At 69.1% G+C, this 55,348-nt stretch carries 60 protein-coding genes and 1 pseudogene (2 of these 61 cut by a window edge); 29 read left to right on the forward strand and 32 right to left on the reverse strand.

Features of this window, described 5'->3' with window-relative positions; all coding sequences use genetic code 11:
- From DEU38_RS18895 to DEU38_RS29315, 5 genes and pseudogenes are all read left to right on the forward strand, one after another.
- Positions 1-395: the end of an MFS transporter gene (locus DEU38_RS18895; RefSeq protein WP_114722930.1), read on the forward strand. The gene continues 886 nt to the left of window position 1, outside the view; only the last 395 of its 1,281 coding nucleotides appear in the window; its start codon lies beyond the left edge, outside the window; its stop codon occupies positions 393-395.
- Positions 388-1,308, forward strand: a complete 921-nt coding sequence (locus DEU38_RS18900; RefSeq protein WP_114722931.1) for a carbohydrate kinase — start codon at positions 388-390, stop codon at positions 1,306-1,308. The genes DEU38_RS18895 and DEU38_RS18900 overlap by 8 nt, the downstream gene beginning before the upstream one ends.
- A 57-nt stretch (positions 1,309-1,365) precedes the next feature.
- A complete protein-coding gene (locus DEU38_RS18905; protein WP_114722932.1) occupies positions 1,366-2,664 on the forward strand; it encodes a citrate synthase in 1,299 nt (432 codons plus the stop codon).
- A 38-nt stretch (positions 2,665-2,702) separates the two neighbouring features.
- Positions 2,703-3,059: pseudogene (locus DEU38_RS29310) on the forward strand (FKBP-type peptidyl-prolyl cis-trans isomerase); the annotation flags it as partial.
- A complete protein-coding gene (locus DEU38_RS29315; RefSeq protein ID WP_254622950.1) occupies positions 3,048-3,428 on the forward strand; it encodes an FKBP-type peptidyl-prolyl cis-trans isomerase in 381 nt (126 codons plus the stop codon). The pseudogene DEU38_RS29310 and the gene DEU38_RS29315, both read left to right, overlap by 12 nt.
- Before the next feature lie 76 nt (positions 3,429-3,504).
- Here DEU38_RS29315 and DEU38_RS18915 read toward each other — a convergent pair whose 3' ends face one another.
- The 7 genes from DEU38_RS18915 to DEU38_RS18945 form a co-directional block, all read right to left on the reverse strand.
- Positions 3,505-3,756 (reverse strand): nitroreductase/quinone reductase family protein, encoded by a 252-nt coding sequence (locus DEU38_RS18915; protein ID WP_114722934.1) that lies wholly within the window; start codon positions 3,754-3,756, stop codon positions 3,505-3,507.
- 156 nt (positions 3,757-3,912) lie between these two features.
- The gene (locus tag DEU38_RS18920; protein ID WP_114722935.1) at positions 3,913-4,995 is read right to left on the reverse strand and encodes an alpha/beta hydrolase family protein; all 1,083 of its coding nucleotides are present in this window, start codon (positions 4,993-4,995) and stop codon (positions 3,913-3,915) included.
- 154 nt (positions 4,996-5,149) lie between these two features.
- Positions 5,150-7,543, reverse strand: coding sequence for a lysylphosphatidylglycerol synthase transmembrane domain-containing protein (locus tag DEU38_RS18925; RefSeq protein WP_114722936.1), 2,394 nt, complete (start codon positions 7,541-7,543; stop codon positions 5,150-5,152).
- Positions 7,533-8,840 carry a sensor histidine kinase KdpD gene (locus DEU38_RS18930; protein WP_114722937.1) on the reverse strand — a complete coding sequence of 436 codons (1,308 nt, stop codon included), beginning with the start codon at positions 8,838-8,840 and terminating at the stop codon, positions 7,533-7,535. Before DEU38_RS18930 ends, DEU38_RS18925 begins: the two co-directional genes overlap by 11 nt.
- Entirely contained in the window at positions 8,837-9,574 is a 738-nt protein-coding gene (locus DEU38_RS18935; protein ID WP_114723010.1) for a response regulator transcription factor, read from the reverse strand. The genes DEU38_RS18930 and DEU38_RS18935 overlap by 4 nt, the downstream gene beginning before the upstream one ends.
- A 5-nt stretch (positions 9,575-9,579) precedes the next feature.
- Complete coding sequence (locus DEU38_RS18940) at positions 9,580-10,032, reverse strand: MarR family winged helix-turn-helix transcriptional regulator (protein ID WP_254622816.1); 453 nt, start codon at positions 10,030-10,032, stop codon at positions 9,580-9,582.
- 56 nt (positions 10,033-10,088) lie between these two features.
- Positions 10,089-10,934 (reverse strand): fumarylacetoacetate hydrolase family protein, encoded by an 846-nt coding sequence (locus tag DEU38_RS18945; RefSeq protein ID WP_114723012.1) that lies wholly within the window; start codon positions 10,932-10,934, stop codon positions 10,089-10,091.
- Between the two features lie 112 nt (positions 10,935-11,046).
- Between DEU38_RS18945 and DEU38_RS29320 the strand changes: the two genes are divergently transcribed.
- The 3 genes from DEU38_RS29320 to DEU38_RS18960 are packed head-to-tail and all read left to right on the forward strand — an operon-like array spanning position 11,047 to position 13,033.
- Positions 11,047-11,709, forward strand: a complete 663-nt coding sequence (locus tag DEU38_RS29320; RefSeq protein ID WP_114722938.1) for a GntR family transcriptional regulator — start codon at positions 11,047-11,049, stop codon at positions 11,707-11,709.
- Positions 11,709-12,083 (forward strand): BlaI/MecI/CopY family transcriptional regulator, encoded by a 375-nt coding sequence (locus DEU38_RS29325; protein WP_258558012.1) that lies wholly within the window; start codon positions 11,709-11,711, stop codon positions 12,081-12,083. The genes DEU38_RS29320 and DEU38_RS29325 overlap by 1 nt, the downstream gene beginning before the upstream one ends.
- Positions 12,080-13,033: a M56 family metallopeptidase gene (locus DEU38_RS18960; protein ID WP_114722940.1), complete on the forward strand. Its 954-nt coding sequence runs from the start codon at positions 12,080-12,082 to the stop codon at positions 13,031-13,033. The genes DEU38_RS29325 and DEU38_RS18960 overlap by 4 nt, the downstream gene beginning before the upstream one ends.
- Here the strand turns inward: DEU38_RS18960 and DEU38_RS18965 are convergent.
- Positions 12,934-13,485, reverse strand: a complete 552-nt coding sequence (locus DEU38_RS18965) for a hypothetical protein (protein WP_258558000.1) — start codon at positions 13,483-13,485, stop codon at positions 12,934-12,936. The two genes, DEU38_RS18960 and DEU38_RS18965, sit on opposite strands and share 100 nt — an antisense overlap.
- A gap of 117 nt (positions 13,486-13,602) precedes the next feature.
- Here DEU38_RS18965 and DEU38_RS18970 point away from each other — a divergent pair, with 117 nt between their 5' ends.
- The 4 genes from DEU38_RS18970 (at position 13,603) to DEU38_RS18985 (ending at position 17,856) form a co-directional block, all read left to right on the forward strand.
- The gene (locus DEU38_RS18970) at positions 13,603-14,334 is read left to right on the forward strand and encodes a DsbA family protein (RefSeq protein WP_114722941.1); all 732 of its coding nucleotides are present in this window, start codon (positions 13,603-13,605) and stop codon (positions 14,332-14,334) included.
- Positions 14,331-15,191, forward strand: a complete 861-nt coding sequence (locus DEU38_RS18975; RefSeq protein ID WP_114722942.1) for a cytochrome c biogenesis CcdA family protein — start codon at positions 14,331-14,333, stop codon at positions 15,189-15,191. Before DEU38_RS18970 ends, DEU38_RS18975 begins: the two co-directional genes overlap by 4 nt.
- A 47-nt stretch (positions 15,192-15,238) precedes the next feature.
- The gene (locus tag DEU38_RS18980; RefSeq protein ID WP_114722943.1) at positions 15,239-16,570 is read left to right on the forward strand and encodes a deoxyribodipyrimidine photo-lyase; all 1,332 of its coding nucleotides are present in this window, start codon (positions 15,239-15,241) and stop codon (positions 16,568-16,570) included.
- Positions 16,571-16,659: 89 nt separating this feature from the next.
- Complete coding sequence (locus DEU38_RS18985; RefSeq protein WP_147283542.1) at positions 16,660-17,856, forward strand: NADH:flavin oxidoreductase; 1,197 nt, start codon at positions 16,660-16,662, stop codon at positions 17,854-17,856.
- A gap of 16 nt (positions 17,857-17,872) precedes the next feature.
- Here DEU38_RS18985 and DEU38_RS18990 read toward each other — a convergent pair whose 3' ends face one another.
- The 3 genes from DEU38_RS18990 to DEU38_RS19000 all read right to left on the reverse strand — a co-directional run bounded on the left by DEU38_RS18990 (position 17,873) and on the right by DEU38_RS19000 (position 21,755).
- Positions 17,873-18,709 carry a hypothetical protein gene (locus DEU38_RS18990; RefSeq protein WP_114722944.1) on the reverse strand — a complete coding sequence of 279 codons (837 nt, stop codon included), beginning with the start codon at positions 18,707-18,709 and terminating at the stop codon, positions 17,873-17,875.
- 238 nt (positions 18,710-18,947) lie between these two features.
- The gene (locus DEU38_RS18995) at positions 18,948-20,861 is read right to left on the reverse strand and encodes a propionyl-CoA synthetase (protein WP_114722945.1); all 1,914 of its coding nucleotides are present in this window, start codon (positions 20,859-20,861) and stop codon (positions 18,948-18,950) included.
- Positions 20,862-21,017: 156 nt separating this feature from the next.
- Positions 21,018-21,755: a DNA alkylation repair protein gene (locus DEU38_RS19000; protein ID WP_114723014.1), complete on the reverse strand. Its 738-nt coding sequence runs from the start codon at positions 21,753-21,755 to the stop codon at positions 21,018-21,020.
- Between the two features lie 40 nt (positions 21,756-21,795).
- On the opposite strand from DEU38_RS19000, the gene DEU38_RS19005 reads away from it, so the two are divergent.
- Positions 21,796-22,473, forward strand: a complete 678-nt coding sequence (locus DEU38_RS19005) for a GPP34 family phosphoprotein (protein ID WP_114722946.1) — start codon at positions 21,796-21,798, stop codon at positions 22,471-22,473.
- Positions 22,474-22,548: 75 nt separating this feature from the next.
- On the opposite strand, the gene DEU38_RS19010 is transcribed toward DEU38_RS19005, so the two are convergent.
- From DEU38_RS19010 to DEU38_RS19030, 5 genes are all read right to left on the reverse strand, one after another.
- Positions 22,549-23,607, reverse strand: a complete 1,059-nt coding sequence (locus tag DEU38_RS19010; protein ID WP_114722947.1) for an aldo/keto reductase — start codon at positions 23,605-23,607, stop codon at positions 22,549-22,551.
- Positions 23,604-24,038, reverse strand: coding sequence for a MerR family transcriptional regulator (locus DEU38_RS19015; protein ID WP_114722948.1), 435 nt, complete (start codon positions 24,036-24,038; stop codon positions 23,604-23,606). The genes DEU38_RS19010 and DEU38_RS19015 overlap by 4 nt, the downstream gene beginning before the upstream one ends.
- Entirely contained in the window at positions 24,035-24,583 is a 549-nt protein-coding gene (locus DEU38_RS19020) for a cysteine hydrolase family protein (RefSeq protein WP_114722949.1), read from the reverse strand. The genes DEU38_RS19015 and DEU38_RS19020 overlap by 4 nt, the downstream gene beginning before the upstream one ends.
- Before the next feature lie 110 nt (positions 24,584-24,693).
- Positions 24,694-25,698, reverse strand: coding sequence for an NADP-dependent oxidoreductase (locus DEU38_RS19025; RefSeq protein ID WP_114722950.1), 1,005 nt, complete (start codon positions 25,696-25,698; stop codon positions 24,694-24,696).
- 29 nt (positions 25,699-25,727) lie between these two features.
- Positions 25,728-26,114, reverse strand: a complete 387-nt coding sequence (locus DEU38_RS19030; RefSeq protein ID WP_114722951.1) for a DUF1304 domain-containing protein — start codon at positions 26,112-26,114, stop codon at positions 25,728-25,730.
- Between the two features lie 79 nt (positions 26,115-26,193).
- On the opposite strand from DEU38_RS19030, the gene DEU38_RS19035 reads away from it, so the two are divergent.
- Complete coding sequence (locus DEU38_RS19035; RefSeq protein ID WP_114723015.1) at positions 26,194-26,790, forward strand: TetR/AcrR family transcriptional regulator; 597 nt, start codon at positions 26,194-26,196, stop codon at positions 26,788-26,790.
- 74 nt (positions 26,791-26,864) lie between these two features.
- Here DEU38_RS19035 and DEU38_RS28590 read toward each other — a convergent pair whose 3' ends face one another.
- The 7 genes from DEU38_RS28590 to DEU38_RS19065 form a co-directional block, all read right to left on the reverse strand.
- Entirely contained in the window at positions 26,865-27,029 is a 165-nt protein-coding gene (locus DEU38_RS28590; RefSeq protein WP_181818849.1) for a hypothetical protein, read from the reverse strand.
- An 18-nt stretch (positions 27,030-27,047) separates the two neighbouring features.
- Positions 27,048-27,410 (reverse strand): SAM-dependent methyltransferase, encoded by a 363-nt coding sequence (locus DEU38_RS19040; protein ID WP_114722952.1) that lies wholly within the window; start codon positions 27,408-27,410, stop codon positions 27,048-27,050.
- An 81-nt stretch (positions 27,411-27,491) separates the two neighbouring features.
- Entirely contained in the window at positions 27,492-28,997 is a 1,506-nt protein-coding gene (locus tag DEU38_RS19045; protein WP_114722953.1) for a carboxyl transferase domain-containing protein, read from the reverse strand.
- Positions 28,998-29,073: 76 nt separating this feature from the next.
- Entirely contained in the window at positions 29,074-30,285 is a 1,212-nt protein-coding gene (locus DEU38_RS19050) for an ABC transporter permease (RefSeq protein ID WP_114722954.1), read from the reverse strand.
- Positions 30,282-31,181, reverse strand: a complete 900-nt coding sequence (locus DEU38_RS19055) for an ABC transporter ATP-binding protein (protein WP_114722955.1) — start codon at positions 31,179-31,181, stop codon at positions 30,282-30,284. Before DEU38_RS19055 ends, DEU38_RS19050 begins: the two co-directional genes overlap by 4 nt.
- Entirely contained in the window at positions 31,178-31,729 is a 552-nt protein-coding gene (locus DEU38_RS19060) for a hypothetical protein (protein ID WP_114722956.1), read from the reverse strand. Before DEU38_RS19060 ends, DEU38_RS19055 begins: the two co-directional genes overlap by 4 nt.
- Positions 31,722-32,012, reverse strand: a complete 291-nt coding sequence (locus DEU38_RS19065) for a helix-turn-helix transcriptional regulator (RefSeq protein WP_114722957.1) — start codon at positions 32,010-32,012, stop codon at positions 31,722-31,724. Before DEU38_RS19065 ends, DEU38_RS19060 begins: the two co-directional genes overlap by 8 nt.
- 101 nt (positions 32,013-32,113) lie before the next feature.
- Between DEU38_RS19065 and DEU38_RS19070 the strand changes: the two genes are divergently transcribed.
- From DEU38_RS19070 to DEU38_RS19080, 3 genes are all read left to right on the forward strand, one after another.
- On the forward strand, positions 32,114-32,656 hold the full coding sequence (locus DEU38_RS19070; RefSeq protein WP_114722958.1) for a hypothetical protein: 543 nt from the start codon (positions 32,114-32,116) through the stop codon (positions 32,654-32,656).
- Between the two features lie 126 nt (positions 32,657-32,782).
- The gene (locus DEU38_RS19075) at positions 32,783-33,340 is read left to right on the forward strand and encodes a copper chaperone PCu(A)C (RefSeq protein WP_114722959.1); all 558 of its coding nucleotides are present in this window, start codon (positions 32,783-32,785) and stop codon (positions 33,338-33,340) included.
- Positions 33,333-34,523, forward strand: coding sequence for a Dyp-type peroxidase (locus DEU38_RS19080; RefSeq protein WP_114722960.1), 1,191 nt, complete (start codon positions 33,333-33,335; stop codon positions 34,521-34,523). Before DEU38_RS19075 ends, DEU38_RS19080 begins: the two co-directional genes overlap by 8 nt.
- Before the next feature lie 19 nt (positions 34,524-34,542).
- Here the strand turns inward: DEU38_RS19080 and DEU38_RS19085 are convergent, their stop codons facing one another.
- Positions 34,543-36,180, reverse strand: a complete 1,638-nt coding sequence (locus DEU38_RS19085) for an ABC-F family ATP-binding cassette domain-containing protein (protein ID WP_114722961.1) — start codon at positions 36,178-36,180, stop codon at positions 34,543-34,545.
- Positions 36,181-36,301: 121 nt separating this feature from the next.
- Between DEU38_RS19085 and DEU38_RS19090 the strand changes: the two genes are divergently transcribed.
- The 4 genes from DEU38_RS19090 to DEU38_RS19105 are packed head-to-tail and all read left to right on the forward strand — an operon-like array spanning position 36,302 to position 39,667.
- A complete protein-coding gene (locus tag DEU38_RS19090; RefSeq protein ID WP_114722962.1) occupies positions 36,302-36,919 on the forward strand; it encodes a TetR/AcrR family transcriptional regulator in 618 nt (205 codons plus the stop codon).
- Complete coding sequence (locus DEU38_RS19095; protein ID WP_114722963.1) at positions 36,916-37,932, forward strand: TIGR03617 family F420-dependent LLM class oxidoreductase; 1,017 nt, start codon at positions 36,916-36,918, stop codon at positions 37,930-37,932. Before DEU38_RS19090 ends, DEU38_RS19095 begins: the two co-directional genes overlap by 4 nt.
- Positions 37,929-38,741, forward strand: a complete 813-nt coding sequence (locus DEU38_RS19100; RefSeq protein ID WP_114722964.1) for an enoyl-CoA hydratase/isomerase family protein — start codon at positions 37,929-37,931, stop codon at positions 38,739-38,741. The genes DEU38_RS19095 and DEU38_RS19100 overlap by 4 nt, the downstream gene beginning before the upstream one ends.
- Positions 38,738-39,667 carry an SDR family NAD(P)-dependent oxidoreductase gene (locus tag DEU38_RS19105; RefSeq protein ID WP_114722965.1) on the forward strand — a complete coding sequence of 310 codons (930 nt, stop codon included), beginning with the start codon at positions 38,738-38,740 and terminating at the stop codon, positions 39,665-39,667. The genes DEU38_RS19100 and DEU38_RS19105 overlap by 4 nt, the downstream gene beginning before the upstream one ends.
- Before the next feature lie 51 nt (positions 39,668-39,718).
- Here the strand turns inward: DEU38_RS19105 and DEU38_RS19110 are convergent, their stop codons facing one another.
- From DEU38_RS19110 to DEU38_RS19120, 3 genes are all read right to left on the reverse strand, one after another.
- A complete protein-coding gene (locus DEU38_RS19110) occupies positions 39,719-40,516 on the reverse strand; it encodes an SDR family oxidoreductase (protein WP_114722966.1) in 798 nt (265 codons plus the stop codon).
- A 194-nt stretch (positions 40,517-40,710) separates the two neighbouring features.
- Complete coding sequence (locus DEU38_RS19115) at positions 40,711-41,550, reverse strand: LLM class flavin-dependent oxidoreductase (protein WP_114722967.1); 840 nt, start codon at positions 41,548-41,550, stop codon at positions 40,711-40,713.
- 61 nt (positions 41,551-41,611) lie between these two features.
- Positions 41,612-42,220 (reverse strand): class I SAM-dependent methyltransferase, encoded by a 609-nt coding sequence (locus DEU38_RS19120; RefSeq protein WP_114722968.1) that lies wholly within the window; start codon positions 42,218-42,220, stop codon positions 41,612-41,614.
- Between the two features lie 134 nt (positions 42,221-42,354).
- Here DEU38_RS19120 and DEU38_RS19125 point away from each other — a divergent pair, with 134 nt between their 5' ends.
- From DEU38_RS19125 to DEU38_RS19135, 3 genes are all read left to right on the forward strand, one after another.
- Complete coding sequence (locus DEU38_RS19125; RefSeq protein WP_114722969.1) at positions 42,355-43,191, forward strand: aldo/keto reductase; 837 nt, start codon at positions 42,355-42,357, stop codon at positions 43,189-43,191.
- Between the two features lie 112 nt (positions 43,192-43,303).
- Positions 43,304-43,948: a PadR family transcriptional regulator gene (locus tag DEU38_RS19130; protein WP_114722970.1), complete on the forward strand. Its 645-nt coding sequence runs from the start codon at positions 43,304-43,306 to the stop codon at positions 43,946-43,948.
- Positions 43,945-45,441, forward strand: coding sequence for a DHA2 family efflux MFS transporter permease subunit (locus DEU38_RS19135; protein ID WP_114722971.1), 1,497 nt, complete (start codon positions 43,945-43,947; stop codon positions 45,439-45,441). The genes DEU38_RS19130 and DEU38_RS19135 overlap by 4 nt, the downstream gene beginning before the upstream one ends.
- On the opposite strand, the gene zapE is transcribed toward DEU38_RS19135, so the two are convergent.
- Positions 45,428-46,519, reverse strand: a complete 1,092-nt coding sequence (gene zapE, locus DEU38_RS19140; RefSeq protein ID WP_258558004.1) for a cell division protein ZapE — start codon at positions 46,517-46,519, stop codon at positions 45,428-45,430. The genes DEU38_RS19135 and zapE overlap by 14 nt on opposite strands.
- A gap of 42 nt (positions 46,520-46,561) precedes the next feature.
- Here zapE and DEU38_RS19145 point away from each other — a divergent pair, with 42 nt between their 5' ends.
- A complete protein-coding gene (locus DEU38_RS19145) occupies positions 46,562-47,152 on the forward strand; it encodes a TetR/AcrR family transcriptional regulator (protein WP_114722972.1) in 591 nt (196 codons plus the stop codon).
- Between the two features lie 48 nt (positions 47,153-47,200).
- Here the strand turns inward: DEU38_RS19145 and DEU38_RS19150 are convergent, their stop codons facing one another.
- Positions 47,201-48,589: an HNH endonuclease signature motif containing protein gene (locus DEU38_RS19150; RefSeq protein ID WP_114722973.1), complete on the reverse strand. Its 1,389-nt coding sequence runs from the start codon at positions 48,587-48,589 to the stop codon at positions 47,201-47,203.
- 364 nt (positions 48,590-48,953) lie between these two features.
- Here DEU38_RS19150 and DEU38_RS19160 point away from each other — a divergent pair, with 364 nt between their 5' ends.
- Complete coding sequence (locus tag DEU38_RS19160; RefSeq protein WP_114722975.1) at positions 48,954-49,373, forward strand: SMI1/KNR4 family protein; 420 nt, start codon at positions 48,954-48,956, stop codon at positions 49,371-49,373.
- A 31-nt stretch (positions 49,374-49,404) separates the two neighbouring features.
- Here DEU38_RS19160 and DEU38_RS19165 read toward each other — a convergent pair whose 3' ends face one another.
- Positions 49,405-49,884 carry a cupin domain-containing protein gene (locus tag DEU38_RS19165; RefSeq protein ID WP_114722976.1) on the reverse strand — a complete coding sequence of 160 codons (480 nt, stop codon included), beginning with the start codon at positions 49,882-49,884 and terminating at the stop codon, positions 49,405-49,407.
- A gap of 67 nt (positions 49,885-49,951) precedes the next feature.
- Between DEU38_RS19165 and DEU38_RS19170 the strand changes: the two genes are divergently transcribed.
- Entirely contained in the window at positions 49,952-51,310 is a 1,359-nt protein-coding gene (locus DEU38_RS19170) for a DUF1254 domain-containing protein (protein WP_114722977.1), read from the forward strand.
- 1 nt (position 51,311) lies between these two features.
- Here the strand turns inward: DEU38_RS19170 and DEU38_RS19175 are convergent, their stop codons facing one another.
- Positions 51,312-52,382 (reverse strand): NAD(P)-binding domain-containing protein, encoded by a 1,071-nt coding sequence (locus tag DEU38_RS19175; protein WP_114722978.1) that lies wholly within the window; start codon positions 52,380-52,382, stop codon positions 51,312-51,314.
- A 175-nt stretch (positions 52,383-52,557) separates the two neighbouring features.
- On the opposite strand from DEU38_RS19175, the gene DEU38_RS19180 reads away from it, so the two are divergent.
- Positions 52,558-53,289 (forward strand): enoyl-CoA hydratase, encoded by a 732-nt coding sequence (locus tag DEU38_RS19180; RefSeq protein WP_114722979.1) that lies wholly within the window; start codon positions 52,558-52,560, stop codon positions 53,287-53,289.
- A gap of 30 nt (positions 53,290-53,319) precedes the next feature.
- Positions 53,320-54,417 (forward strand): MBL fold metallo-hydrolase, encoded by a 1,098-nt coding sequence (locus tag DEU38_RS19185; RefSeq protein ID WP_114723017.1) that lies wholly within the window; start codon positions 53,320-53,322, stop codon positions 54,415-54,417.
- Between the two features lie 19 nt (positions 54,418-54,436).
- On the opposite strand, the gene DEU38_RS19190 is transcribed toward DEU38_RS19185, so the two are convergent.
- Positions 54,437-55,348: the final stretch of a glycoside hydrolase family 3 C-terminal domain-containing protein gene (locus tag DEU38_RS19190; RefSeq protein WP_114722980.1), read on the reverse strand. The gene runs 1,461 nt beyond the window's last position; 912 of the gene's 2,373 nt are visible here — the last part of the coding sequence; its start codon lies beyond the right edge, outside the window; its stop codon occupies positions 54,437-54,439.

The raw sequence follows: 55,348 nt of genomic DNA on the forward strand, positions 1-55,348 counted from the left end.
TCGTGCTGTGGGGGCTGGCGATGGTCGGCTTCGGTGTGGTCGTCGGGATCTCGACCCCGGGCAGCTCCGCGGTGCTGCTGTGGCTCGCGCTCGGCTTCCTCGCGTTCGGCGGTGCCGTCGACATGGTCTCGGCGGCACTGCGTTCCACGATGCTGCAGCAGGTCGCCACCGACGACATGCGCGGCCGACTGCAGGGCGTGTTCACCGTCGTCGTCGCGGGCGGGCCGCGGATCGGCGACGTGCTGCACGGCGGCGCGGCCTTCCTGTTCGGCACCGCCGTCGCGTCCGCGGGCGGAGGCGTCCTGGTGGTGATCGGGGTGGTCGTGTCGATGCTGGCGTTCCCGGCGTTCGTCCGGTACCGCGTCAGCCGATCGGGTAGCCCCGAACATGTCTGAGTCGCGAATCGTCGTGTGCGGTGAGGCCCTCGTCGACCTGGTGCCGACGGGGGAGACCACGTTCGCGGCGCACCTCGGCGGCGGCCCGTTCAACGTCGCGATCGCACTCGGCCGCCTCGGCAGCCGCGTCGCCTTGTACTCGAGGCTCTCCACCGACCCGTTCGGGGAACGGCTGCTCGCGGCGCTGGTCGCGGCGGGTGTCGACGTCTCGATCACGCAGCGGGGACCCGAACCCACGACGCTCGCCGTCGCTGCCGTCGACCCCGACGGCGGTGCCGGCTACACGTTTCATGCCGACGGCACCGCCGATCGTCTCGTCGCCGATCCCGGACCGTTGCCGGCATCGGCGGCCGCGGTGTCGTTCGGCACGCTCTCGCTCGTGTTCGAACCCGGCGCGAGCGTGTACACGGATCTGTTGCGCCGCAGCCACGGCGAGGGGCGGCTCACGATCGTCGACCCCAACATTCGGCCGGACGTGTTCCCCGCCGACTACCGCCGCCGCTTCACCGAGTTGCTGCCGTCGATCGACATCGTCAAAGTCTCCGACGACGACGTCCAATGGTTGGGACGGGGTGTGGACGGCACGACGCCGGCGCAGTGGCTCGACCGCGGGGTCGCCGCGGTCGTCACCACCCACGGCGCCGACGGTCTGAGCGTGCGGACGCGTCGGTTCCGCGTAGAGGTTCCCGGTTTCCGGGTTCCCGTCGCGGACACCATCGGTGCAGGTGACACCGTTCACGGTGCGCTGCTGCATTGGCTCGACGAGCATCGCGCGCTGGATTCGGATTCGGTCGAGGGCCTCGGCGGGGGACAATGGCAGGACGCCCTGGAATTCGCGGCGCGAGCGGCCGCGGTCACCGTTTCCAGGCCTGCGGCGGACCCTCCGTGGGCATCGGAGCTCACGGGCGGCTAGTTTCTACTTGAATGTTACGAAGTTACTCACTGGTCTGAGTTTGAGAGGGATCCTTCCGTGCCCGCTGAGAATGACAACAAACCCACACTCAGCTACCCCGGTGGCGAGCACACAATGTCCATCGCCAAGGCGACTGAAGGCAATGACGGCATCGAGCTGGGCAAGCTCCTTGCCAACACGGGTTACACGACGCTCGACCCGGGCTTCGTGAACACCGCGTCCACCAGTTCCGCTATTACCTACATCGACGGTGAACAGGGCATTCTGCGCTACCGCGGATACCCCATCGAGGAGCTCGCGCAGCGCTCGACGTTCATCGAGGTCAGCTACCTGCTGATCTACGGGGAGCTGCCCACCGAAGCCCAGCTGGAGTCGTTCACGGACAAGATCCGTCGACACACGCTGCTGCACGAGGACCTCAAGCGGTTCTTCGACGGCTTCCCGCGCAACGCGCATCCGATGCCGGTGCTTTCGAGCGCCGTCAACGCGCTGTCCGCGTACTACCAGGACTCGCTGGATCCGGAGGATCCGGAGCAGGTCGAGCTGTCCACCATCCGACTTCTCGCGAAGCTGCCCACCATCGCGGCGTACGCGTACAAGAAGTCCGTCGGCCAGCCGTTCCTGTACCCGGACAACTCGCTGAGCCTGGTCGAGAACTTCCTCCGCATGACGTTCGGCTTCCCGGCCGAGCCGTACGAGGTCGATCCCGAGATCGCCAAGGCACTCGACATGCTGCTGATCCTGCACGCCGACCACGAGCAGAACTGCTCGACGTCGACGGTGCGCATGGTCGGCTCGTCGGACGCTAACCTGTTCACGTCCGTCTCCGCCGGTATCAACGCGCTGTGGGGCCCGCTGCATGGCGGTGCCAACCAGGCCGTGCTCGAGATGCTCGACGAGATCAAGGCCAACGGCGGCGACGCCAAGGACTTCGTGCGCAAGGTCAAGAACAAGGAAGACGGCGTGAAGCTCATGGGCTTCGGTCACCGCGTCTACCGCAACTACGACCCGCGCGCCGCGATCGTCAAGGAGACCGCGCACTCGATCCTCAGCAAGCTCGGCGGTGACGACAAGCTGCTCGAGATCGCGATGACCCTCGAGGAGACGGCGCTCACCGACGACTACTTCGTCGAGCGCAAGCTGTACCCGAACGTCGACTTCTACACGGGCCTGATCTACCGCGCGATGGGCTTCCCGACGCGCATGTTCACGGTGCTCTTCGCGCTCGGCCGCCTGCCCGGCTGGATCGCACACTGGCGTGAGATGCACGAGGATCCGGCCACCAAGATCGGCCGCCCGCGTCAGATCTACACCGGCTACACCCAGCGCGGTTACGTGGACCTGTCGGGCCGCTGACCCGTCCTGCCCGACTACGACTGATCGGACAACACACCATGAGCACCAAGCCCGAGATCGATTTCCAGGAGGGCCCCGCGCCCACCGAACTCGTCATCAAGGACATTGTCGTCGGTGACGGCCCCGAGGCCACCCCCGGCGCCAAGGTGGAGGTCCACTACCTCGGCGTCGAGTTCGACTCCGGCGAGGAGTTCGACTCCTCGTGGAGCCGTGGCGAATCCATCACCTTCCCGCTCGCCGGCCTCATCGCCGGATGGCAGGAGGGCATCCCGGGCATGCGCGTGGGTGGTCGGCGTCAGCTGACGATCCCGCCGGAGCTCGCGTACGGTCCGGCCGGCGGCGGCCACCAGCTGTCGGGCAAGACGCTGGTGTTCGTCATCGACCTGCTCGACGTCGTCGTCCCGCCGCCCGCTCCCGAGATCGAGCCGGCCACCGGCCCGGCCCCGGCCGAGCTGGTCATCGAGGACATCGAGGTCGGTGACGGCGCGGAGGCTCAGCCCGGCGGCGTCGTCGATGTCCACTACCACGGCGTCGAGTACGACACGAACGAGGTGTTCGACTCGTCGTTCCTGCGCGGGGAGTCCGTCGCGTTCCCGCTCAACCGGCTCATCCCGGGCTGGCAGGAAGGCATCCCCGGCATGAAGGTCGGCGGTCGCCGCAAGCTCACGGTTCCGCCGGAGCTCGCGTACGGTCCGGCCGGTGCCGGTCACCAGCTGTCGGGCAAGACGCTGGTGTTCGTCATCGACCTGCTGGGCACCCAGTAGTCCTGTAGAGCAACAGAACTCGGGCCCCGCACCGTTCCTCGGTGCGGGGCCCGAGTCGTGTCCGGGCTCGGTCGTCTCAGGACCGGCGGGTCAGCCCGATGACCGGCAGTTCACGATCGGTCTTCTGTTCGTATTCGGTGAACTGCGGCGCCGCCGCCGTGATCGTCGCCCAGGCGTCGTCGCGCTCGGTGTCGTGGAGGTGGGCGGCCAGGTTCATGAACCTGCCGCCGCGCCGGACCCGGCCCATCGCGAACTTGTTGACCCAGCGCACCATGCGTCCGTGCGGTGGGCGTGCTCCCCGGGTTCCACGTGGGTGGCTGAAGGTCATGGCTGCGTCTCCTCGTTCCGGGTCGGTACGGGACACGACCAGTATGAGCCGCGCGCGGGACTCTGCGGGACGAGAGACTCTGCGGGACGAGAGAGGGGCGCCCCGGCCGAAGCCGGAGCGCCCTTGTCGCAGCGTGGTGAAGCTACCGCCGGATGACTACCGCGGGGTGCCCATGGCGTCGGCCAGCATCGGCCACGAGTTGTTCAGGTCGTCACGCCAGTAGCCCCACGAGTGGGTGCCGGCCGGCTTGAAGTCGAAGAACGCCTGCTCGCCCATGCCGTTGGCGTTGACCGCGTTGAACAGTCGGTGGGTGCACTCGTTGGTCGCAGCCTCGATGATGCCGCCGACGACGACCTGGTTGGCCAGCGTCCCGACGTTGCCGTTGATGCCCTGGCTGTCGAGGGTGTCGTGCGGGCCGGGCAGGCCGGACGCGTTGGAGACGTACAGCTTGGGGCCGCCCTTGAGCTTGCCGATGTTGATGATCGGGTCGTGTGCAATCCAGTCCGGGCTGCCGACCGGGCCCCACATGTTCTCGGCGTCGGCGTCGCCGCGGGCCGCGATCACGATCTGGATGTAGGTCTGGCCGACCGGAGTCGCGGTGTCCGCGCAGCCGCTGTACGCGCCGACGGCCTTGTACAGCTGGGGGTCCTTGAGCGCGAGGTTGAACACCGAGGTGCCCGACGTCGAGATGCCCGCGAGCGTGTTGACACCGGTGGTGCCGAGCGCCGAGTCGATGACCGGCGGGAGTTCCTCGGTGAGGAAGGTCTCCCACTTGTTGGCGCCGTGGAGAGACGGATCCGCCTTCTGCCAGTCGGTGTAGTAGGTGAACGCACCCTGCATCGGGGTGACGACGTTGACCTGCTTGCCCGCGAAGAACGTGCCGATGTCGGCCTGCTTCTGCCACGAAGCCGAATCCTCGCCACCACCGGCGCCGTTGAGCAGGTAGAGCGTGGGGGCCGGCTTGGAGGTGTCCGCCGGACGGATCACCTCGAGCGGGATGTCCCGGCCCATCGACTCGGAGCGGACGACCAGGGACATCTTGTTGCCCGTGCCCTGCTTGGCGGAGACCAGCTTGGTGCCGCCGTTCGACTGGGCAGCCGCCTCGACCTTGGCTGCGTCGGTTCCCGGCGCTGCGGCCGTGGCCACCCCGGCCCCCAAGAACACGGGAAGTGCGGCGACCGTCGCCGTCGTGGCGCCGATCAACGCTTTGAGCCGGCGGGACTTCTTGGTTACACGCATACTTACTCGCCTTCGGTGGTCGGCCGGGGAGCGCGGCTGTGCTCCCACGGTTCTGGACGTGTGTATATCACTTTCGCTATCGGGTCTACGTCACGATTTGCTACGGGTTGCCCGAAAGTTCTCGACACGTTCCAGAATTATCGGACACAAACCATCAGACCATGTCGTTTTTCTGCAACCAACGCAAGGTCGGCCAGCCACAGAAGACCGGCAGCCAACACGTCAGGACGCGGTACAGCAGTACGGACGGTACCGCGATCCCCACGGGCAGCCCGAAAGCGGTGAGGCCACCGATGAGTGCGGCCTCCACGGCGCCGACACCGCCCGGCGTCGGCGCAGCCGAGGCGAGGGTGCCGCCGATCATCGTGACGATCGTGACGGTGACGAACGTGGTGCCGCCGCCGAACGCCTCGACGCTGGCCCACAGGGCGAGCGCGGCGCCGAGGGTGGTGCCCGCGCTGCCGAGCACGATCAGCAGGAATCGGCCCGGGCTGCGGGCCAGTTGGGTCAGCGACCCCAGCACCTCGGTGAGCTGTGGGCGGACCTCGTCGTTGAGCCAGCGTCGCGCCTTCGGGATGAACATGAACGTGCCGATCGCACCGAGGGCGATGCCCGCGATGAGGTACAGCGTCGTGCCCTTGGGGACGAAGTGCGACAGGTCGGCGTCGCGCCCGGCCGCCACGCTGAAGAAGATCAGCAGCGCGATGTGGGTGACCACCTGCACGGTCTGCTGCAGCGCCACGGCCGCCGTGGCGCGGACCGTGCCGAGACCGCCCTTCTGCAGGAAACGCACGCTCAGTGCGAGCCCGCCGACGCCGGCCGGGGTGGTGGTGGCGGCGAACGTGTTCGCCACCTGCATGATCAGCAGGTCCCGGTAGCGCACGAGCTCGGATGCGCACGCCCACAGTGCCGCCGCCGCCCCGACGTAGGTGAGTGCCGACACCACCAGCCCGGCCAGTGCCCACCACCAGTTCGCCGTCTTCAGTTCGGTGAGGAACGTGGGGACCTGGCTGATGAACGGGTACGCGACGTAGACCAGGCCGATCAGCAGCACCAGCTGGATGATCTGGTTCCGGGTGAAGCGGGTGACCTGTTCGGGCGCGATCTTCTCGATGTCGGTCTGCCGGCCCACCTCGTCGCGGATCGCCGAGAGCATCGCCGACGAATCGGGGACGTGTTTGCGCAGCCGCGACGGCATCGCCGACTTGGTGAGCCGACCCGACGCGGCGAGGATCCGGTCGCGGCCCTGAGCGTCCAGTGCGGCCCGCACGGCCGGTTCCACGCCGAACAACGCTGCCGTGGTCAGCAGCATCTGCGCGATGTCGGAGAGGACCTGTGCCTCGGTCGGCCCGAGCTCGGCGTACGAGAACCCGTCGAACAGGGCGCGGCCGTCCTCGATCCGGATCTCGCTCGCCCGCAGGTCTCCATGGGTGATCTGGTCGGTGTGGAGTTCGCCGAGCGATCGCCACATCATCTCGAGCAGGGTGTCGCGGGGTTCCGGGTGATCGGTGGCCAGCGTCGCGACGGGGGCGCCGTGGGAGACGGGGTGCACGTACAGCTGCCATCCCCGGTCCAGGGCGGACACCGCGATCGGCTTGGACGCCGCCAGGCCCGCATCGGCGACCGCGATGCCCATCAGGGCGCGGTGCTCGACGGCCCGCGCGAGCGACGCGTGCACCGGTGCACTCTCGCTGCTGCGCAGCGCCAGCCACTGCGAGACCTGTCGGATCGCGCCGCGGCTGCGCTGATTCTGTCCGTACAGTTCGACGATCAGTTCGGGCTCTCCGTCGTCGCGCGAGGCGCCGAGGATCAGCGGACCGCTGCCGGCCGGGGCGATCACCCGGAACGCGGTGATGCGGTGACCGAGCCGCTCCAGCGATTCCACCGCGGACTCGAGCGGCACCTCCAACGCCGGCGTGCCGACCACCAGGACGATGACGGCGCCGACCAGGTAGCCGACCGCCAGCCCCAGCATCGAGCGCGCGGGCACGATGGAGCTGACGATCAGGTGGATCGGCGCGAACGCCAGCAGCAGCGCCCACCACAGTCGCCGCCACCGCTTCGGCAGCCACGGCCCCGACACCGTCAGGACGGCCGCGAGCATCGCGATCCAGCGGGGGTCGTCGAGGAACTGGGACAGGAACGTGTTGAGGCGGTCCGAGACGTCGAGGTGCCACTGCGGCGCGGCCAGCCCGGTCCCGGTGAACGACAGTGCGAGCCCCGCGATCAGCCCGGCCGCGGCGTAGCCGGCCAGCAGCTTCCAGCGGCGTCCGACGATCAGCTGGATCAGGATCGCGAACGGCAGCGCGAGGATCGCGACCCCGTACAGGAGATAGACGGTGTCCGAGACCCCCGGCGACAGGATGCCGACGATGTCGGACACCGACGTCTCGAGCGCGTCCCATTCGCTGCGGGTGATCACCGAACCGGCGATGACCGCGCCGAGCAGGGTCAGCGCGATGACCACCCGCAGGATGTCGCTCGTGCGCCGGACCAACGGCTGCAGGAGGCTGCCGGTGACCGGGATGTCGCGCCCGTCAACTCGCAAGGGACACCACCAGTCGCACGCCGCCGAGCGGGCTGTCCTCGAATCGCGCCCGGCCCCCGTGGAGGTGGGCCTGCTGAGCTATCAACGCGAGGCCCAGTCCGGACCCGCCCTTCGCGGCGCCGCTGCCGCGTCGGAAGCGTTCGAACACCTCGGTTCGTTCCTCCTCGGGAATGCCGGTGCCGTCGTCGTCGACGGTGACGGTGACGGTGCCCGGCGCGTCCCGGCCTGCGCCGATCGACACGTGTCGCGCGCCGCCGTGACGGACGGCGTTGGCGATGGCGTTGTCGAGCGCCAGCCGCAGTCCCGCCGGCAGTCCTCGCAGCACGAGACCGGGTGGGGCGTCGACCGTCACGGTGAGGCCGGGGTGCTGACGCTGTGCGTCCTCGGCGGCGAGGTCGCACAGCTCCGTCAGATCGGTGTCGACATGGTCCTTCTCGCTGGACAGTTCGCCCGACGCGAGGCGCTCGAGCGCGGTGAGGGTCGCCTCGACGCGACCCTGGGTGCGGATGAGGTCGCCGAGGATCTCGGCGCGCTGGTCGTCGGACAGATCGAGCGTGTCGAGCACCTCGAGGTCGGTCCGCATCGCGGTGAGCGGGGTTCGCAGTTCGTGTGCGGAGGCGGCTGCGAAGTCGCGCGCGGTGTCGAGGGCGGCGGCGGTGCGGGACTGCGCATCGGAGACGTCCTGCAGCATCGCGCCGGCGGCCGCGGCCAGTTCGTCGGCCTCGCGGACCCCGGACGCGGCGGTGGCGAGGTCGCGGTCGCGGCGGCTCACCCGATGGGTCAGTTCGACCAGGGGCCGCACCGCCCGCCCGCCGAAGATCCAGCCGAGGCCGCCCGCGGCGACGATCGCGAGCACACCCACGAGCGCGACCTGCTGCTGTTGTTCGGTCGTCGGATCCTGCGCCTCCGCGAGCGGAACGGCCACCGACAGCAGCGCCGTGGATTCGGGCCCGAGCGGGGCGGTGAAGGTTCGGAACGGGGTGCCGCCGACGTCGACGGTGTGCGACCCGAGGTCGAGCGCGGGAAGCCGGCTCGACGTGCTGGAGACGACCTTGTCGCCCGCCCGGATCGTGACCGCGAACGCTCCGCCGTCGCCGAGGACGTTGAGGAACGGTGCGGCGGCGGGCGCGTTGACGACCAGCACCCGCGACGCGGTCTCGAGGCGTCGGTCCAGTTGCTGCAGGTTGTTCCGCGCGATCGCGAGCGCGAGGTAGACGCCGACGGCGGCGACGATGATCGTCGCTCCCAGTGCCGTCGCCATCGCGACCCGCGCGCGCAGCGAATGCGGGCGACTCACGCCGGTTCCCGGAGAACGAATCCCACGCCGCGCACCGTGTGCAGCAGCCTCGGTGTGCCGTCGGTTTCGAACTTGCGCCGCAGGTAGCCGACGAAGACGTCGACGACGTTGGTGTCGGCGACGAAGTCGTAGCCCCACACCAGATCCAGTAGCCGTTCCCGGCTGAGCACGACGCCGGCGTTGCGGGCCAGCACCTCGAGCAGCTCGAATTCCCGCTTGGTCAGCGGAATCTCGGTGTCGTCGAGCCACACGCGGCGGCCCGAGAGGTCGATGGACAGGGGGCCGACGGTCAGCGGCGGCTCGGTGCCGGGGCCGGCGGCGGCCGAGCGGCGCCGCAGCATCGCGCGGATCCGGGCGACGAGTTCGGCCAGGACGAACGGTTTGACGAGGTAGTCGTCGGCACCGGATTCGAGGCCCGCGATGCGGTCGTCGACCGAGCTGCGGGCACTGAGTACACAGATCGGGATGTCGTTGCCCATGCCGCGCAGTGCCGTGACGACACCGGTGCCGTCGAGCACGGGCATGTTCATGTCGAGCACGAGAGCGTCGGGCTCGACGTCGGCGATCACCCGCAGCGCGATCGCGCCGTCGGCCGCGGTGAGAACGGTGAATCCGGACAGCCGCAGCCCACGCTCGAGTGAGGCGAGAACATCCTGGTCGTCGTCCACGACCAGGACCGTCGCGGGTGTGGTCACGTGAGCATTGTGCCTGGAACGAGGGTCCGATTCGTGCATGATCGTCACCGGTCCGATTCCGGTGGCTGCAGGTGTCGGTGCGTGATGAGCACGTCCGCCACGCGCACGAACGCCTCCAGATCCGCGGCGGGGACACCGTCGAAAAGGTCGTGCGCGGCCTGCTGCCGCAGTTCCCGGATCCGCGCGGCGTCGGTGTGTCCCCGCTCGGTGAGGGCGACGATGTGGGCGCGGCGGTCGGTCGGATGGGGGTCACGCCGCAGGTGACCGGACTTCTCGAGCGCGTCGACCAGGGCGGTGACCTGGCGGGTGCTGCAGCGCAGGACGCTCGCGAGGTCGCGCTGCGTCATCGGCGGATTCTCGAGGACGTACAGCAGGGCGCGGGTGCGTGCCGTCGTCAGCCCGAAGGTGCGCATACCTGCAGCCGTCGACGACGACAGGTGCTCGGCCAGAAGGTAGGCGCGAGCCAGCGCATCGCGAGTGTCGGGGGTGTCGGGCACGGCGATGATGCTAATTCATTGTGAACACTGTTCACGAACCGTGCCCGACGGCCGGGTCACTGCACGCAGCGCTGCACCAGGGCGCCGATGCCCTCGATCCGAGTGGTGACGACGTTGCCGGGGACGAGGAAGCGCTGCGGGCTGCGTCCCACGCCCACGCCGGACGGGGTGCCGGTGAACACGATGTCGCCGGGGCGCAGGGTGCACACCGCCGACAGGTGCGCGATCAACTCCGCGACCGGGAACATCATCTGCGAGGTGCGGCCCGACTGGACCGTCTCGCCGTCGATCTCGCACGTGATCGCGAGGTCGGTCGGGTCGGCGAACTCGTCCGGGGTGACCAGCCACGGACCGGTCGGCCCGAAGCCGGGGTGCGACTTGGCCAGCGAGAACTGCGGTGCGGGACCGGCCATCTGGGAGGTCCGCTCCGAGAAGTCCTGTCCGACAGTGAGCCCGGCGACGTGTGCCCACGCATCGGCCGCCGCCACGTCGGTCGCCTCGCGGCCGATGACGGCCACCAGTTCCACCTCCCAGTCGACGGTGTCGGTGGGCAGCCGCAGGTCCGTCTCGGGGCCGGTGAGGCAGCTCGCGAACTTGGTGAAGGTGGGCGGCGCGTCCGGCGCGTCGAGGCCCGTCTCCGCCGCGTGGTCCCGGTAGTTGAGGCCGATCGCGAACACCTGACTCGGCGCCGGAGACGGGGCGCCGAGGTCGCGGACCTCGAACGGGGCGCCGGAGGTGGTGACCGTGGTGGTGTCGGCGGCCGCCCACGTCGTGAAGGCCTCCCACTCGGCGTAGATGGCGGGCAGGTCGGGGCCGAAGCGTCCCGCGCTGGCGGTGTGGATGTCGACGGCCAGGTGTCCGTCGACGAGAACTGCTCGTCCGGAGAGGTTGGCGATGCGCACGGTCGTCACGTCCTGTCTGTGGTCGGGTGTGGACAGTAGATCCGAGAAATATCGGAAAAGCAATATAATTTCGAAACTTGACTCTCGATTCGCATCGTCCTGTACTTGCGGAATGGCACGAGCGAGCGGAACCCGCGCTGACGAGATCCACGCGCGGCTGCGAGCGGACATCCTCGGAGGTGTGCTCGCGCCGGGGGAGAAGCTCGCGTTCGGCCAGTTGCAGGCCCGCTACGACGCGAGCACCGGCGTCCTGCGGGAAGTCCTGCCCCGCCTCGTCGAGCGGGGGCTCGCGGTCTCCGAGGCGCAGCTCGGCTTCCGCGTGGTGCCGGTGTCCGTACCGGACCTGTTGGAGCTCACCGAGACCCGCGTGTTCGTCGAATCCGAGGCGCTGCGGCAGTCGATCGCGCACGGCGACGTCGAATGGGAGTCGGCGGTGCTCGCGGCGCGGCACACCCTCGCGCGGACGGCGGCCGTGGACGCGGACGGCAGGGTCGCCGAGGCGTGGCTGTCGGCGCACGGCAACTTCCACGGCGCACTCCTGCGCGCGTGTCCCAACGGGCGCCTGGTCCGTATCGCCGAATCGCTGCGCGACGTCTCGGAGGTGTACCGCTGCTGGAGTGTTCGCAGTGCAGAGTCCGAGAAACGCGACGTCGACGCCGAGCACGGACGGATCGCCGCGGCCGCCGTCGAACGGGACGTGGACCGCGCGGTGGACGAACTGCGACGGCACATCGAGTCGACGACTGCGCTGCTGATCGCCGGGGTGGACGCGTGATCGGGCTCGGCGACCTCGAGACCGCGGTGATGGACGTGCTGTGGAGCGTGGACGAATCGGTGCGGGTGCGGGACGTGATGGATCGACTGCAGTCGCCGCGGCCGCTCGCGTACACCACCGTGATGACCGTCCTCGACAACCTGCACACCAAGGGCATGGCGTCGCGGCAACGCGTCGGACGGGCCTATCGGTATCGCGCCACCCGCAGCCGGGAGGAGACCGCGGCCGATCTGGTTCGTCAGGTGCTCCGGTCGAGCGGTGACGCCGAGCAGGTCATGCTGCACTTCGCGAACTCCGCCTCGGAGGACGAGTCGAGGATCCTGCGTCGGGCCGCGCGGCGTACACAGACGCGCCGACCGGGTGGCGTCGGGTGATCGCCGCGATCGGCCTCACGGTCGCCGCGGTGGTGCTCGGGTTCGCGGCGCCGCACTGGCTCGGCCTGCTCGCGGCACCCCACCGGCACCCACGGGTGGCCCTCGCGGCCTGGCTGTCGTCGCAGGCGTTGTTCGTCGGTGTGGTGGCGGCCGTGCCCCTCGTCCTCTGGGTGCGGCCGGGGGACCGCTGGCACCTCCTGCCGTCGTCGACGCTGTCGTGTGTCAACTCCCTGCGCCGGAACGGCACTGTTCCTTGGTTTTCCGCGGTCGAGGCAGCGCTCTGGGGCGCCGGTCTGCTGGTGCTCGGACGGATCGTGGTCGTCGTCTCGCGGGCTCTGCTCCGCCATCGCCGAATCACCGAGGAGCACGCGTCGGTGTTGCGTCTGGTGGGCCGGCCCACCGTGACCGACGGCGACGACGTCTTCCACCTCGTCGGGCAGGGCGTCGCGGCGTACAGCATCGGCGGCCGCTCCCCGGCGATCGTGTTGGGAACTGGTGTACGCGAACTCGATCCGTCGGCCCGGGCGGCGGTCCTGGCCCACGAACGCGCCCATCTGACCGGGCGTCACCACCTGCTGGTGGCGTGGGCAGGCGCACTGAATGCTGCCGTCCCGTTCGTCTCTGTGGCGCGGGTGGGGGCAACGTGGATTCGTGTGCTGGTGGAGTTGTCCGCGGACCGTCACGCCGCCGCGTCGTGTGGTTCGGGAGCGGTGTGCGCCGCGCTCGAGAGTTGGCACGGCGAGGCGCGGGACCCTCGGCCGGCGGCGATGTCGGCCGCGGGCTTCGTCGAGGATCGGGTGGTGTGGCTCTCGGGACTGCGCGCGCCGCGTCGTGGAGCGCAGGTCCTGCACTATCCGCTCGCGCTCGCCCTGTCGGCGCTGCCGGTGCTGGCGACGTTCTCCGCCGTGGTCGCGGCGCTCGCGGCCTCCTGCGCGATCTTCGGCGGCTGACCCGTACCGGACCGCTCGGCCGGCGCGGTGCAGGCGGGTCCGCACAGGCTCCGACGCCGGCGCAGCACGACTGCCGTCGTCAGCAGGACGAGTGAGAGAACCGCGAGCACCGGTTGCAGGGGTGCCCAGAACCCGAGGGCGCCGCTCGTCCCGAGCGCGAGCAGGACGATCTTGTTGCAGACCGGGCAGCCCACGGCGAACACCGCGAGCATCACTCCGGCCGCCGCGCCGGTCGGTCGGCGTTCCTGGGGGCTGGGGCGGATGCCGAACCACAGGGCGGTCAGGGCCGCGGTGGCCGCGAGGACCGGGTACTCCCACCAGCGCACGGGCACCTCGCGTCCGAAGAACGGGGTGTCGATGATGTCCGTCGGGACACCCACCACGATGACGGTGACGAGACCCGCAGCGAGGCCGTGTATCAAATACATTCCGCTGCTGGAATTTTCGGTCACGATGCGCGGAACCCCTTCGTCGACGGAGGTCTCAGACCTACTAAGTCTGATAGTAGTTCCATGTACTATCGCCGATAGTGGTCGTGGGCGAGTGTGCATGGAACGAACGGAGGACGGATGGCGTCGCGGAGCAAGCTCTTCGGGATCAGGCGGGACGTATGGCTGCTCGGAGCGCTCGGCGTCGTCGCGCTCGTACTGGCCGGGGTTCTCGTGCTGGAACGGATGCGCACCACGGACGAGCCGACCTCGGCGGCGGTGGCAGCCACCGAAGGTCTCGAGGCCGGAATCGGGCCGGTCGGCGACATGGCCCGCCGGGTGGACGGCGACCCGTTGGCGCGCGGACCGGTCGACGCTCCGGTGGTGCTGGTCGTGTACTCGGACTATCGCTGCCCGTTCTGCGCGAAGTTCAGTCACGACACCGAACCCCAGCTCGTCGACAAGTACGTCGAGGCGGGAAAGCTGCGGATCGAATGGCGCGACCTGCCGATCTTCGGAGAGGAGTCGATGGTCGCCGCGCGGGCCGGCAGGGCCGCGGCCGCGCAGGGCAAGTTCTGGGAGTTCAACTCGGCTCTCTACGCCGCCGCGCCGGATCGCGGACATCCGACCTTCGACCAGGCCGCACTTCGGGGGTTCGCGGAACAGGCCGGTGTGCCGGACCTGGATCGCTTCGCGCGTGACGCCGCGGACACCTCGGTGGACACCGAGATCGCGTCGGACGTCATGGAGGCCAACATGATCGGAGTGTCGAGCACACCGTCGTTCGTGGTCGACGGCTATCCCGTGCTCGGCGCCCAGCCGCTGTCGGTCTTCGAGCAGTTGATCGCGAAGACCGGTGGGCAACTTCCGTGACCGACATCGGACTGCTCGGTGCGCTGTTGGGCGGTCTGCTCTCACTGGTAAGTCCCTGTTCGGCGTTGCTACTGCCGTCCTTCTTCGCCTACGCCTTCGACGGTGTGGGACGGCTCGCGGCCCGGACCGCGGTGTTCTACGTCGGCCTCGCGGTGGTGCTGGTGCCGCTCGGCGCCGGCCTCGGGGCGATGGGATCGTTGCTGACCCAGCACCGCGAGACGGTGACGACGGTCAGCGGTCTGGTGCTGATCGCGCTCGGTGTGATGACGGTGTTCGGCCGGGGATTCGCGTTCGCTCCCGCGCAACGCGCGGCGGGATCCGTCCGCATCTCCGGGACCGTGTCGGTGTTCGCGCTCGGAGCGGTCTACGGGTTCGCCGGGTTCTGTTCCGGGCCCCTGCTCGGCAGCGTTCTCACGATCGCGGTAGCCGGGGGCGGTGCCGGCTACGGCGGACTGCTGATGGCCGTCTACGCGCTCGGGATGACCGTGCCGCTCTTCGTGCTGGCGTTGCTCTGGGATCGATTCGATCTGGGACGGCGTCAGTGGTTGCGGGGCAAGCAGATCGCGCTCGGCCCGGTGCGTCTACACACGACGTCGCTGGTGTCGGGCCTGCTGTTCGTGGCGCTCGGGGCCCTCTTTCTCGTCACGGACGGGACGGCGAACCTCGGCAGTGTGATGGGCGTGGACGACCAGTTCTCGCTCCAGGTCACGTTGAGTGAATGGGCCCGGAACGTCTCCGACACGGGGATCCTGCTGGCGCTCGTGCTGGTGCTGTTCACGGTGGTGGCGGTGCGGGTGGTGCGTCGGCGCCGATCCGAGTCCGCGGCGTCGGAGCCGGATCCGGGCCAGGGCGGCTGAACTACCGTGGGTGGCGCACCGCATGCACCATCGACGGAGAGGACGACGTGGCCGAGTCTCTTGTGTGGTTTCGGCGCGATCTGCGACTGGCGGACCTGCCGACGTTGAGTTCGGCGGGGGAGCGGGCGTTGGGGTTGTTCGTCCTCGACGACCGGCTGCTCGGTCCGTCCGGCGGTCCCCGTCGAGACTTCCTGTGCCGCAGCCTCGTCGCGCTCGACGAGCGGATGGACGGGCGTCTGCTGGTGATGCGCGGCGATCCTGCCGAGGTGGTCCCTCGGGTGGCGAAAGCCGTTGGTGCGCGGGAGGTGCACGTCAGCGCCGATTACGGGCCGTACGGGCGGGAGCGCGACGCGGCGGTGGCCGAGCAGGTCGAGTTGGTGGCCACGGGCTCGCCGTACGCGATCGCGCCGGGCCGGGTGACCAAGGACGACGGCACCCCGTACAAGGTGTTCACGCCGTGGTTCAAGCGGTGGCTCGACCACGGCTGGCGCGGGCCCGCGCAGACCGGCGTGGACACCGTCGCGTGGATCGACCCGGATGACGTTGGCGGGCTGCGTGATCGAGTGGCGATTCCGGCACCGTCGGAGCCGGGCCTCGAGGCGGGCGAGAGCGCGGCACTGACGCGGTGGCGGGAGTTCTGCGACGACGACCTGATCCGCTACGACCACGAACGCGACCGCCCGGACCTCGACACCACCAGCCGGATGTCGGTGTACCTCAAGTTCGGCAACATCCACCCGCGCACCATGCTCGCGGATCTGGCGCGCCGGCGCAGTCGCGGCGCCGAGCAGTACCGGCGCCAGCTCGCGTGGCGAGACTTCTACGCGGACATCCTGTTCCAGCGTCCCGACAGCGCACGCCGCAACTACGACCGCAGGTTCGATGTGATCCGGCAGGACGCCGGACTCGACGCCGACGCCTTGTTCGATGCGTGGTGCGCGGGCCGCACCGGGTACCCGATCGTCGACGCCGGCATGCGGCAGTTGGCCGTCGAGGGGTGGATGCACAACCGGGTGCGGATGATCGTGGCGTCGTTCCTCGTCAAGGACCTGCACCTGCCCTGGTGGCGCGGCGCGCGGTACTTCATGCAGCAGTTGGTGGACGGCGATCTGGCGTCGAATCAGCACGGCTGGCAGTGGACCGCCGGGTCCGGCACCGACGCGGCCCCGTACTTCCGGGTGTTCAACCCGATCAGCCAGGGCGAGAAGTTCGATCCGACGGGCGAGTACGTGCGGCGGTGGGTGCCCGAACTGCGCGGCGTCGAGGGCAAGGCGGTGCACGCGTTGAAGGCCGGGCGCCCCGACGACTATCCCGGCCAGGTCGTCGACCACGCCGAGGAGCGGCGCGAGGCGCTGGCGCGCTACGGCGAACTGGGCTGATCGCCCGGGTGTCCCACTGGGTGGACACCCCCACTTTCGAGACCGCTGGCTGCGGTATAGCCTCGGCCCGCCCCTCGACGGAAGGTTTCATGGTGTCCCAGATCGCTCCTCCTGACGTGTTCGCGCCGGCCAAGCTGGGCCCGATCACGCTGCGCAACCGCATCATCAAGTCGGCGACGTTCGAGGGACGGACGCCGCAAGCGCTGGTCACGGACGAGCTGATCGAGTTCCATCGCCAGCCGGCCGCGGGCGGTGTCGGCATGACCACCGTCGCATACTGCGCCGTGCAGCCCGAGGGGCGCACCGAACGCGGGCAGCTGTGGATGCGTCCCGAGGTGGTGCCGGGACTACGCAGGCTGACCGACGCCATCCACGCCGAGGGCGCCGCGGCGTCCGCGCAGATCGGGCACGCCGGTCCGGTCGCGAACGAGAAGTCCAACCGGCTGCCGGCGCTGGCACCGTCGACGTCGTTCAACCCCATGAGCATGAAGAAGATCCACGCCGCGACCGCCGCCGACATCGCACGGGTCACCCAGGCGCACGCCGACGCCGCCAAGTTCGCGATCGAGGGCGGCTTCGACGCCGTCGAGATCCATTTCGGCCACAACTACTTCGCGAGTTCGTTCCTGAGCCCCAAGCTGAACAAGCGCAAGGACAACTACGGCGGATCGCTCGAGAACCGGGCGCGGATCGTGCTGGAGACTGCGCGTGCCGTACGCGAGGCCGTCGGTGACCGGATCGCGATCCTCGCCAAGCTCAACATGGACGACGGCGTGCCCGGCGGCTTCTGGGTGGACGAGGCGATCCAGGTGGCCCAGTGGCTCGAGGCCGACGGCAGCCTCGACGCCCTCGAACTCACCATGGGCAGTTCGCTGCTGAACCCGATGTACCTGTTCAAGGGCGACGCCCCGGTCCGCGACTTCGCCAACGCGATGCCGCAGCCGATCAAGCTCGGCGTGCAGATGGTCGGCAAGGCGTTCATCAAGACCTACCCGTACGAGCCGCTGTTCATGCTCGAGGAGGCCCGGCAGATCCGGGCTGCGGTGAAGATGCCGCTGGTGCTGCTGGGCGGCGTGACCGACAAGGCCGGCATGGACACCGCGATGGCCGAGGGCTTCGAGTTCGTCGCGATGGCCCGCGCGCTGCTGCGGGAGCCGGACCTGATCAACCGCATCGAGGCCGAGTCGCGCACCCGGTCGCTGTGCATCCACTGCAACAAGTGCATGCCGACGATCTTCTCGGGTGCTCGCTGCGTCCTGGTCGATCCGGTGCCCGTCCGCCGCTAGCGTGCCGGGCGAGCCGTCAGATGCACGCCCACGCGTACTCGACGGCCGCCCGGACGTCGGTGGCCCACTCGCTCCAGACGGACTCGTGTGTCAGCAGGTCGGCCACGGAACACAACGCGTCGGTGGCCTCGCGCACGATCTCGAGCACAAGATGGAACTGGTAGCCGCCGACGGTGGCCAGGTGGACGTAGTCGGTGGCGTGCGGCGACGCGTGCAGCGACTGCACATCCAGCGGGCCGCCGTCACGCGCGGTGGCGGCGCCCAGTTCGACGAGTTCGACCAGCGCGGCGACCGGTGCGTGCGGACCGGGCAGTGGCAGCGGATCGGTTTCCGTCGCAACAAGCTCCGCGGACACCAAGGCGGCCGGGAGGTCCAGGTCGATGTTCTCGGACGCCGCCGCGGTGAGCCGGCCACGGGCGCGCGCCGATGCGGCCGCGAGCTGCGCCGCCACCCGCTCGCCCACGGATGATTCCAGCGCAGCCAGGATGCGGAGTCGTTCGGCGGCCGACCCGAGCAGTGTCCACACGGTCGTCATGCGTCCGGCCTCGAACGGCGCGACGGCGTCGAGCAGCGTGTTCAGGATCTCGTCGTACTGGGCGATCGACGCGATCAAACGTATGCCCGGTCCGTCGGCCCAGTCGGGATCGGTGGACCGCTCCTTGCGTTCCGACTCGCGGAGGGCGTTCAGGTCCCGCTCCAGGCACGCCTGGACCGTCGCGACGAATTCGCGCAGCAGAGCACCCTGGTTCGACAGCTCCACGCCCTCGGTGTCGTGCAGGAAATGGCGCCGCGGGCTGTTCGCGACGAGATCACGCAGGAGGGCGTGGACGGACGGCGTGGCGACTGCGGACAATTCTCCCCCTCGGGCAAATGCGAATCGGTGGCGTCGAATCGAGGATCGGGTGAAACCCTGTTCGTAAACCTACCGTGATCGTACCGTGATGGTCAAGGATGCCGCACGTCCTGACCTGCGGGTTTGGGTGATTGAACTTATATGTCGTTTGGTCGAATTGATTCGACTGGTCCCATTTATCCGAAATAGGAAAAGCTCCGCACCTTGCGGTGCGGAGCCTTTCCGTCGACGGTGGTTGCTAGCCGCGCAGCAGCTTCTCGAGCTCCTCGAGGACCGAGGGATCCTCGATCGTGGACGGCACGGTGTACTCGGCGTTGTCGGCGATCTGACGCATCGTCTTGCGCAGGATCTTGCCGGAGCGGGTCTTCGGCAGCGCCTGCACGACGGTGACGTCGCGGAACGTGGCGACGGCGCCGATCTGCTCGCGCACCATCGCGACCAGTTCCTTGCGCAGCACCTCGTCGTCGATCTCCACACCCGCCTTGAGTACGACGTAGCCGCTGGGGCGCTGGCCCTTGAGCTCGTCGTGGATGCCGATGACGGCGCACTCGGCAACCGCCGGGTGCCCGGCGACCACGGCCTCCATGCTGCCCGTCGAAAGCCGGTGCCCGGCAACGTTGATGACGTCGTCGCTGCGGCCGAGGACGAAGACATAGCCGTCCTCGTCGATGTAGCCGGAGTCGCCCGTGAGGTAGTACCCGTCGAACGTCGACAGGTACGACTTCACGTACCGGTCCTCGTCGCGCCACAGCCCGGCCAGGGTGCCCGGGGGCAGCGGCAGGGCGATCACGATGTTGCCCTCGGTGCCGGCCGAGACGGGGGCGCCCTCGCCGTCGACGATGCCCACCCGGTAGCCGGGGACGGGCACGGTGGGGGAGCCGGCCTTGATCGGCATCGGTTCCAGCCCACGCATGTTCGCGCAGATCGCCCAGCCGGTCTCGGTCTGCCACCAGTGGTCGATCACCGGGACACCGAGCTTCTCGGTGGCCCACACGTACGTGTCGGGGTCGAGGCGCTCGCCGGCCGCGAACAGCGTCGTCATCGACGAGATGTCGTACTTGGCAAGCTCGTTCGCATCCGGGTCGGCCTTGCGGATGGCGCGGATCGCGGTGGGGGCAGTGAACAGCGCGGAGACGTTGTGCTCCTGGACGACTCGCCAGAACGCGCCGGCGTCGGGCGTGCCGACGGGCTTGCCCTCGTACATCACCGTGGTCGCACCCGCGAGCAGCGGCGCGTAGACGATGTAGGAGTGGCCCACGACCCAGCCGACGTCGGACGCGGTCCACATGACCTGGCCGGGACCGATGTCGTAGATGTTGCGCATCGACCACGTCAGCGCGACGGCGTGACCACCGTTGTCCCGGACGACGCCCTTGGGCTTTCCGGTGGTGCCGGAGGTGTAGAGGATGTACAGCGGGTCCGTGGCCGCAACGGAGACCGGCGCGGCATCGGTTGCGTCGGCGGCAAGTTCGTCCCAGTCGAACCACGCCGCGCCGCGGTCGCGGTAGTCGGCGGCCGAGCCGGGGATCGTCTCGCGGTTCTTGACGATGACGGTGTGCGGCGGGTGCGCCGACATCCCCAGCGCCTGATCGACCATCGGCAGGTACTCGATGGTGCGGCCGGGTTCGAGGCCGCCCGAGGCGGTGACCAGCACGACGGGCTGGGCGTCGTCGATGCGGGTGGCGAGCTCCTTCGCGGCGAAGCCGCCGAACACGACCGAGTGGACGGCGCCGATGCGCGCGCACGCCAGCATCGCGATCGCGGCCTCGGGGATCATCGGCATGTAGATGATGACGCGGTCGCCGGCGACGACACCCTGCTCGGCGAGCACACCCGCGAAGCGCGCGACCTCCGCCAGCAGTTCGGCATAGGTGTACGTGCGCTGGGCCGGAACCATGGCCGAGTCGTAGATCAGAGCGGCCTGGTCGCCGCGGCCGTCGCGCACGTGCCGGTCGAGCGCGTTGAAGCACGTGTTGAGGGCGGCGTCCGGGAACCAGCGGTACGCGGGCGCGTTCGAGTCGTCGAGGGCACGGGTCGGCGCGGCGTCCCACTCGACGGTGTCGGCGGCGGCGAGCCAGAACTTCTCCGGCTGCTCCACGCTCTGGCGGAAGGCCTCGGCGTACGCGCCTGTTGCGTGCTCGGCTGGGCTCATCGATTCGTGTCCTCTCGGTAACTGACCACGCATCTGTGATGCACACAACACATTATTCGACCGGTGGTCGTTCGACGTGTCGGTCCGCCCTCCGTGGGTTCGGCGTGCGCCGGACGGTGGGGAACGGTCGGTGAACGGCATGGACGGTTGTCCGAGTCACCGTCGGCGCAGGCTCCGGTAGTGCGCGCGCAGGTCGGTGTCGAGATGCTCGGTCGCGTAGCTCAGCGCGGTCGCGCCCATGGCGGCGGCGTGCTCGTCGAGGAATCCGGTGAGCAGGACGCGGTCCACCCGCTTGCCCACCTCCCGCAACATCCACCCGGTCGCCTTCTGCGTCAGGTCGCGCCGATCCCCGAGGACGCGGGCCGCCAGCGCGAGGGTGGTCGACGCGTCACCGTTGCGGATGAATCCGAACGTCGTCAGCAGCGCAACCCGGCGGCGCCACAGGTCCTCGTCGGTTCCCAGCTCGAAGACGAGATCGCGAGGACGGTCGTACAGCCAGTCGCCGAGGATGTACGGGGCGGACTGGTCCACCAGGTCCCAGTTGTTCACCCGTCCCCGTCGGACCGCCGCGAGATAGCTGTCCGCGATCCGTCCCCGCGCGGCGTCGTCCCGCGTGCGAACCGCGCTCGCCCGGCCGAACTGTTCGACCAGGATCAGCAGGCCCGCGAGGCGGTGCTCGTGGACGGGGGAGTCGAGCAGGACGTCGACCTCGGTGAGCGGGAGTGCGGCGAACTGCTTCGCGAGCTTGCGGATCGCGGGCACCCGCACCCCGATGAAGACGTCGCCCTCGCCGTACTCACCGGGGCCGGTCTTGAAGAACCGCTGGAGGTGCTGCGCGTCGCCCGCGTCGGCGTTCTCGGCCAGCGCGTCGGCCACCTGGGAGACATCGGGCATGGTCGGACCCTGCCACATCCGGGATCCGTACGGTGGAGCCATGACGCTCATCGCCGAAGATCTGCTGCTGTTGCTGCTCGACGACGAGTCCGGCACCCCGCTCGTGGACGGCACGAAACTGCCCCGCGTGCTCGCCGGCGCCGTGCTGCTCGAGCTCGCCCTCGACGGCTACGTCACGCCCGCCGAGGCGGGGGAGGACGTCAAGAAGGGTCGCCTGGCCGTGCGACTCGACGGGACCCCCGACGATCCGATCCTCGCTCGCACCCTCGACGTGATCCGCGATGCCGGCCGGCCGATGAAGCCCGAGACCGTGATCGAGAAGCTCGACGCCGAACTGCGGATCGCGGTGTTCGAGCGGGTGATCGGCCGCGGCTGGGTTCGCGAGAGCCGCCGCAAGGTTCTCGGGATCTTCCCCACGAAGACATGGCCGCCGGTCGACGAGAGCCACGAGCGTGCGGTCCGGGACCAGCTGTCCGGCGTTCTGATCGAGGGCCTGGACCCCGGTCCCCGCACCGCCGCGCTGGTCTCGTTGCTGTCCGCCGTCGACGCCGCGGCCAAGGCGTTCCCCGACGCCGATCGCAAGGCGATCCGCAAGCGTGCCAAGGATATTGCGGACGGCGAATGGGCGGGAGCCGCGGTGCGCAAGGCCGTCGACGCGATCAACACCGCCGTCATGGTGGCCGTCATCGTGCCGGCGGCCATGATCGGCAGTTCCTGACCCCTGCCGGCCGGGTTCAGCTGCCGAACGGCCACAGCGCCACCCCGTCGATGTTCGCGACGTCGGGCGTTCAGGTCACTCGCGTCCGGCCGAGATCCACTGCGGTCCATTGAAGGTGAGATTTCTGCCGCCTGCGGCCATGTCGGCCGCACCGGCGAGGCGCGTCAGCTGTTCGTCGGACAGCGATATCGACAGCGACGCGGCATTCTCGTCGATCCGTGTCGCTCGCCGAGTTCCTGGGATCGGTACGACGGGTATCCCCATCCGCGTGCCGCGGGAGTAGAGCCAGGCCAGGGCAGTCTGCGCCGGCGTTGCGTCAATCTCGTCGGCGATCGACCGGACGATGGTGACGACCGCTTGGTTCGCCTCGAAGTTCTGATCGAATCGCGGCTGTCCGGCGCGCATGGAGTTCGCGACGGACTCCCTCGTCAGCGTGCCGGTGAGAAATCCCCGACCCAGCGGAGAGTACGGAACGAATCCCGCCCCGACCTCGATCGCCGCAGGTACCACGTGCCGTTCCACATCACGCGACCAGACGCTCCACTCGCTCTGAACTGCGGCCACCGGATGTACAGCCGCCGCTGCGCGTAACTCGTCGCCGGTCACTTCCGACAGACCGATGTGTCGAATCTTGCCGTCGCGGACGAGTTCGGCCATAGCGCCGACCGTTTCCTCGATCGGTCGGTCGAGTTCGCGGCGGTGCATGTAGTACAGGTCGATGACATCGGTTCCCAGCCGCCGCAGCGACGCTTCGCAAGCCGACTTCACGTAGTCGCGATCGCCACGGATCGAGTTGCCGCCCGCGCTGCCCCCGACCGTGCCGGTGATTCCGAACTTCGTCGCCAGCCGCACCTCGTCGCGCCGGTGCCGCAGCACTTCTGCGATGAGTTCCTCGTTGGTTCCGGCGGGCCCCTCGGCCCCCGGGCGGGGTTCACCGTACACATCGGCCGTGTCGATGAAGGAGATCCCGATGTCGATGGCGTGGTTGATGGTTTGCAGGGCTTCTGCCGGATCCGACCGGCCGTAGACATGGCTGAATGCCATGGCTCCGAGGCCCATTCGGCTAACGGAGAGACCATCACCGAGTTCCACGGTTGATACGACATCAGGATTGGTGGGGGAGTGTTCTGTCATGCCGGTTGACCTTGTCTCTCGCGGATGGAGGTATCGGTAATCGGGGTGTCGTCGCAGTCGAGGCCGTCCGCTATGAGTCCGCGGTAATGGCGGATCTTGTCGTCGACGGCAGCGAGGTCCTCGCGCAGCTCGGCGAGCTGACTCGCCACTCGCGCGCGGTGTTCCTCCAGCAATGCCATGCGCCGGCCGTGACTTGCGGCCCCCTCTCCGTACATCGCGAGGAACCGGCGGACCTCCGCCACCGGCATGCCCGTGCGTTTGAGCCGGACGATGAGCTGGATGATCCGAATGGATGCATCGTCGTATCGGCGTCGTCCGTCGGTGCCACGCGCAACGCGTGGAATGAGACCCTCGCGCTCGTACCAGCGAAGCGTGTCCTGCGTGAGACCTGTGACCTCTGCTACAGATGCGATTCCCAGTGAAGCGGTCATGATTGCGACGCTAGGCGCTGGAGTGCACTCCAACGCAAAGTTTGCCGATCTCGTATCACCGTTATCCCGGCCTCGGCGAGGCTGTCGAGGGCACGCTCGTGTGCTTCGGTCGAGGTTCCTGCGCATGCGTCCGCGACGACACTCGTGCGGTACCCGCGCCGACGGGCGGCGCGCGCGGCGAGTTCGACACCGTGATCTGTCGCGATCCCCGTGACCACGACTTGGGTAATGCCGAGAAGTTCGAGGTTCGTGTCGACATCCGGGTTGTCGAACACATCGCGGTGATACTTGCTGAGAACGATGTCGCCGGCGGCCGGAGTCAGTTCGGGATGGAACGATGCCCCGTACCCGGCAGGGTCTGCGCGCAAGGTGTCTGCCGCGTCGAGGCTCAGGTACCGGGTGCAGAAGACCCGAGCGCCCGCACGTCGGAGTTCGGCGCGGACCGAGGCGGCCCGGTGGACCGCCGAGCCGCCCGCCACGGATTCGATGATCCAGTGCTGGAAGTCGATCTCCAGGAGCGCGGTGGGCGGGAGGATTGGGTGCATACCCGGACACTAGAAGCTGGAGTGGACTCCAGCACAACCGATTACGTCCGGGTCCGTGAGTGACCATCCTCCGTTCGACCGCTCCTGCGCGTGCGATCGGGGCCGGATGCCTAGATCTTCACCAACATCTTCCCGATGTTTGCGCCGCGCATGAGCTGGAGGAAGGCGTCGACGGAGTTGTCGATGCCGTCGACGACGGTCTCCTCGAACACCACGTCGCCGGATGCCAGCCAGGGGCCCATCTTGGCGGCGAACTCGGGGAAGAAGTGGGTGTAGTTGCCGAGCGTGAAGCCCTGCAGGGTCAGTCCGCGGGTGATGATGTTGGCCATGTTGTCGGGACCGGGGGTGCGCTCGGTCGCGTTGTAGGCCGCAATGGCGCCGCACAGCGCGGCCCGGCCGCCGCCCCGCATCACGTCGAGGGCGGCCTCGAGGTGGTCGCCGCCGACGTTGTCGAAGTAGACGTCGATGCCGTCCCCGGCGATCTCTCGCAGCTGGTCCCGCACGGGCGCCTGCTTGTAGTCGAACGCCGCGCTGTATCCGTAGCGGTCGGTGAGCAGCTCCACCTTCTCGGCGGTCCCCGCGGAACCGATCACCCGGGCGGCGCCCTCGAGTCGGGCGATCTGCCCGGCGGCCGTGCCCACGGCGCCCGCGGCGCCGGAGATGAACACGGACTCGCCCGGCTTCAGGTGGGCGATGTGCATCAGCCCGACGTATGCGGTCAATCCGGTCAGCCCGAGGATGCCGAGGTACGCGGAGACCGGAACCCCCGGAATCTCCTCCACGACACGGAAGCTCGCGGCATCACCCTGGGCGACGTCGCGCCAGCCGAAATCGTGCACGACGACGGATCCGACGGGGTGGGCGGGCGACGTCGACTCGACGATCCGGCCCACCGCGCCACCGGTCATCGTCTCGCCCAGGGCGAACGGCGGCACGTACGACTTCACATCGTTCATCCGGCCGCGCATGTACGGATCGACGGAGAGGAACTCGTTGGCCACCCGCACCTGGTTGGGAGCGAGGTCGGGCAGTTCGACGGTCACAGTCCGGAAGTTGTCGGGCGTGGGCCATCCCGTCGGGCGGGCGGTGAGCTGGATCTGGGTGCTGGTCGACATGGGTCTGTCCCTTCGGGGGTGTGCGGGGTTCAGAGGATCAGTCCGAGCGTGAGGAGAACGACGGCGAGGAGGGGGAGGGTGCCCTGTGTGATCGCCGCCCGGGCCTTGTCCGGCGACGACAGCAGCAGCACGAGCGCCGCGAGGAACATGGATCCGGTTCCGGCGAACACGAGTGCCGATCCGACCGCGGTCGCGCCGATCAGCACGCCGACGATGCCGGCGGCCGTGACGATCGCCAGGAACAGGTTGTAGAAGCCCTGATTGAAGGCGAGTTCCTTGGTCGCGACGGCCTCCTCGGCGCTGGTGCCGAACGTCGCGCGGGTGCGCGGGGCGGTCCAGCGCATGGATTCGAGGAAGAAGATGTAGACGTGCAGCGCGCCGGCGAGTGCGGCGAGAATCAGTCCCGCGACGACCATGGTCACTCCTCCTTATTTTGAACTGATCGTTTCAATATATACTGCAATGGTCGTTCCATAACGAGAAGTGGGGGTCGTCATGCCGCGGACGCAGGAGTTCGACACCGACACGGTGGTCGGTCGGGCACGGGACCTCTTCTGGGACAGGGGGTTCGGGGAGACGTCCGTTCCGGACCTCGAGCGGGCCACGGGCTTGAATCGGTCGAGCCTGTACAACGCCTTCGGTAGCAAGCGCGGTCTGTTCGACGCCGCCGTGCAGGACTACCTGGACCGCGTCGTGCGCCCGCGACTGCGGATCCTCACCGACGAGCCCACCGCCCCGGACGCCGCGACGCGGTACTACTGCGGTGTCGTCGAGGCGCTCGAATCCCTGCCCGACGACTACCCGGGCCGCGGCTGCCTGCTCCTCAACAGCGCCGCCGGCTTCGCCGCGCACGACGACGCCCAGCGGGCGGTGGTCGACGCCTACCGATCGGAGTTGGCCGCGGCGCTGGCCCACGCGCTGCGCGCCCTCGACCCCGGCACCCCGGCCGACCGGATCGTGCATCGCACCCGACTCCTGACTTCGCTGTCGATCAGTGCGCTCCTGCTCTCCCGCGTCAATCGGGACGAGGCCGCGGCCCTCGCACGGACCGCACTGGACCAGTTGGCGGAGTGGTCCGCGGCACGGAGCTAGTGGAACCGTCCCGTCGTCACTTCCTGGTGGCCGAGACCATCCACCGTCGGCGGGACCGTTCGAACGGAGCAGCTTCAGCCACTCCTCGCGGCTGAGGGGCTGTCCTGGAAGATCGGCGCATCGTCCATTACCGACGCGAAGTCGACGGTGGTGACGGTGGCCCCGAGCGCGCTGCCCCCGGCGGAGAGATCACCGACACGGGTCATCAGTGCGTCGACGTCCTCGTCCGTGAGATACATCAGCAGGCCCTCGAGGACCTACGCGGTCGGGACGTCGTCGCGGAATCCGGCGTCGTGGAGGGCGGCGGGCCAGCCGTCGCGCAGGTCGATCGGGATCGGCACCCGGGTCGCATTCTCGTTCGGCGCGGCGTCGCTCACGACCGAGGCCTTGAACTCGAGCATGTCCGCGGTGTCGAGTTCGTAGACGGTCACGGGCGCCGGCCAGCGCAGCCGGAAGGCCTGTGTGTCGAGCCCGGCGCCGAGAAACACCAGCGGACCGCAGCCGCCGGCGACGGACTCGATCACGAAGTCGTCGAACAGCCGGTCCTCGCGCTGGCTCTCCAGCGCTCTCGCCGCGGCGACGAACACCGCCGTCGCGCCGAGGCCTCGAGGTTGATTCATGGTGTCCCCTTCCTCGTTCCCCGTTTCACGGTCCCGAGCGGGTGTTCGCCTCCAGTGTCCTCCGGGTCGACCCCGAGGGAGTCAGCTCGCGGGCAACCCCAGCGTGCGGTAGCGGGCGACCCGGGCCGCAATCCGGTCGTCTCCCGACATTCCGCCCAGCGCGACGAGTTCACGCGCGATCGCCGCCCCGACACGCCTCGAGAACTCGACCGGTTCGAGCGCGGCGTCCGGGCGCTCGGGGATGACGCCGTCGACGACACCGTCGCGCAGCAGGTCCCGCGCCCGAATGCCCTGAGCCGCCGCCATCTGCGGCGCGTGGCTGGTGTCGCGATGGACGATCGCGCTCGCACCCTCCGGGGGAAGCGGTGCGAGCCAGCCGTTCTGGGCGGCGAGGACGCGGTCGGCCGGGAGCAGCGCGAGTGCGCCGCCGCCGGTGCCCTGCCCGAGCAGCACCGAGACGGTGGGGGTGCGCAGGGTGACGAGATCGGAGATGCACCGCGCGATCTCCGGTGCCAGGCCGCGCTCCTCGGCCTCCTTCGACAGCGCCGCGCCGAGCGTGTCGATCACCAGCACCAGCGGCAACCGCAGTTCGGCCGCCATCCGCATGCCGCGGCGGGCCTCGCGCAGCGCGGCCGGGCCCATCGTGTTCAGGGCCGACTGGCCGGCGCGGTCCTGCCCGAACAGCACACACGGCTGACCCTGGAAACGGGCGAGTGACAGTAGGACCGTCGAATCGACCTCGCCCTGTCCGGTGCCGCTCAGCGGTACCCGGGTGGAAGTGGCGTGACGGACCAGCTCGCGAATGCCGGGGCGGTCGGCGCGGCGCGAGATCATGACGGACTGCCACGCCGGGACGTCCGGAACATCCTGTTCTGCAACAGGATCGGTACTCGTATCGAGTGGGTCGGCCGGATCCACCAGCACATGTAGCGCGCGCTCGACGAGGTCCCGCAACTGCGTCGTCGACGCGACACCGTCGATCACGCCGTTGCGGTACAGGTTCTCCGACGTCTGCACCCCCTCCGGGAACTTCTCGCCGTAGAGGGCCTCGTAGACGCGGGGACCGAGGAACCCGACCAGGGCGCCGGGTTCGGCGATGGTGACGTGCCCGAGCGACCCCCACGACGCGAACACGCCACCGGTCGTCGGGTTCCGCAGATACACGAGGTAGGGCAGGTGCGCGGCCTTGTGTGCCGCGATGGCCGCCGCGATCTTCACCATCTGCACGAAGGCCAGCGTGCCCTCCTGCATCCGGGTACCGCCGGAGGTCGGCGACGCGAGCAGCGGCAGCCCCTCCGCGGTGGCCCGCTCGATCGCGGTGACGATCCGCTCGGACGCCGCCACCCCGATGGAGCCCGCGAGGAACGCGAACTCGCACGCGATCACCGCGACCCGACGACCACCGAGCGTGGCGGTGCCGGTGATCACGGACTCGTCGGTGCCCGACTTCACTGCGGCGGCGTCGAGTTCGGCCCGATACTTCGGATCGGGCGAGACGTCGATCGGGACGGTGTCCCACGAGACGAAGCTGTCGGCGTCGAACACCTGGCCGATCAGTTCACGAGCCGAGATCTTCTTGGGGGCCACGGATCTTCCTCCACTTCGTTACGAAGCGGCCGCCGCCGCTCGAGGAGCGGCGGCGGCCGTCACGGCTCCAGACTAGTTACCGGGCGAGGGCCTCACGCCACGAGACCGTCTTGCCCATCCGCAGGATCGACCGCTGATAGATGCGGGCGGCGAGGGCCGACATCGCCACGGTGACGACGAGCATCAGCGCGATCGTGCCGGCGATCTGCGCGGGAGACGCGACGCCCGCGGCGATGCGCAGCGGCATCAGGATCGCGGAGAACGGCGGAATCCAGCTGAGCACGTTCGACAGCGTGCCGTCCGGATCCTGCACGGCGGTGAACGCGGAGAAGAACATCGCCATCACGAGGATGGTCAGCGGCATCGCCGTGGAATTGACGTCCTCCTGACGCGAGACCATCGATCCGGTCGCGGCGTAGAGCACCGCGAAGAACGCGAACCCGAGCACGAACCAGCCGAGCGTGCCGGCCAGTGTGCCCCACGCGGTGCCGCCCAGCGTCAGTGCTCCGGTCGCGACGCCCGTGCCGACACCCGCGACGCCGTACGCCGTCAGCTGCGCGAGCCCGACTGCACCGATGCCGATCACCTTGCCCCACAACAGCTGCAGCGGACGCAGCGTGGACAGCAGCAACTCGACGACGCGGGACGACTTCTCCTCGACCACGCCCATTGCGACGTACATGCCGAACACCAGGATCTGCATGTAGAGCAGGAAGACGACGGCGGTCGAGAGCGCGATGCGCTGTCCGCGCTCGGGGTCCGGCGGATCGATCGCTTCCACGGTGACGACGGCGCCCTCGGTGGCCGCGGCGAGCTGTGTGGCGTCCACGCCCTGGGCGGCCAGCGCTGCCGACTGGGCCTGCGTCGCGACGGCGGCGTCGAGCACGACCCGCAGCGACGAGTCGATCTCGGACTCGGTGATCGCGGTGACGCCGTTGTCGGCGCCGGGAATCAGTGCGACGTCGAGGTCGCCGCTCTCCACCTGGCTGCGGGCGGTCTGCTCGTCGGCGATCTCGGTCACCTCGACCGGGTTACCGGCTGCGTCCCCGGTCGCGACCAGGGCCGCGCTCAGCGACTGGTCGCCCACGAGTCCGACCTTCGCGCGGTCGTCGTCGTCGCCTCCCGAGAAGAGCGACACGGCGAGGATGCCGCCGACGATGGCGATGAGGATGATCGCGTTGCTGATGACGAAGCTCTTCTTCGACACCTGCGTCAGGAATTCACGGCGGGCGACCAGCGCGATCGCGCGGGCCGGGCTGATTCCTCCCCGCTCTCGAGTGCCGCTCATGCGGACACCACCTCTCGGAACAGGTCGGTCAGGGACGGCTTGCGGACGGTGAACTCGTGCACCGGTCCGGTCTTCAGAGCGGCGTCGAGGACGGCCTGGTCGTCGGCGCCCGCGCCGAGGGAGAGCAGGGTCCGCCCCTCGGTATGGCTCACGGTGGTGACGCCGAAGAGATGGTCGGCCCATCCGGGCGGCGCCGCGGGGGCGTGGACCTCGAGTCGGACATCGCCCCGGCCGCGCAGTTCGTCGACGGTTCCGATCGTGCTCATCCGACCCTTGGCGACGATCCCGACCCGGTCGCACAGGCGCTGCACGAGGTCCAGCTGGTGGCTCGAGAAGATCACCGGGACACCGGTTTTCGCCTTCTCGATCAGGACGTTGCTCATGACGTCGACGGCGACCGGGTCCAGCCCGGAGAACGGCTCGTCGAGGATCAGCACCGCGGGATCGTGGACGAGCGCGGCCGCGAGCTGCACGCGCTGCTGGTTGCCCAGGCTCAGCGAGTCGACGGTGTCGTTCACGCGCTCGGCGATGCCGAGGCGCTCGGTCCACCGGCGCACCGAATCGGCGGCGTCGGCGCGGGACAGCCCGTGCAGCTCCGCGAAGTACGCGAGCTGGCGGCCCACCTTCATCTTCGGGTAGAGGCCACGTTCCTCGGGCATGTAGCCGATCGAGCGCCGCACCTCGAGATCGACGGGCTTGCCGCCGAGGCGGACCTCGCCGCTGTCGGCCGCGAGGACTCCGAGCGCAATCCGCATCGTGGTGGTCTTGCCGGCACCGTTGCTGCCGACGAACCCGAAGATCTCGCCCGGGCGGACCTCGAAGCTCAGGCCCTCGAGGGCCACGAGATCGCCGTAGCGTTTCGAGATCCCGTCGAAGGTGAGGGTCTGTCCGGTCATTCGGGCTCCAGATGGTCGTCGGGATCGGGGTCGGGGCGGGTCCACGCCAGGATCATCGCGGGTACACAGGCGCCGATGATGAGCGTCGTGAGGACGAAGAGTCCGCTGGCGTAGATGAAGTTGGGGCGATCGATGCCGAGGTCGAGTGCTCCGCCGATGATCAGGAACATCGCCGGCACGAAGGTCAGGACCTGCGTCACCGTGAGTCCGATCGAGCGGGCGCTGTCGCGTTGCGCGATCTCCCACTCGTCGAGAGCGTCACGCGGGGCGTCGCCCTGGCGGCCGGAGACGATCTGCAGGGTCGTCCACACCGTGATGAACAACGCTCCGGCCGGCAGCCACAGCAGCGGACCGATCCGCATGTTCGTCAGGCAGACGACGCCCACCGCGAGCATGCACACGAAGATCACGGCCAGCAGCGCGACGAGTGCGCGCCGCCGACGCTGTGTCCGCCAGCTCGGCAGCCAGTTCTTGAACTGTTCCTCGTTGCGCAGGAAGCGGCGGGTGCGGAAGGCCTGATAGCGCTCGAGCATGCCGGCGTCAGGCATGGCTCTCTCCTTCTCGGGCTCGATCGTTTCGGTACAGCTCGGCGCTGAGTGGTCCGAACTCCGTTCGCGAGAACACGGCCTCCACCGGAAGCTCGAACACCGCGCAGATTCGCAACGCCAGGTCGAGGCTGGGGTAGTGGTCGCCCCGCTCGAGCGCGCCGACGGTCTGAGGGTTCACCTCGATCAGTTCGGCGAGTCGAGCCCGACTGATCTTGCGCTCGGCGCGCAGCACGGCGATGCGGTTGTGGATGGGGAGGTTGGCCCCACGTCGCACCGGACTCATGCAACAGATTGTTGGGAAAACCCAACAACCTGTCAAATCGAGCGAACAGTCCGTGGTGCACCGGGGCCGGCCGATACGACGACCTGTAGTAACCTCGGGGCATGCGTATCGGCCCAGGTGAGGAGCTCGCACGTCAAGTGCGTGGCGTCGCCGTCGCCGGGTCCGCAATCGCTCTGGCGATCGGTGCGCACGGAATCGCCGGTGGCGGCGCCCCGCACGGCGTGACCCTGTTGCTGCTCGCCGGTGTCGCCACGGTGCTGGCCGCGTGTGTGGTTGCGGTGCCCGCCCTCGCCGTCCGGCGGATGTGGCTCGTGCCCGTCCTGGCCACCGGTCAGGTGCTCTCCCATACGGCGTTGTCGCTGGGCGACGCGCACGCCGGGGCTCACTCGGGTTCACACCTGACGGTGCCGATGCTGCTCGCGCACTCCGTCGCTGTCGTGCTGTGTGCGGCCCTCATCGCGGGTGCCGAACGCATCGGCCCCCGCGCCTACGCCGCGCTGCGCCGCATCGTGCCGCGGATACTCGCCGCCCTGCCGGTCCGGCTCGAGCCGGCGTCTCCGCATGTCGTCACCGACATCCGCCCGCCCCTGTCGGTGGTGCGCGTCGGTCCCATCGCGCGCCGCGGACCACCCGTCTTCTGCTGATCGCTTCACCTCACTTCACCGCGTCACGGCCGTCTCGCGCCATCGACGCGTGTCCTCCCACACCCTGCGGGCCGCGCCCGCGCGCCTGACGACTGCCGCGCGCCCGCACACGAAAGGCACAGATTCATGAAGGCATTCACCCGCGCCCGCACCCTCGCGATCGGCGTGGCGGTCGCTGCCGGCCTCGTTCTCACCGGCTGCAGCAGCGACTCGGACGACTCGAAGTCGAGCGGTACCGACACCGCGGCGATCGCGCTGCAGGACTCGTGGGTCAAGGCGGCCGACACGGGCATGACCGCACTGTTCGGCACCATCGTCAACAACTCCGACAACCCGGTCAACCTCACCAAGGTCACCACGACGGCATCGCCGCGCGTCGAACTGCACGAGATGGCGCCCGACGGCACCGGCGCGATGAAGATGCGCGAGAAGGACGGCGGCGTGACGGTGGCGGCACACAGCACGTACGAGCTCAAGCCGGGAGCCGACCACATCATGCTGTTCGACCTGCCCGCACCGGTCCAGGCCGGCACCGACGTCCCGTTCACGTTCGAGTTCGCCGACGGTGCCACCGCCCAGTTCACGGCGCAGGTCCGTGACTTCACCGGCGCCCGCGAGGAGTACAGCGGTGGCGACCACGGTGCGGCGCCCGCGGAAACCCAGGGGATGAACCACGGTGGCTGATATCAGCCGCCGTCGGCTGCTCGGGGCCGGTGCCGTCGCTGTCGGCGGCGTCGGCCTCGGCCTCGGGGCGGGCGCCGTTGTCGCCCGCCCCGCCAGGGCCGAAGCCGTCTCGCCGGTGGTCCCGTTCCACGGGGAACACCAGGCGGGCATCGAGACGACGCCGCAGGCGCACACCACGTTCGTCGGACTCGACCTGCGTCCCGGCACCGACCGGGCCGCGCTGGTCCGGATGATGCGGGTGTGGACCGACGACGCGGCCCGGCTCACCGCGGGGCGCGGCGCACTCGCCGACACCGAGCCCGGCCTCGCGACGGCACCGGCGCGGCTCACCGTCACCGTCGGATTCGGCCCGGGCGCGTTCCGGGCCGCGGGACTCGAGGATCGGCGGCCGTCGTGGTGCAAGCCGTTGCCGCCGTACGAGATCGACCGACTCGAGGAGCGGTGGAACGACGGAGACATCCTGCTGCAGGTGGGCTCGGACGATCCGGTCACCGTCGCCCACACGCTGCGGGTGCTGCTCAAGGCTGCCCGCAACACCGCGACGGTGCGCTGGGTGCAGCGCGGGTTCCGCCGCGCCCGCGGCAGCGAACCGGACGGCACCACGATGCGGAATCTGATGGGGCAGGTGGACGGCACCGTCAACCCGCAGGCAGGCAGCGACGACTTCGCGCAGGTGGTGTGGAACGACGGTGCGGAGCAGCCGTGGCTGGCCGGCGGGACGTCGGTGGTGATCCGGCGCATCCACCTCGACCTCGACGGGTGGGACGAACTCGACGGTCCCGGCCGTGACGTGGTGATGGGCCGACGGATGTCCGACGGCTCGCCGCTCACCGGTGAATCCGAGCACGACACACCCGATTTCGAGGCCACCGGACCTGGCGGGCTCACGATCATCTCCGAGTTCTCGCACATCGCTCGGGCCCGTCCCGTCGACCCGCGGGAGCGCTTCCACCGCCGGGCGTACAACTACGACGAGGCGCCGGATGGTGTCGGAGTCTCCGACTCGGGGCTGATCTTCGTGGCCTACCAGGCCGACGTCGACGCCCAGTACCTGCCGGTGCAACAGCGCCTCGCCGAGTTGGACATGTTCAACCAGTGGTCGACGCCGATCGGGTCCGCGGTGTTCGCGATCCTGCCGGGATGCCGTGAGGGCGAGTACCTGGGGCAGGTTCTGCTGGGCTGACGCCCAGTCGGTGGCCGGCTCAGCTCTCGCTGAGTCGGCCGCCGTCCATCCGCCACCGTCGGGTGCTGCGCGTCGACTCCAGCATCCGCCGGTCGTGGGTGACCAACAGCAGTGTGCCGGTGAAGGATTCCATCGCCTGCTCGAGCTGTTCGATCGCCGGCAGGTCGAGGTGATTGGTGGGTTCGTCGAGGACCAGGAGGTTCACGCCCCGAGCCTGTAGCAGCGCGAGGGCCGCACGGGTACGTTCGCCCGGCGACAGCGACGACGCGGGCCGCAGCACGTGGTGCCCCTTGAGGCCGAACTTGGCGAGCAGGGTGCGGACCTCGGCCTCGGGCCAGTCCGGGACCTGCGCACCGAACGCGTCGGACAGCACCTCGTCGCCCTCGAAAAGTCCACGTGCCTGGTCGATCTCGCCGACCGCGACACCCGATCCCAGGGTTGCCGTGCCCTCGTCCGGGGCGAGCTTGCCGAGGAGGACGCTCAGCAGCGTCGACTTGCCGGATCCGTTGGGGCCGGTGATGAGGATGCGGTCACCCCAGTCGACCTGTGCAGTGACCGGGCCGAACGTGAAGCCGTCGCGTCGGACCACGGCGCCACTCATCGTTGCCACCACCGCACCGCTACGCGGCGCGGCGGCGATCTCCATCCGTAGTTCCCACTCCTTGCGGGGCTCCTCCACCACGTCGAGTCGTTCGATCCGGCGCTGGGTCTGACGGGCCTTGGCGGCCTGCTTCTCGGTGGATTCCGCGCGGGCCTTGCGTCCCATCTTGTCGGAGTCGCCGCCCTTGGCCTTGCGGCGGGCGTTGCGGACACCGTGCTCGAGCCAGTTGCGCTGCATCTGCGCGCGATCCTCGAGCGCGGAGAGGTTGCCTGCGTACTCGTCGAACGCCTCGCGGGCGTGACGGCGAGCCACCTCCCGTTCCACCAGATAGGCCTCGTAGCCGCCGTCGTACACCGCGATCTGCTGCTGCGCGAGATCCAGTTCGACGATGCCGGTCACGGTGCGCGCCAGGAACTCTCGATCGTGGCTCACCACCACCAGCGCGGTCCGGGTTTCGGCGACGAACTGTTCCAGCTGCTCGAGGCCGGGCAGGTCCAGGTCGTTGGTGGGCTCGTCGAGCAGCAGCACGTCGTAGCGGGACAGCAGCAGCGACGCCAGCCCGGCGCGGGCGGCCTGGCCGCCCGACAGGTCCGTCATGTGGGCGTCGCCGGTGACGTCCAGGCCGAGGTCGGAGAGCACCTTCTCGGCGCGCTCGGCGAGGTCGGCACCGCCGAGGGCGAGCCAGCGGTCGAGGGCGGGGGAGTAGAGGTCCTCACCGCCGTCCGCGAGCGACTCGGCGGCGGCGTTCATCGTGGACTCGGCGGCGGTGACGCCCGTCCGGCGCCCCAGGAATTCGAGCACCGTCTCACCGGCGATCCGGTCCGGTTCCTGTGCGAGGTATCCGACCGTGGCGTCCGGCGGGCTGAGCGTGACGGTTCCCTCGACGTCGGCGCTCCCGACCCCGGCGAGTGTGGTCAACAGCGTCGACTTGCCGGCTCCGTTTGCGCCGACGAGTCCGATCACGTCGCCGGGCGCGACGGTGAGATCGAGGTCGGTGAAGAGGGTGCGCTCGCCCCGAGATGCGGACAGGCCGGAGATGCGCAGTGTTGCAGTCACGTGGGAATTATCCCCGGTGGCGGGGTGCCATCGCGGGCCGGTACCGACTCGGGCACGCTGTCCGCACCAGTTCCGCGATTTCGCCGCGAAACAGCTACATAACGTCCTAGCATGAAACGTAATGAGTGAGCGTACGCAGCGGGTGGGTCGACCGCGGGACCCCGGCAAGGATCACGCGGTGCTGGTCGCTGCCCGTCGTCTGCTCGCGGACGTCGGCTACCAGCAGACGACCATTGCCGCGATCGTGCGCCGGGCGCAGGTCAGTGCGCCCGCGATCTATCGGCGCTGGCCCACCCGGGAGGCGCTGATCGAGGAGGCCGTGCACGGCCCCGGCCGGTACGACCTGCCCGCGGACACCGGGGATCTGCGTGCGGACCTGGCGACCTGGGCGCGGGCGTTCCTGGTGCGTGCGGCCAGTCCTGCCGCGCGGGCCGGAGTCCCGGGGTTGCTGTCCGACATGCAGGCGGACGCGGACCGCAGCCGTCTGCTCGCCCGGCAGGCACCGGTCCGCGATGCGTTCGTCGCGCGACTCGACCGGGCCGCCCAGACCGGCGAAGTCCCCGGACCGGTCGATGCGTCGATCCTCTTCGAGATCCTCACCGGCGCGACGTCGATCCGCGGCCTCACCCAGGGCTACGTGGACGCCGAGGCGTTCGTGGAGTCCCTCACCGACGCCCTGTACACACTCGCGTGCCGCGGGGTCGCGGCCGCGTCCGAGACGAAAGCGAGTCACTCGTGAAGATCGACGTGCAACTGGACGGGCGGCCCGAACATGCCGCCCAGCGAGCGCGGGAACTGGTCGACCTCGGGGTCGACGGTCTGTTCACGTTCGAGGGCGCGCACGACGTCTTCGTGCCGCTGGTCGCCGCCGCGTCGGTGGTGGAGGCCGACCTGATGACGAACGTCGCGATCGCGTTGCCGCGCAGTCCGATGCACCTGGCGAACACCGCCTACGATCTGCAGCTGCTGAGCCGAGGACGGTTCCGGCTCGGTCTCGGCTCCCAGATTCGCCCCCACATCGAGAAGCGGTACGGCTCGCAGTGGTCTCGCCCCGCCGCTCGGATGCGCGAGACGGTACTCGCGATCAAGGCGATCTTCGATGCGTGGGAAGGGAATTCGCGCCTGCGCTTCGAGGGCGAGTTCACGACGCACACGTTGATGCCGCCCACCTTCGATCCCGGGCCCAACCCGTACGGCCCACCGCCGGTCTGTCTCGGTGCCCTGGGCCCGATCATGACCCGCACCGCCGCAGAGGTGGCCGACGGCCTGCTCGTGATGCCGTTCAACAGCGTCCGGCACTTTCAGGAACGGACCCTACCCGCTGTCGAGGAGGGGCTCGCCCGCGGCGGCCGCACCCGCGCGGACCTCGCGATCTATCCGCAGATCATCGTGGGCGTCGGGCGCACCCCGGACGAACTCGCCGCGGCCTCGCTCGGGGTGCGCGGACTCCTGGCGTTCTACGGTTCCACGCCTGCGTACCGGCCGGTGCTCGAGGTGGAGGGCTGGGCGGACCTGCAGCCCGAGCTGAACGTGCTGTCCAAGCGGGGAGAGTTCGCCGCGATGCGCGACCTGATCGACGACAAGATGCTCGCGACCCTCGCGGTGCACGGTACCCCGGAGGAATGCGCGGCCGAGATCGTCGCGCGCTTCGGTGACCACAGCGACCGGGTGTGCTGCTACTTCCCCGGGTACGACGTCGACGACCGGCACATCGCCGACCTCGTCGCGGCGGTCAAGGCGCTGACGTCGTGAGCGACGTCCTGGTCGAGATCGTCGACGGCGTCGCGGTTCTCACGCTCGACCGGCCGCAGCAGCGCAACGCGTTCACCGGGGCCATGGGACGCACGCTCGGCGATCTCTACCGCGCCCTGGACGCCGACGACGACGTCCGAGTCCTGGTGCTCACCGGAACCCCGCCGGCGTTCTGTGCCGGGGCCGACCTCACCGCCGGCACGGACACCTTCGCCGCACCCACCCACGACGGGTTCTCCGCGTCGCCGGTGAACCCGCCGGCCTTCGACCTCCGCAAACCGGTGATCGCCGCGGTGAACGGCCACGCCATCGGTATCGGCCTCACCCTCGCGATGCAGGCCGACATCCGCATCGTGGCCGACGACGCCAAGTACGCGATCCCGCAGGTGCGGCGGGGGGTGGTCCCGGATGCGATGTCGCACTGGACCGTTCCGCGTGCGGCCGGGATGGCCGCGGCCGCCGAGATCCTGCTGACCGGGCGCACCTTCGACGGCCCGGAGGCGGTGCGGCTGGGAATCGCGAGCCGATCCCTGCCCGCCGACGAGGTGCTCCCCGCGGCGCTGGCGATGGCGCGGGACATCGCCACCAACGTCGCACCGATGTCGGCGGCGCTGTCGAAGCGACTGCTGTGGGACACCGCGCGGTACGGATTCTCCCCGGAACGGGTGGCCGAGTTCGAGACCGAGCTCCACCACCGCGTGATGGGCAGCGCCGACGCGTCCGAGGGTGTGCGCGCATTTCTCGACCGGCGCGACCCGGACTGGTCCGCGCGCGTGTCGACCGACTGGAAGGAACTGCCTTGGGAATGAACGGTTTCGGGCCCGATACCACGACCGACGAGGTCCTCGCCGGGATCGACCTGCGCGGGCGAACCGCGGTGGTGACCGGTGCGACCAGCGGGCTCGGCACGGAGACCGCCCGTGCGCTGGCGGCCTCCGGTGCAGCAGTGATCCTGGCGGCCCGCGACGGTACCGCGGCGGCAGCCGTCGCCGATCGGATCCGAGGCGAGATCCCGGACGCCGAACTGCATGCCGTCGCCGTCGATCTGGCCGACGTGCGCACTGTCCGAGCGGCGGCCCGGCGCATCGACGAGATCGGGAAGCCCCTGGATCTGCTGCTCAACAACGCCGGGGTGATGTACACGCCGTTCGGGCGCACCGCCGACGGGTTCGAGCTGCAGTTCGGCACCAATCACCTGGGCCACTTCCTGCTGACCACCCTGTTGTTGCCACACTTGCAGGACGGGGCTCGACGCTCGGGGACACCCGCCCGGGTGGTGACGGTGTCGTCCGACGCGCACCGGGCCCACGCCGTCGATCTGGGGGACCCGAACTTCGTGGAGCGTCCCTACGACAAGTTCGTCGCGTACGCACAGTCCAAGGCCGCCAACGTCCTCATGACCGTCGAACTCCAGCATCGCTACGCAGACAGTGGTATCCAGGCGTTCGCGGTGCACCCGGGGGTGTGCGCGACGGGTCTGTCGCGGTACATGTCCCGCGACGACTTCGCGGAGATGAAGCGGATGAGTGCCGGAAAGCCCGGCCTGCTCGCGAATCTCAAATCGATCCCGGCCGCGGCGGCCACCTCGGTGTGGGCCGCGACGTCCGCCGACCTGGACGGCGCGGGCGGGGCGTACCTCGCCGACTGCGGCATCGGCCGGGCGTCGGCCCATGCCGCCGACCCGGTCACCGCGGCCGCGCTGTGGGAGCTGTCGGAACGCCTGACGGCCCGCTGACCGATCGCCGATCCGGGGTCGCCCACGAAGTCGACCCCGGATCGCGTTGTGTTACTTGGATTCCGGCGGCAGCATCGCCTTCGATGCGGCCTGGGCGGCGAGCAGCAGTTCGGCCCGGTTGCCACCACTGCGCTTCTCCACCGCGCCCTCGTTGCCCTTCGCGACCACCACCGGGCCGTTCGACAGGTTTGCGAGAGCCTGCGCCGCCACGTCCGCGGGCTCGGAGACGTTCAGGCCGGGGATGTCCATGTTCAGCCCGGCGCGGGCCATCGCGGGGGTCCGGGTGACACCGAGGACCATCTCGAGGACGTCGACGTCGTACTCGCGCATCTCGAGCCACAGGCCCTCGGCGAAGGTGCGGCAGAACGACTTCACACCTGCGTAGATGCTGATCTGGGCGGAGCCGAGGAATCCCGCCATCGAACCGACCAGCAGGAGACCGCCGCGCCGGCGGTCCTTCATCGGTGCGCCGAAGTGCTGGACGAGCTCGAGCTGGCCGGTGATGTTGAGATCGATGACCTGCTGGAAGCGGTCGAGGTCGCCGGTGACGAACTCGTGGCCGTAGGTGTTGGCGCCGGCGTTGTAGACCAGCAGTCCCACCTCGAGATCGTCGGTGGCACTGCGGATCTGGTCGAGCATGTCCGCCGCGGTCAGATCCACGGACAGCGTCCGGACCTCGACGCCCTTGGCTCGGGCCTTCTCCGAGGTCGCCTCGAGCGGCTCCGGCTTGCGCGCCAGCAGCACCAGGTTCAGACCGGCCTCCGCGAGTTGGACGGCGAACTCCTCGCCGACGCCCTCCGAGCCGCCCGCGATGACGGCCCACGGCCCGTACTTGGTCTTGTCGATCATGTATCGATCTCCTCGTCGTTCGTATCCTGTGCGACAGCATCTTTCGTGGAACTGTCCGCGACCCGGTGGGCGCCGGCAACGGCGCAAGGCGGGTCGAGCACTGCGAGTATCCGTCGACGTGGCCTGGATCACATCGCCGATTCCACCGGCCGGGACTTTCCGGACCGATCGGCTCGAGGCTGCTGCGGACGCGACTACGCCGCGATCAGCCGTTCCTGCTCCGGCGTCAGCGGGTTCGCGGCAGCCTCCTCCGGGCTCGGGAACCGGCCGGGATCGCCCGCCCGCAACCGCGCCATCGACAGCTTCATCGGGGCGGCGAGGTAGCGGGCGCGCTCGTCGTCGTCGGCGGCCATCACCGTGACCGTCAGCATCGCGTACGGCTCGTCGAGTACCTCCGACGGCCGGAACGATTCCCGGTACACGCGCAGTGCCGGCATCGTCTGGGCGGGGGAGAAGTGCCGGGCGAGCGCGAACGGCAGACCGAGGATCCCGGCGACCTGCGCGCTGTACGTGCTCGAGCCGAGCAGCCACACCGCGACCTTCGCGCCCAGCCCCGGGACGGCGGTGATCGCCGCGTACGGGTGGTCGGCGGGGAAGTCGTCGTCGAAGAACGCGCGCAGGTGCGCGAGCTGCTGCGGGAACTCGTCGGCGCCCAGCGCGTCGGCTTGGCGGCGCAGCGCGTGCGCGGTCACCTGGTCGGTGCCGGGTGCGCGGCCGATGCCGAGGTCGATCCGCTCCGGGTACAGGGCGTCGAGCGTGCCGAACTGCTCGGCCACCACCAGCGGTGCGTGGTTGGGCAGCATCACGCCGCCGGAGCCGACGCGAATGGAATCGGTTACTGCCGCGACCTGGCCGATCATCACCGCGGGTGCCGAACTGGCGATGCCGGGCATGGAGTGGTGTTCGGCGAGCCAGAACCGGTGGTAGCCGAGTTCCTCGGCGCGTCGAGCCAGCTCGAGCGTGTTGCGGAGGGCCTGGCCGACGGTGGAACCCTCGGCGATGGGGGACAGGTCGAGTACGGAAAGCTTCGGCATCACCCCGACGGCAACCCGTTTGCATTGCGAATCGTTCCGGTCTCGTTCCGGTCGACGGTGGTCAGTCGCGGACGAGTCGGAAGAACCGCGGCTCTGTCTTCGCGAGGATTACCGGCGCGGCCGTGGTGTCCATGGCGTCGTCCCCGACGACGGTCCACTTGCCGAGCGCCCGCTCGACGTCGGAGCGGGACGCGCCGCGTGGCAGTGGACCTCGGTGGCCGGGCGAGAACGAGAACATCAGCAACTGCGCGCCGGATTCGGTGACAGCGGTCAGGCCGTTGCCGTACACCCTGCGCTGCGCCTCACCGAGCCCGTGGAAGCAGCCGACGTCGAGCGCCAGGGCGTACCCGCTGTCCACGTACGCGGGCAGATTCGTGACGTCGCCGAGCACGAACGTCACATCCGCGTTCGCGATCGGCAGCTTGGCGCGGGCCCGCTCGATCGCGAGCGGGACGGTGTCGACGGCGGTGACCGACCACCCGCGGATCGCCAACTCGATGGCATGGTCGCCCGTGCCGCAGCCGAGGTCGAGGGCCTTCGCGGCGGTCGCGTCGGTCGGGGCAGGTGCTGCGTCGAACAGTTGGCCCAGTTGGTCCCCGAAGACACTGCGCCCGGCGTTCTCCCACGGTGTGAAGCCGAGCCGATACGCCAGCCGGTACCCGAGGTTCATTGCCCGCCCCTTCCGGGAGATCAGACCACCTGGATCGAACGTATGCCTGCCCGTGCGCGCCGCGCAACGACATCGCGGTGTCCACGTTCTGGGACGCCGGGAACATGTCGGCGCGCCGCCGTGGTTGCCCCGATATGACCTCCACAAGTTCTGTACCTGCCGTTGCTCTCCATGACGGCAACACGATTCCGCAACTGGGCTTCGGGGTGTTCCAGGTGCCCGACGATCAGGCGTACGACGCCGTCGGTGAGGCGCTACGGGTGGGGTATCGCAGCATCGACACCGCCCGCATCTACGACAACGAGGCCGGTACCGGACGTGCCCTCGCCGACTCCGGCGTCGCCCGCGACGACCTGTTCGTCACCACGAAGCTGTGGAACGACGACCAGGGTTACGACTCGACGCTGCGCGCGTTCGACGACAGCCTCGCGCGAATGGGACTCGAGTACCTCGACCTGTACCTCATTCACTGGCCGGCCCCGGCGAAGGGCAGGTATATCGACACGTTCAAGGCGCTCCAGCAGTTGAAGGCCGACGGGCGGGTGCGGTCGATCGGTGTCTCCAACTTCACCGCGGAGAATCTCGAGCGCCTGGTCGAGGAGGTCGGAGAGGCGCCCGTTCTCAATCAGATCGAACTGCACCCCGGCTTCGGGCAGGCGCACCTGCGCTCGGTCCACGCGGACATGGGCATCGTCACCGAGGCGTGGAGCCCGCTCGGACAGGGGACCACGATCGGCGACCCCACGATCGGTGCGATCGCCGAGGCACGCGGTCGCACCCCCGCGCAGGTGATCCTGCGCTGGCACCTGCAGTTGGGCAACGTGGTGATCCCCAAGTCGGTGACGCCCGAGCGGATCGCGAGCAATTTCGACGTGTTCGACTTCGAACTCACCGCCGACGACATGTTCGCGATCGGTTCCCTCGACTCCCCGGACGGTCGTCTCGGACCGGACCCGGCGACGTTCGGCTGACGGCGACTCGCGGCAGTGTTCCTGGTCACAGGCCTCGCAGGGCATTGCCGGTGAAGCCTCCACGGCCGTATATTCCACGCGGAATATTTGGCGCGGAAGTGGGGTGACAGGAATGCTGCCGCGATCAGTCACACCCCTCGGGGTGTCCGTCCTCGCGCTCCTGTTCGAGCGGCCCATGCATCCGTACGAGATGTACCAGCTCCTCGTCACCCGCCGGAAGGACCGGATCGTCAAGGTCCGGCCGGGCTCGCTGTACCACGCCGTCGACCGTCTCGAGCGCGACGGATTGGTGGCGGTGGTGGGCATCGAGAGGCAGGGCAACCGCCCCGAGCGGACCACCTACGAGATCACCCCGGCCGGACGTGCCGCGGTCCGTGAGCGCGTGGCCGAGATGGTGGAAGTCCCGGCCTCCGAGTACCCGCAGTTCACCCTCGGCCTGGCCGAGTTGCACAACCTCGGATCGGCTGAGGCCCTCGCGCTGCTGGAACGTCGGATCGCCGCGCTGGCAACCGAAATCGAGGAGCTCGATGCTTTCGCCGAGGCTGCTCGGGGGCGCGAGGTTCCCGACCTGTTCACCATCCCGTTCTCGTACACCCGGGCCATGGCACAGGCCGAACTCGACTGGCTGCGCGCGTTCGCGGCCCGGGTCCACAGCGGTGAGATCCCGTGGGTGACCGACGAACACCTCGAAATCTTGAAACGTGCGGACCAGCTACGTGCGGACCAGAAACTCGCAGATCAGAAGGGCAACCAATGAAAACCGAAGTCAAGCCCTGGCCGGCCCTGTGGGCCCTGTGTCTGGGGTTCTTCATGATCCTGGTCGACAGCACGATCGTCGCGGTCGCCAACCCGGTCATCACCGCCGAACTGGACGCCGACGTCAACGCGGTCATCTGGGTGACGAGCGCCTACCTGCTCGCGTACGCGGTGCCGCTGCTGGTGACCGGTCGGCTCGGTGACCGGTTCGGCCCCAAGAACATGTACCTCATCGGCCTGGTCGTGTTCACCCTCGCGTCCCTGTGGTGCGGCCTGTCCGGCGGCATCGAGATGCTGATCGTCGCCCGCGTCTTCCAGGGCCTCGGCGCGGCGATGATGACGCCGCAGACAATGGCCGTCATCACACGAATCTTCCCGCCGGACAAGCGCGGAGCCGCGATGGGCCTGTGGGGCTCGGTGGCCGGCGTCGCGACTCTGGTGGGTCCGATCCTCGGTGGAGTCCTCGTCGACAACCTCGGCTGGGAGTGGATCTTCATCGTCAATGTCCCCGTCGGTGTCGTCGCGTTCGTGCTCGCGTGGCGTCTGGTCCCGGTGTTGCCGACCAGCAACCACAAGTTCGACCTGGTCGGTGTCGCGCTCAGCGCGATCGGCCTGTTCTGCATCGTCTTCGGCCTGCAGGAGGGCAACTCCTACGACTGGGACGCACGGACCTGGGTGCTGATCGGTGTCGGCGTCGTGGTCATGATCGCGTTCGTGTGGTGGCAGAGGGTCAATCGCAGCGAACCGCTGGTACCGCTCGCCCTGTTCCGCGATCGGAACTTCTCGGTCGCCAACCTCGGCATCATGACGATGGGCTTCTCCATCACCGCAGTCATGTTGCCGTTCATGTACTACGCGCAGAGCGTCACCGGTCTGTCGCCGACGCGGTCGGCCCTGCTGATGGCACCGATGGCGATCGTCACCGGCATCCTCGCCCCGTTCGTCGGACGGCTCGTCGACAAGGCGCATCCGCGCTTCATCGCGGGACCGGGCTTCCTGACGTTCGCCCTCGCCACCGCCTGGTTGGCGACGCGACTGACCCCGACCACGCCGATCTGGCAGATCCTGGTCCCGATGGCCGTCATCGGTGCCTCCAACGCATTCATCTGGGCTCCGGTCTCCGCGACCGCGACCCGGAACCTGCCCATGGCGCATGTCGGTGCCGGTTCGGGCGTCTACAACACCACCCGCCAGGTCGGAGCCGTGCTCGGTAGCGCCGCGATGGGCGCGTTGATGACGTCGCGGATCACGGCCGAGCTGTCCTCGGTCGGAATCAGCGGCGGTGCCTCGGCAGGCGAGGGCCACTTCATGGGCGGACAGCTGCCCGAGATGGTCCGCGAACCGTTTGCGACCGCGATGGCCCAGTCGGCGATGCTGCCCGCGGCCGTGCTGATGCTCGGCTTCGCCGTCGTGCTGTTCTTCGTCAATCCGCGCAAGGGCGAGCCGGTGCGCGAGGTCGTGGCCGACACCGAGTCGGCCGCTACTCCCAGCTGACGGATTCGGTCGTCGTTCCGGCCGTCGACGGTGCTTTCGCACCGGCGGCGGCCGGAGCCGTCTCTGTGGGCAGCGTCTGCAACTGTCCGAGCCGGCTCAGGATCCGGTCGATGTCGACGGGCAGATACTCGGCGCCGGCGAGCGAGTCGACCGTTCGGGCGGCGAGGAACGTCACCTCGACGTCGCGGTCGTACAGGACGTCGACGAGATTGGCGAAGCGTTGCGCCGGTTCACTTCCCGCGTGCACGAGATCGGGGATGTCGCTGATCACCCAGCGTTCGTGCCGTGCGGTGAGCTCCAGATAGTCCGCCGGCGCGGTGGTGTGGCCGCACAGGTCCGCGAAGTCGAACCACAGGCAGTGCGCGTCGGCGCGGAGCGCAACGAGCGGGTGCCCACACGGTGACATCGTCCGTCGTTCGGTCGGATCGGGGCGCTCGAGCCCGAGCAGAGCGAGTTGCTCAGCGTCTGCAGGGACCACCCAGTGCCCGGCCGCGAATCCGGCGGCGTGGTCCGAGCCGGTGCGATAGTCACGGGGCCCGTCGACCGCGACGACGGCCAGCGACCGTTCGATCAACTCGATGGTCGGAACGAAAGCGTCGTGGAACAGCGGATTGGGCATCAGGCGGTGCGGCGGATAGTTCGACGTCACCACGAGGGTGACGTCGCGGGCGAGGAGCGCGGGCAGCAGTCGCGCGACGAATGTGGCATCGCCGACGTCGTGGACGTGGAACTCGTCGAAGCACAGCACCCGGACGTCACGGAGCAGGTCGTCGAGCGCGGCGTCGAGGTTGTGGCCGCGTCGGCGGATGGCGACGTGGAGGTCGCGGAAGAACTCGTGGAAGTGCACGCGCAGTTTGTGCTCCGTCGGCAGGCCGTCGAAGTACGTGTTCAACAGCCAGCTCTTCCCGCGGCCTACGGGTCCCCACAGATACACGCTGCGGCCGTCGGCTGCAATCAGGTCGGAGATCGCTTGCCGCTGAGCGTGATCGAGTGCGAATCCGCGATCGGCGGCCGCAGTCTCGAACACTGCGGCGGGAACGTGCAGGGCGGGGAGGGGCGCGCGCCGGAACCATCTCACGGCCGAAACTCTAGCATCGTAGAGTCTGGGAGAATGGGAGACATGAATCACCGTCCCTCACGCCGCGAATCGATCTGTGACGCCGCGCTCGAGCTCGCCGCCGAGGGCGGCAACCACGCCGTCACGCACCAGGCGATCGACAGGCGGCTCGGGCTCGCGAAGGGGTCCACGTCGTACTACTTCCGGACCCGTGATGCTCTGGTGGGTGCTGCGGTCCGGCGCCTGTCCGAGCGGTCTCGGCAGGCCTTTGTGGAAGCGCACGCCGTAGACGTGGACCTGTCGGTCGACAGTGCCGCCGATCTGATTGCCGGCCAGGTCGGTCTCTTGCTGACCGATCGACGCCGTGACGTCCTGGCGCGCTACGCGCTCGCCGTCGATGCAGCCGGCGACGAGGAGCTTCGACCTGCACTCGCTGGGTGTCTCTTCTCGGTGGAGAAGGCGACGGGGTTGATGGACGCACTCGGCGCGAGTGATCCGCGCATCGCGGCACACGACCTGGTCAGCCTGCTGGAGGGGCTGGTGTTCGACGCTCTGTACGGGTCTCGATCGGTGCTCGGCAGCGGATCGGCGTTGGGCGCCGATCGGCTTCGGTCGACGGTCCGGTTGTGGCTGGCCGCGCTTGCCGAGTCCTGAAATGCAACCCGCTGTAGCCGGCACCCGGTTTGGGCGCCGGTTACAGCGTCATGCGGCGAGTGGTCCTGCGCGATTGTGCGCCGGGATGGGCTTCTTGTAGGGGTCGACCGAACTCGGTGGGGTGAACCACGGGTGGCGGTCGGTGCCGATCTCGACTTCCCAGTGCGAGTGGTGGAGTAGTCGGTGGTGGTAGCGGCACAGGAGTACGAGGTTGTCGAGGTCGGTGGGTCCGCCGTCGGCCCAGTGTTTGACGTGGTGGCCTTCGCAGTGTGCGGGTGGTGCGCCGCAGCCGGGGAAGGCGCAGCCGTTGTCGCGGGCGACGAGGGCTCGGCGTTGTTTCTTCGACACGGTGCGGGTGGTGCGGCCGAGGTCGAGTGGTACCCCGTCCTTCATGACGATCGGGGTGAGGTCGCAGTCGCAGGCGATGCGGCGGGCCGATTCGATGGTGAGCGGTCCCATCCAAGGCATCCACGCGACATCGGCGTCGTCGAACGGGTTTGAATCACCTGTGCCCCTGCCCCTGCCCGCGCCCGTGTTCACGCCCGCTCCTGCGCTTGCGTTCGCGCTCGCGCGGCGGGGTGACTGCTCGTCACTGCCGGCTTGTTGGTCGTGACCGCTCGCTTTGGTGCGTGCGAGGTCTCGGGCGCTCACGTGCAGTGACAGGTGCGGCCGTTCGCCGCCTTCGATGGGGGCCGCGCCGGAGTTGAGGTAGTGCCGCAGGACGTCGGTGAACGCTTCGGCGCGCTGTTGTCCGGGGGTGCGCATGCCGGCGGGGTCGTCGACCGGGTTCCTCGGTTTGGTCAGTGCCGATAGTGCGGTGAGGAGCATTTCGCCTGTGACCGAGTCGAAGTCGCCCTTGACGGCGACGCGCCCGTTCAAAGTTTTGGAGGCGTGGAGTTCGTTGCGGTCGGTGTCTTCGCTGGCGGGCAGGTCGTCGGATTCGAAGATCCGCTCGAGTTTGGCGATGGTGCCGCGCAGGGTGTCGGTGGTGGCTGTGGTGCCGGTGGCGCAGTCCAGCAGCACGTTTCGGCACGAATCGAGGGCTTCGTCGGGCATGCCGCGGGGCGGGCGCTCACAGAACTTGGCGATCAACCCGGCGTGGTCGGCGGAGATGCGCAGATTGTCGTAGGCGTCGGCGATCTCGGGTTGGCGTCGGAGGGCTTTACCGAGGGCGAGGATCCGTGCGGCGGCGGGTACTTCGAGCAGGGTCGTCGATGCGAGCCAGAGCTTGACGCTGCGGAAGCCGATCGCGTCGAACGAGACTGCGCGCTCGTCGATTTCGGCGACAGCGGCGACGCGGAGTGTTTCGAGTCGTTCGATCTCGCGGGAGATGTCGACCGCGGCGGCGACGAGTTCGGATTCGGGGAGCGCGCGCACGTCGTCGGCGTGCAGCGGTAAGGCTGCTGCGCCTGGTTCGATGATTCCCCCCGGATTCATGCTGCAAGTCTAGTTCGAACTGATGTTCGAGTCAATGGATTTCTCGTGCGTCAGACTTTCTGGTAAGGGCGACAGCGTCTCGGGGAACAGCCGTCCGGCCCGGCCGAGCAGCGGAGCACGCTCGAGGAGCGGCGCCTGCGCAGCGAGAACGAGCAGCTGAAGCTGGCGTTGGCGGAGGCGGCGGTGCAACTGCGGATCTGGCAGCACAGCGCGAAGCTGGTCGATCAGGTCCTTTCCGGGACCTTGAATCCCTGAGAGAGGCGTCCGGGCTGCCAGTTTCGAGGTTCGCACCACTCGCGCAGATTCCCGAACGCACCTACCGGCGCCGCCTCGCCCGGCATCCCTGGGCCTTAGGATCGCGTGCATGGCTCTCGGTGCTGAACTGGTCGCACGCATCGAACGCGCGGTGGCCACCTACGGACCCGGTCGGCCCATTCCCTCCGGCGAGCTCCGGAACGGATTGAGCGCTCTGGGTCTCGTTCCCGACGCGGACTACGAGGAGTTCGTCGGCCGTTGGGGTGGCTGTTTCGTCAGTGTGCCCGTACACGCGTGGGACAACGCCTCGATCCTCGGGCGCGAGAGCAGCATCGAGTTGACCACCTGGGCGCGTGAGGCGTACGGAACCGTTGTCGACGGTGTCGTCATCGCCGACGACGGTTCCGGTAACCCGATCTGGATCGCTGCCGACGGAAGCGTTTGCCTCGTCGATCACGACAACGGTGGCGAAACAGTGGAACTCGCTCCCGATTTTCGAACTCTCCTCGCCGACAACGTCCACGATTGACCCGCCGAGGACGAATCGCGGATGCGACCCATCAGTACTGCGATGGCGACGACATCGGGTACTCCTGGCCTTCGAGGCGGAAGTCTGCGAAATCGAAGCCGGGAACGACGACGCAGCTGACGAGGCCGGCCTCGTCGTCGGCTGGGCGGGCCCGCTGCCATGTGCGTGGCGGCACCACGATCTGCGGGCTCTGCCCGTCCGCGATGTCGGGCCCGACGACGTGTGGGGTCACCGTGCCGGGTGTGTCACCGTCGCCGCCGAGCTCGAGGAGGATCGGACTACCGCGGTGGTACAGCCAGATCTCGCTGCCGCGCACACAGTGCCACGCCGACTGCTGTCCGGGCTCGAGCAGGAACAGGATCGCCGTCCCGGCGGAGCGTGCGCCGCCGTACATGTTCGGCAGCGCGACGCCCGGTAACTCGATATCGCTGCGCCACGTCTCGCGGTACCAGCCGCCTTCCGGATGGGGAACGAGGTTAAGCGAGCGTGCCCATGCGGGGAATTCGGTCACCAGACCATGATGAACCCAAAGTTCGCGGATCGCGAGCGAAGGTGCGCCAACGGTGGTGGAATGAGCCATGACCAATCCGAGCAGCGATTCGGCAGTCAACGTCGAGTCGGCAGTCATGGCGTTCATCTACGGTTTCGCTCCGGTGTTCAACCTGTCCCAAGTGCAACGATTCGTGACGACAGGGGTCGGGGCCAACGCGGCGGCCCCGTTCAATTCCTTCAGCCATGCGACGGATCTGGCGGGTCCCGAGGACACCTTCGTCTCGATCAACAACGACACCGTCTATTCGATTGCGCAACTCGATCTCGGTGTGGGGCCGCTCCTGCTGGACGTGCCCGACACGGCGGACGCGTACTTCGTCCTCCAGTTCGTCGATGCGTGGACCAACAACTTCGCGTACATCGGTAAGCGGGCGACCGGAACGCAGGCGGGAACCTACGTACTGGTTCCGCCGGGCTGGCCCGGCGAACTGCCGGCGGGTGCGACGCCCGTGCACTGCTCGACGCGCATCGTGTCGGTCGTCGGCCGGTGGGCGTGCGACGGACCCGGTGATCTGCCGCGGGTGCAGAAGCTGCAGGAGCAGACTTCACTCAGCGCGATGACGTCCACCGATCCGGAGGGGCTGCCGGAGCCGGATCCCGCAGTGCCGGAAGAGCTTCTGTTCTGGGAGAAGCTGCGGCTGTATCTGCAGGCCTTCCCACCGGCACCGCGCGACCTGGCGCTGCAACACGCCTTCGCGCCGCTGGGACTGCTCCAGACGGGACCGTCGCCCTACGTCGGCGCCGACCCGGCTCTCGCCCAGATCCTGATCGAGGGCGCCGCGCAGGGCCGCGCGAAGGTGGAGGACGCCTTGAAGTCGGGTGCCGGCGACGCCGTGGTGAACGGCTGGCACCAGACCTTCCACGTCTTCGACTACAACGACGACTTCTTCGAGATCGGGACGATCGACGCGCCGGAATGGCGAATCTCGGATCGTGCCAAGGCGATCGGGCTGCGTGCGGCGGCGGCGATGGGTGGGCTGTGGGGTAACCACGGGTACGAGGCTGCCTACAGTCCCATCTACACGGACTCCGAGGGCGACCAGTTGACCGGCGACCACACCTACACGATCACCTTCGCGCCCACCCCGCCGGTGGAGGCGTTCTGGTCGATCACCATGTACAGCATGCCGAACTACTACCTGGTGGCGAACCCGTTGGAGCGGTACTCGATCGGTGATCGCACCGACGGCCTCGTCTACGGCGAGGACGGTTCGCTCACGGTGACCCTGAGCGCGACCGAACCGGCCGACCCGACGGCGCGTGCGAATTGGCTTCCCACGCCGACGGGTTCGTTCCGGCCGTTGCTGCGCATGTACATCCCCGACGAGGCAGTGCTCGACGGCAGCTACCGGATACCGCCGATCGTGAAGTCCGACCGCGGCTGACTCACCCCTTCAGGTATTGCGTCAGCTCCCGGGCCGCGGCGCGCCCCGCGCGATTGGCTCCGATCGTGGAGGCCGACGGCCCGTAGCCGACCAGGTGCACGCGGGGATCGGCTGCCACCTGCGTCGCGAGCCGGCCGGTCATCGTGATGCCGCCGCCGGGGCCGCGTAGGCGCAGCGGTGCCAGGCGGTCGAGCGAGGACCGAAAACCGGTGCACCACAGGATGACGTCGGCGCGTTGCTCGGAGCCGTCGGGCCAGCGCACGCCGGGCCCGGTGATCTCGGCGAACATCGGCAGTCGGTCCAGTACGCCGCGTTCGCGCGCGGCCCGGATCGCGGGTGTGACGGGCAGTCCGGTCACCGACACCACCGATCCTGGCGGCAGTCCGCGGCGCACCCGGTCCTCGACGAGCGCTACTGCGGCCCTGCCGATCTCGGGCGTGAACGGTTCCTCGCGGAACTGTGGCTCCCGGCGGGTGACCCAGGTGGTGGTGGTGACGCAGGAGATCTCGTCGAGCAACTGCACCGCGGAGATGCCGCCGCCGACCACGATCACGTGCTGCCCCTCGAACTCGCGCGCCGACCGGTAGTCGCGGGTGTGCAACTGGCGTCCGGTGAACTGCTCGGCGCCGGTGACGGCGGGCACGAACGGACGCTCCCATGTGCCCGTCGCGTTGACGAGCCCGCGGGTCAGATAGGTGCCGTCGGGTGTCTCGACGGCCAGCCGCTCGCCGCGATCGCACACGACGGTGGCGTGCGTGGGGCGGTGGACGGGCAGCTCGAAGCGCTTCTCGTAGAGCCCGTAGTAGTGGGGGACGGCGTCGGCCGCCCGGACCGTGTCGGTGTCGGGCCCGAGGGTGTCCGCGAACGGCATCCCCGGGAGGTCGTGCACCCCGTTGACGGTCCGCAGCGTCAGCGACGGCCAGCGGAACTGCCACGCCCCGCCCGGTCCGGGCGCATGGTCGAGCACCACGAACTCCCGTTCGGGGGCGAGCCCGAAACGGCGCAGGTGGTACGCGGTGGACAGGCCCGCCTGCCCCGCCCCGATCACGACAACCTCGAGGTCGGTGTCCATCACGCTCCGATCTGTCATAGCCTGAATCTGCCGCAACGCCTCCGACGGGTCCGTTGTTCCATCGAACTCGGTGTGTCTGTGGATGCTGCGTGACAGGTACTGTTCGGAGCGCACCCGCCGGGGCCCGTCCACACGCGGACGGGGTCCCCGCACCCGAGAAAGCGAGTGGAGCCACATGATCGGGACCAGCCGTGACGGCCACGTAGTCACGCTCGAGCTACAGCGTCCGGATCGACGCAACGCCCTCAACTCCGAGTTGTGCATCGCGCTGCGCGAGGGCCTCGAGAAGGCGGTCGCGGAGGAGGCCCGGGTGGTGGTGCTCACCGGTCAGGGCACCGCGTTCTGTGCGGGTGCCGACCTGTCCGGCGACGTCTACGCCGAGGGATTCACCGACACGCTGCTCGAGATGCTGCACACCATCGACTCGATCCCGATCCCGGTGATCGCCGCGATCAACGGCCCCGCGATCGGGGCCGGTACCCAGCTCGCACTGGCGTCGGACCTGCGCGTGGTCGCGTCCGAGGCGCGGTTCGGGATCCCGGCGGCGAAGCTCGGGATCACGGTGGACAAGTGGACGGTGCGCCGGTTGGTGTCGCTCGTCGGCGGCGGACCGGCGCGGACCATGCTGCTCGGCGCCGAGATGCTCTCGGCGGAAGAGGCTTTCGCGCGCGGACTGGCGAACAAGATCGGTGACCTCGTCGCGGCGCAGGAGTGGGCGCGCACCATCGCGGAGCTCGCTCCGCTGTCGGTTCGGCACCTCAAGCTCGTTTTCAACGACGACGGGACCCGCGAGCCGCAGACCGAGGAGCAGCTCGCCGCGTTGTTCGCGGCCTGGGGCAGCGACGACGCGCAGGAGGCCCGCGCGGCCCGCGCGGAGAAGCGCGCACCGGAATTTCGGGGTAGGTAGAACCAGCGCAGGCAGGGGAGCGGAATGGTCATGATCGGCAGAGGTGTCCTGGTCGCGGCAGCGGCAGCGGCCGCGGGATGGGTGGCACGGGCCGCGTGGGGAGCGGTGCCGGCGCTGGGTGCGTCGCGAGCCGCGATCAAGCCGTATGCCGCGGCGTCTCCGCGGTACCGGGACAGCCGGTTCCACAACTCCGATCCCAGTTCATCCCTGCCGGCGGGCTCCCAGTCCGGGCTCGCGAAGGCGTTCCTCACACGCGGAACCACGGGACGCCCGCGCCGCGAGATCCCGCTCGCGACGCCTCTCGCGCCGGCCGCCGCGGGCGAACTCGCGGTGACGTGGTTCGGGCACTCGAGTGTGCTCGTCGAGGTCGACGGCCGTCGTGTACTGGCGGACCCCGTATGGAGCGAACGGGTTTCGCCGTCGTCCGTCGTGGGCCCGGCGCGCATGCATCCGGTGCCGATGTCGTTGGCGGACCTGCCCGCGATCGACGCCGTGGTGATATCGCACGACCACTACGACCACCTGGACCAGGCCACCGTCACCGCCCTCGCCCGCACACAGGAGACCGTGTTCGTGGTTCCGCTCGGGGTCGGGGCGCACCTGCGGCGCTGGAACGTCCCGGACGAACGGATCGTCGAACTCGACTGGGACGAGCAGGCCGAGGTTGCGGGACTGACCCTCACCTGTACCGAGGCCCGGCACTTCTCGGGCCGCGGGATCGCCCGCGACACGACGCTGTGGGCGTCCTGGGTGATCGCCGGGCCGCAGCGGAAGGTGTTCTTCGGCGGCGACTCGGGCTACACGCCGCGTTTCGCGGATCTGGGCCGCGCGCACGGGCCGTTCGACGTGACGCTGCTGCCGGTCGGCGCGTACGACGAGCGCTGGCCCGACATCCACATGAACCCGGAGGAGGCCGTGCGGACCCACCTCGACGTGGGCGGCGCGCTGCTGATCCCCATCCACTGGGCCACCTTCAATCTCGCCTTCCACCCGTGGGGTGAGCCGATCGCCCGCGTCGCGGATGCGGCCGCGGCGGCCGGAGTCACGATGGCGGTGCCCATGGTGGGGCAGCGCATCGACGCGCTCCGGCCGCCGACCCAGAAGACGTGGTGGGACGAACTGGGCTGACCCCGGCCCGGACGCGGGGCTACTTGCGGCGCAGGGCCGACACCAGCTTCCGGGTACCGCGCAGCAGTCCACCGTTGCAGATGTCGACGAAGGCCTGCGTCGCCTCGGGCGTGACGGCGCCCTGCGAGAGCATCGTCATCATCCGCGGCGGCAGCTCCTGCAGCGACCGTGCGAACAGCAGCGACAGCGGATCGTCCTCGTCGGTGGCCGGGATCATCGCCGCGACCTTCCGTCGCATCACCGTCGTCAGCAGTGTCGCCGCGGGGTGGCGGATGTCGGCGAGCGGGGTGTCGACGGTGTAGTGCCCGGGCGCGTCGACGACGTTGTCGGGCAGCGGGCGGCCGTACAGCTCGGCGAACGCGTCGCGGTCGAACACCGGTGACCCGTGATACCCGGCCGGGCCGGGTGCGAAGCCCGTGCGGTCCGACTCGAGCGTCACCGTCGCCGACGTCCGGATGTCGCGGGACGACGCTCCGACGCGGATCTCGAAATCGCCGGATTCGATCGACCAGTCGTCGACCGTCGTGTCCCAGAACGCGAATGCTCGGCGATCCAGTTGCACTGTGACGCGGCGTGATTCGCCCGGGACCAGGTGCACCTTGGTGAACCCGGCGAGTTCCTGATCGGGCCGGAAGACGGTGGACTCGACGTCCCGCACGTAAACCTGGACGACGTCGCTGCCCGGCCGGTCGCCGGTGTTGGTCACCCGGACGCTGACATCGAAGCGCTGCTCGGACGCGTCGTCGTTCTCCACTTCGATGATCTCGAGTTCGGTCCAGTCGAACGTCGTGTAGCTCAGTCCGTGGCCGAACGGGTAGCGGACGTCGACGTCGGCGGCGTCGTAGTAGCGGTACCCGACGTACACGCTCTCCCGATACTCCACCTGCGCCGGCCCCGCGGGCCACACGTGCACCGGGTTGTCGGTCACTCG

This window comes from Rhodococcus sp. AG1013, assembly GCF_003350365.1.
Taxonomy (GTDB): Bacteria; Actinomycetota; Actinomycetes; order Mycobacteriales; family Mycobacteriaceae; genus Prescottella.

Coding starts and splice junctions, on each gene's coding strand:
- DEU38_RS18900 (WP_114722931.1), top strand. CDS start 388: ATGTCTGAGTCGCGAATCGTCGTGTGCGGTGAGGCCCTCGTCGACCTG.
- DEU38_RS18915 (WP_114722934.1), bottom strand. CDS start 3,756: ATGACCTTCAGCCACCCACGTGGAACCCGGGGAGCACGCCCACCGCAC.
- DEU38_RS18920 (WP_114722935.1), bottom strand. CDS start 4,995: ATGCGTGTAACCAAGAAGTCCCGCCGGCTCAAAGCGTTGATCGGCGCC.
- DEU38_RS18935 (WP_114723010.1), bottom strand. CDS start 9,574: ATGCACGAATCGGACCCTCGTTCCAGGCACAATGCTCACGTGACCACA.
- DEU38_RS29320 (WP_114722938.1), top strand. CDS start 11,047: ATGGCACGAGCGAGCGGAACCCGCGCTGACGAGATCCACGCGCGGCTG.
- DEU38_RS18970 (WP_114722941.1), top strand. CDS start 13,603: ATGGCGTCGCGGAGCAAGCTCTTCGGGATCAGGCGGGACGTATGGCTG.
- DEU38_RS18985 (WP_147283542.1), top strand. CDS start 16,660: ATGGTGTCCCAGATCGCTCCTCCTGACGTGTTCGCGCCGGCCAAGCTG.
- DEU38_RS18995 (WP_114722945.1), bottom strand. CDS start 20,861: ATGAGCCCAGCCGAGCACGCAACAGGCGCGTACGCCGAGGCCTTCCGC.
- DEU38_RS19000 (WP_114723014.1), bottom strand. CDS start 21,755: ATGCCCGATGTCTCCCAGGTGGCCGACGCGCTGGCCGAGAACGCCGAC.
- DEU38_RS19005 (WP_114722946.1), top strand. CDS start 21,796: ATGACGCTCATCGCCGAAGATCTGCTGCTGTTGCTGCTCGACGACGAG.
- DEU38_RS19010 (WP_114722947.1), bottom strand. CDS start 23,607: ATGACAGAACACTCCCCCACCAATCCTGATGTCGTATCAACCGTGGAA.
- DEU38_RS19015 (WP_114722948.1), bottom strand. CDS start 24,038: ATGACCGCTTCACTGGGAATCGCATCTGTAGCAGAGGTCACAGGTCTC.
- DEU38_RS19020 (WP_114722949.1), bottom strand. CDS start 24,583: ATGCACCCAATCCTCCCGCCCACCGCGCTCCTGGAGATCGACTTCCAG.
- DEU38_RS19025 (WP_114722950.1), bottom strand. CDS start 25,698: ATGTCGACCAGCACCCAGATCCAGCTCACCGCCCGCCCGACGGGATGG.
- DEU38_RS19030 (WP_114722951.1), bottom strand. CDS start 26,114: ATGGTCGTCGCGGGACTGATTCTCGCCGCACTCGCCGGCGCGCTGCAC.
- DEU38_RS19035 (WP_114723015.1), top strand. CDS start 26,194: ATGCCGCGGACGCAGGAGTTCGACACCGACACGGTGGTCGGTCGGGCA.
- DEU38_RS28590 (WP_181818849.1), bottom strand. CDS start 27,029: ATGTATCTCACGGACGAGGACGTCGACGCACTGATGACCCGTGTCGGT.
- DEU38_RS19040 (WP_114722952.1), bottom strand. CDS start 27,410: ATGAATCAACCTCGAGGCCTCGGCGCGACGGCGGTGTTCGTCGCCGCG.
- DEU38_RS19050 (WP_114722954.1), bottom strand. CDS start 30,285: ATGAGCGGCACTCGAGAGCGGGGAGGAATCAGCCCGGCCCGCGCGATC.
- DEU38_RS19055 (WP_114722955.1), bottom strand. CDS start 31,181: ATGACCGGACAGACCCTCACCTTCGACGGGATCTCGAAACGCTACGGC.
- DEU38_RS19060 (WP_114722956.1), bottom strand. CDS start 31,729: ATGCCTGACGCCGGCATGCTCGAGCGCTATCAGGCCTTCCGCACCCGC.
- DEU38_RS19065 (WP_114722957.1), bottom strand. CDS start 32,012: ATGAGTCCGGTGCGACGTGGGGCCAACCTCCCCATCCACAACCGCATC.
- DEU38_RS19070 (WP_114722958.1), top strand. CDS start 32,114: ATGCGTATCGGCCCAGGTGAGGAGCTCGCACGTCAAGTGCGTGGCGTC.
- DEU38_RS19075 (WP_114722959.1), top strand. CDS start 32,783: ATGAAGGCATTCACCCGCGCCCGCACCCTCGCGATCGGCGTGGCGGTC.
- DEU38_RS19090 (WP_114722962.1), top strand. CDS start 36,302: ATGAGTGAGCGTACGCAGCGGGTGGGTCGACCGCGGGACCCCGGCAAG.
- DEU38_RS19105 (WP_114722965.1), top strand. CDS start 38,738: ATGAACGGTTTCGGGCCCGATACCACGACCGACGAGGTCCTCGCCGGG.
- DEU38_RS19110 (WP_114722966.1), bottom strand. CDS start 40,516: ATGATCGACAAGACCAAGTACGGGCCGTGGGCCGTCATCGCGGGCGGC.
- DEU38_RS19115 (WP_114722967.1), bottom strand. CDS start 41,550: ATGCCGAAGCTTTCCGTACTCGACCTGTCCCCCATCGCCGAGGGTTCC.
- DEU38_RS19120 (WP_114722968.1), bottom strand. CDS start 42,220: ATGAACCTCGGGTACCGGCTGGCGTATCGGCTCGGCTTCACACCGTGG.
- DEU38_RS19125 (WP_114722969.1), top strand. CDS start 42,355: ATGACCTCCACAAGTTCTGTACCTGCCGTTGCTCTCCATGACGGCAAC.
- DEU38_RS19130 (WP_114722970.1), top strand. CDS start 43,304: ATGCTGCCGCGATCAGTCACACCCCTCGGGGTGTCCGTCCTCGCGCTC.
- DEU38_RS19135 (WP_114722971.1), top strand. CDS start 43,945: ATGAAAACCGAAGTCAAGCCCTGGCCGGCCCTGTGGGCCCTGTGTCTG.
- DEU38_RS19145 (WP_114722972.1), top strand. CDS start 46,562: ATGAATCACCGTCCCTCACGCCGCGAATCGATCTGTGACGCCGCGCTC.
- DEU38_RS19150 (WP_114722973.1), bottom strand. CDS start 48,589: ATGAATCCGGGGGGAATCATCGAACCAGGCGCAGCAGCCTTACCGCTG.
- DEU38_RS19160 (WP_114722975.1), top strand. CDS start 48,954: ATGGCTCTCGGTGCTGAACTGGTCGCACGCATCGAACGCGCGGTGGCC.
- DEU38_RS19170 (WP_114722977.1), top strand. CDS start 49,952: ATGACCAATCCGAGCAGCGATTCGGCAGTCAACGTCGAGTCGGCAGTC.
- DEU38_RS19175 (WP_114722978.1), bottom strand. CDS start 52,382: ATGGACACCGACCTCGAGGTTGTCGTGATCGGGGCGGGGCAGGCGGGC.
- DEU38_RS19180 (WP_114722979.1), top strand. CDS start 52,558: ATGATCGGGACCAGCCGTGACGGCCACGTAGTCACGCTCGAGCTACAG.
- DEU38_RS19185 (WP_114723017.1), top strand. CDS start 53,320: ATGATCGGCAGAGGTGTCCTGGTCGCGGCAGCGGCAGCGGCCGCGGGA.